At 59.5% G+C, this 55,710-nt stretch carries 56 protein-coding genes, 2 tRNA genes and 1 riboswitch (1 of these 59 cut by a window edge); of the genes, 29 read left to right on the top strand and 29 right to left on the bottom strand.

From position 1 onward, the window contains the following. Window positions 1–347: 347 nt before the first annotated feature. Together R6X40_RS14820 and R6X40_RS14815 are read left to right on the top strand one after the other, a co-directional pair. Window positions 348–635: an exopolysaccharide production repressor protein gene (locus tag R6X40_RS14820; RefSeq protein ID WP_318414657.1), complete on the top strand. Its 288-nt coding sequence runs from the start codon at window positions 348–350 to the stop codon at window positions 633–635. A 164-nt stretch (window positions 636–799) separates the two neighbouring features. After that, on the top strand, window positions 800–1,813 hold the full coding sequence (locus R6X40_RS14815; protein WP_318414553.1) for a glycosyltransferase family 2 protein: 1,014 nt from the start codon (window positions 800–802) through the stop codon (window positions 1,811–1,813). Window positions 1,814–1,850: 37 nt separating this feature from the next. On the opposite strand, the gene R6X40_RS14810 is transcribed toward R6X40_RS14815, so the two are convergent. Beyond that, window positions 1,851–2,801, bottom strand: a complete 951-nt coding sequence (locus tag R6X40_RS14810) for a polysaccharide pyruvyl transferase family protein (protein ID WP_318414552.1) — start codon at window positions 2,799–2,801, stop codon at window positions 1,851–1,853. A gap of 103 nt (window positions 2,802–2,904) precedes the next feature. Next, on the bottom strand, window positions 2,905–3,864 hold the full coding sequence (locus R6X40_RS14805) for a glycosyltransferase family 2 protein (protein ID WP_318414551.1): 960 nt from the start codon (window positions 3,862–3,864) through the stop codon (window positions 2,905–2,907). Between the two features lie 121 nt (window positions 3,865–3,985). On the opposite strand from R6X40_RS14805, the gene R6X40_RS14800 reads away from it, so the two are divergent. The 9 genes from R6X40_RS14800 (at window position 3,986) to R6X40_RS14760 (ending at window position 15,397) form a co-directional block, all read left to right on the top strand. After that, window positions 3,986–5,443, top strand: a complete 1,458-nt coding sequence (locus R6X40_RS14800) for a lipopolysaccharide biosynthesis protein (protein ID WP_318414550.1) — start codon at window positions 3,986–3,988, stop codon at window positions 5,441–5,443. A gap of 466 nt (window positions 5,444–5,909) precedes the next feature. After that, window positions 5,910–7,022 carry an acyltransferase gene (locus tag R6X40_RS14795; RefSeq protein ID WP_318414549.1) on the top strand — a complete coding sequence of 371 codons (1,113 nt, stop codon included), beginning with the start codon at window positions 5,910–5,912 and terminating at the stop codon, window positions 7,020–7,022. Further along, window positions 7,019–7,801 carry a glycoside hydrolase family 16 protein gene (locus tag R6X40_RS14790; protein ID WP_318414548.1) on the top strand — a complete coding sequence of 261 codons (783 nt, stop codon included), beginning with the start codon at window positions 7,019–7,021 and terminating at the stop codon, window positions 7,799–7,801. The genes R6X40_RS14795 and R6X40_RS14790 overlap by 4 nt, the downstream gene beginning before the upstream one ends. Before the next feature lie 89 nt (window positions 7,802–7,890). After that, the gene (locus tag R6X40_RS14785; RefSeq protein ID WP_318414547.1) at window positions 7,891–9,090 is read left to right on the top strand and encodes a glycosyl transferase family 1; all 1,200 of its coding nucleotides are present in this window, start codon (window positions 7,891–7,893) and stop codon (window positions 9,088–9,090) included. Then, window positions 9,087–10,082, top strand: coding sequence for a glycosyltransferase family 2 protein (locus R6X40_RS14780; RefSeq protein WP_318414546.1), 996 nt, complete (start codon window positions 9,087–9,089; stop codon window positions 10,080–10,082). The genes R6X40_RS14785 and R6X40_RS14780 overlap by 4 nt, the downstream gene beginning before the upstream one ends. Further along, entirely contained in the window at window positions 10,082–11,017 is a 936-nt protein-coding gene (locus R6X40_RS14775; protein WP_318414545.1) for a glycosyltransferase family 2 protein, read from the top strand. Before R6X40_RS14780 ends, R6X40_RS14775 begins: the two co-directional genes overlap by 1 nt. After that, window positions 11,017–12,036 (top strand): glycosyltransferase family 2 protein, encoded by a 1,020-nt coding sequence (locus R6X40_RS14770; RefSeq protein WP_318414544.1) that lies wholly within the window; start codon window positions 11,017–11,019, stop codon window positions 12,034–12,036. Before R6X40_RS14775 ends, R6X40_RS14770 begins: the two co-directional genes overlap by 1 nt. A gap of 4 nt (window positions 12,037–12,040) precedes the next feature. Next, a complete protein-coding gene (locus tag R6X40_RS14765; protein WP_318414543.1) occupies window positions 12,041–12,946 on the top strand; it encodes a UTP--glucose-1-phosphate uridylyltransferase in 906 nt (301 codons plus the stop codon). Between the two features lie 108 nt (window positions 12,947–13,054). Then, window positions 13,055–15,397 (top strand): polysaccharide biosynthesis tyrosine autokinase, encoded by a 2,343-nt coding sequence (locus R6X40_RS14760; RefSeq protein ID WP_318414542.1) that lies wholly within the window; start codon window positions 13,055–13,057, stop codon window positions 15,395–15,397. Window positions 15,398–15,406: 9 nt separating this feature from the next. Here the strand turns inward: R6X40_RS14760 and R6X40_RS14755 are convergent, their stop codons facing one another. From R6X40_RS14755 to R6X40_RS14720, 8 genes are all read right to left on the bottom strand, one after another. Further along, window positions 15,407–15,631 (bottom strand): hypothetical protein, encoded by a 225-nt coding sequence (locus tag R6X40_RS14755; protein WP_318414541.1) that lies wholly within the window; start codon window positions 15,629–15,631, stop codon window positions 15,407–15,409. A 123-nt stretch (window positions 15,632–15,754) separates the two neighbouring features. Further along, complete coding sequence (locus tag R6X40_RS14750) at window positions 15,755–16,501, bottom strand: 2OG-Fe(II) oxygenase (protein WP_318414540.1); 747 nt, start codon at window positions 16,499–16,501, stop codon at window positions 15,755–15,757. A gap of 115 nt (window positions 16,502–16,616) precedes the next feature. Then, window positions 16,617–17,606, bottom strand: a complete 990-nt coding sequence (locus R6X40_RS14745) for a beta-ketoacyl-ACP synthase III (RefSeq protein WP_318414539.1) — start codon at window positions 17,604–17,606, stop codon at window positions 16,617–16,619. Beyond that, window positions 17,603–18,868, bottom strand: a complete 1,266-nt coding sequence (locus tag R6X40_RS14740; RefSeq protein WP_318414538.1) for an adenosylmethionine--8-amino-7-oxononanoate transaminase — start codon at window positions 18,866–18,868, stop codon at window positions 17,603–17,605. The genes R6X40_RS14745 and R6X40_RS14740 overlap by 4 nt, the downstream gene beginning before the upstream one ends. Beyond that, window positions 18,865–19,500 (bottom strand): dethiobiotin synthase, encoded by a 636-nt coding sequence (gene bioD, locus R6X40_RS14735; protein ID WP_318414537.1) that lies wholly within the window; start codon window positions 19,498–19,500, stop codon window positions 18,865–18,867. The genes R6X40_RS14740 and bioD overlap by 4 nt, the downstream gene beginning before the upstream one ends. Continuing rightward, on the bottom strand, window positions 19,497–20,642 hold the full coding sequence (locus R6X40_RS14730) for an 8-amino-7-oxononanoate synthase (protein WP_318414536.1): 1,146 nt from the start codon (window positions 20,640–20,642) through the stop codon (window positions 19,497–19,499). Before R6X40_RS14730 ends, bioD begins: the two co-directional genes overlap by 4 nt. Continuing rightward, the gene (gene bioB, locus R6X40_RS14725) at window positions 20,639–21,622 is read right to left on the bottom strand and encodes a biotin synthase BioB (RefSeq protein ID WP_412178390.1); all 984 of its coding nucleotides are present in this window, start codon (window positions 21,620–21,622) and stop codon (window positions 20,639–20,641) included. The genes R6X40_RS14730 and bioB overlap by 4 nt, the downstream gene beginning before the upstream one ends. Before the next feature lie 226 nt (window positions 21,623–21,848). Further along, window positions 21,849–22,517, bottom strand: coding sequence for a GntR family transcriptional regulator (locus R6X40_RS14720; RefSeq protein WP_318414535.1), 669 nt, complete (start codon window positions 22,515–22,517; stop codon window positions 21,849–21,851). Between the two features lie 152 nt (window positions 22,518–22,669). Further along, window positions 22,670–22,808, top strand: a riboswitch (TPP riboswitch). An 88-nt stretch (window positions 22,809–22,896) separates the two neighbouring features. Here R6X40_RS14720 and thiC point away from each other — a divergent pair. The 7 genes from thiC (at window position 22,897) to R6X40_RS14685 (ending at window position 29,992) form a co-directional block, all read left to right on the top strand. Continuing rightward, a complete protein-coding gene (gene thiC / locus R6X40_RS14715) occupies window positions 22,897–24,732 on the top strand; it encodes a phosphomethylpyrimidine synthase ThiC (protein WP_318414534.1) in 1,836 nt (611 codons plus the stop codon). A gap of 2 nt (window positions 24,733–24,734) precedes the next feature. Next, window positions 24,735–25,721: a glycine oxidase ThiO gene (thiO, locus tag R6X40_RS14710; RefSeq protein ID WP_318414533.1), complete on the top strand. Its 987-nt coding sequence runs from the start codon at window positions 24,735–24,737 to the stop codon at window positions 25,719–25,721. Further along, the gene (gene thiS / locus R6X40_RS14705) at window positions 25,718–25,915 is read left to right on the top strand and encodes a sulfur carrier protein ThiS (RefSeq protein WP_318414532.1); all 198 of its coding nucleotides are present in this window, start codon (window positions 25,718–25,720) and stop codon (window positions 25,913–25,915) included. Before thiO ends, thiS begins: the two co-directional genes overlap by 4 nt. 1 nt (window position 25,916) lies before the next feature. Then, window positions 25,917–26,690: a thiazole synthase gene (locus R6X40_RS14700; protein ID WP_318414531.1), complete on the top strand. Its 774-nt coding sequence runs from the start codon at window positions 25,917–25,919 to the stop codon at window positions 26,688–26,690. Further along, complete coding sequence (locus R6X40_RS14695; RefSeq protein ID WP_318414530.1) at window positions 26,687–27,292, top strand: thiamine phosphate synthase; 606 nt, start codon at window positions 26,687–26,689, stop codon at window positions 27,290–27,292. Before R6X40_RS14700 ends, R6X40_RS14695 begins: the two co-directional genes overlap by 4 nt. A gap of 4 nt (window positions 27,293–27,296) precedes the next feature. Continuing rightward, window positions 27,297–28,031 carry a hydroxymethylpyrimidine/phosphomethylpyrimidine kinase gene (locus tag R6X40_RS14690; protein WP_318414529.1) on the top strand — a complete coding sequence of 245 codons (735 nt, stop codon included), beginning with the start codon at window positions 27,297–27,299 and terminating at the stop codon, window positions 28,029–28,031. A 131-nt stretch (window positions 28,032–28,162) separates the two neighbouring features. Continuing rightward, window positions 28,163–29,992 carry an ABC transporter ATP-binding protein/permease gene (locus tag R6X40_RS14685; RefSeq protein ID WP_318414528.1) on the top strand — a complete coding sequence of 610 codons (1,830 nt, stop codon included), beginning with the start codon at window positions 28,163–28,165 and terminating at the stop codon, window positions 29,990–29,992. Between the two features lie 78 nt (window positions 29,993–30,070). On the opposite strand, the gene R6X40_RS14680 is transcribed toward R6X40_RS14685, so the two are convergent. The 14 genes from R6X40_RS14680 to R6X40_RS14615 all read right to left on the bottom strand — a co-directional run bounded on the left by R6X40_RS14680 (window position 30,071) and on the right by R6X40_RS14615 (window position 40,352). Next, entirely contained in the window at window positions 30,071–30,604 is a 534-nt protein-coding gene (locus R6X40_RS14680; protein WP_318414655.1) for a DUF992 domain-containing protein, read from the bottom strand. Between the two features lie 668 nt (window positions 30,605–31,272). Further along, window positions 31,273–31,593, bottom strand: coding sequence for a hypothetical protein (locus R6X40_RS14675; protein WP_412178389.1), 321 nt, complete (start codon window positions 31,591–31,593; stop codon window positions 31,273–31,275). A 563-nt stretch (window positions 31,594–32,156) separates the two neighbouring features. Then, window positions 32,157–33,047 carry a hypothetical protein gene (locus R6X40_RS14670; protein WP_318414526.1) on the bottom strand — a complete coding sequence of 297 codons (891 nt, stop codon included), beginning with the start codon at window positions 33,045–33,047 and terminating at the stop codon, window positions 32,157–32,159. Between the two features lie 93 nt (window positions 33,048–33,140). Next, complete coding sequence (locus tag R6X40_RS14665) at window positions 33,141–34,010, bottom strand: hypothetical protein (protein WP_318414525.1); 870 nt, start codon at window positions 34,008–34,010, stop codon at window positions 33,141–33,143. A 198-nt stretch (window positions 34,011–34,208) separates the two neighbouring features. After that, a tRNA-Phe gene (locus tag R6X40_RS14660) sits at window positions 34,209–34,284 on the bottom strand. A 187-nt stretch (window positions 34,285–34,471) separates the two neighbouring features. After that, window positions 34,472–34,678 carry a DNA gyrase inhibitor YacG gene (gene yacG / locus R6X40_RS14655; RefSeq protein ID WP_318414524.1) on the bottom strand — a complete coding sequence of 69 codons (207 nt, stop codon included), beginning with the start codon at window positions 34,676–34,678 and terminating at the stop codon, window positions 34,472–34,474. Window positions 34,679–34,682: 4 nt separating this feature from the next. After that, the gene (locus R6X40_RS14650; protein ID WP_318414523.1) at window positions 34,683–35,303 is read right to left on the bottom strand and encodes a Maf-like protein; all 621 of its coding nucleotides are present in this window, start codon (window positions 35,301–35,303) and stop codon (window positions 34,683–34,685) included. 50 nt (window positions 35,304–35,353) lie between these two features. Continuing rightward, window positions 35,354–35,572, bottom strand: a complete 219-nt coding sequence (infA, locus tag R6X40_RS14645; RefSeq protein WP_037105236.1) for a translation initiation factor IF-1 — start codon at window positions 35,570–35,572, stop codon at window positions 35,354–35,356. A 126-nt stretch (window positions 35,573–35,698) separates the two neighbouring features. Then, window positions 35,699–36,187, bottom strand: coding sequence for a low molecular weight phosphatase family protein (locus tag R6X40_RS14640; protein ID WP_412178384.1), 489 nt, complete (start codon window positions 36,185–36,187; stop codon window positions 35,699–35,701). Further along, a complete protein-coding gene (locus tag R6X40_RS14635; RefSeq protein WP_318414522.1) occupies window positions 36,184–36,654 on the bottom strand; it encodes a UPF0262 family protein in 471 nt (156 codons plus the stop codon). The genes R6X40_RS14640 and R6X40_RS14635 overlap by 4 nt, the downstream gene beginning before the upstream one ends. After that, window positions 36,651–37,955 carry a histidinol dehydrogenase gene (gene hisD / locus R6X40_RS14630; protein WP_318414521.1) on the bottom strand — a complete coding sequence of 435 codons (1,305 nt, stop codon included), beginning with the start codon at window positions 37,953–37,955 and terminating at the stop codon, window positions 36,651–36,653. Before hisD ends, R6X40_RS14635 begins: the two co-directional genes overlap by 4 nt. Window positions 37,956–38,018: 63 nt before the next feature. Beyond that, window positions 38,019–38,459, bottom strand: a complete 441-nt coding sequence (locus R6X40_RS14625) for a DUF2948 family protein (protein WP_318414520.1) — start codon at window positions 38,457–38,459, stop codon at window positions 38,019–38,021. Between the two features lie 105 nt (window positions 38,460–38,564). Next, complete coding sequence (murA, locus tag R6X40_RS14620) at window positions 38,565–39,857, bottom strand: UDP-N-acetylglucosamine 1-carboxyvinyltransferase (RefSeq protein ID WP_318414519.1); 1,293 nt, start codon at window positions 39,855–39,857, stop codon at window positions 38,565–38,567. A gap of 261 nt (window positions 39,858–40,118) precedes the next feature. Further along, entirely contained in the window at window positions 40,119–40,352 is a 234-nt protein-coding gene (locus R6X40_RS14615) for a hypothetical protein (RefSeq protein WP_318414518.1), read from the bottom strand. Between the two features lie 158 nt (window positions 40,353–40,510). Between R6X40_RS14615 and R6X40_RS14610 the strand changes: the two genes are divergently transcribed. From R6X40_RS14610 to R6X40_RS14600, 3 genes are all read left to right on the top strand, one after another. Then, window positions 40,511–40,585: transfer RNA gene (locus R6X40_RS14610), tRNA-Thr, on the top strand. Between the two features lie 179 nt (window positions 40,586–40,764). Beyond that, a complete protein-coding gene (locus R6X40_RS14605) occupies window positions 40,765–40,956 on the top strand; it encodes a hypothetical protein (RefSeq protein WP_318414517.1) in 192 nt (63 codons plus the stop codon). Between the two features lie 102 nt (window positions 40,957–41,058). Then, a complete protein-coding gene (locus tag R6X40_RS14600) occupies window positions 41,059–41,319 on the top strand; it encodes a hypothetical protein (protein ID WP_318414516.1) in 261 nt (86 codons plus the stop codon). Between the two features lie 15 nt (window positions 41,320–41,334). Here R6X40_RS14600 and pdxA read toward each other — a convergent pair whose 3' ends face one another. The 4 genes from pdxA to R6X40_RS14580 form a co-directional block, all read right to left on the bottom strand. Then, the gene (gene pdxA / locus R6X40_RS14595) at window positions 41,335–42,318 is read right to left on the bottom strand and encodes a 4-hydroxythreonine-4-phosphate dehydrogenase PdxA (RefSeq protein WP_318414515.1); all 984 of its coding nucleotides are present in this window, start codon (window positions 42,316–42,318) and stop codon (window positions 41,335–41,337) included. 68 nt (window positions 42,319–42,386) lie between these two features. Further along, window positions 42,387–43,520, bottom strand: a complete 1,134-nt coding sequence (locus tag R6X40_RS14590) for an iron-containing alcohol dehydrogenase (protein ID WP_318414514.1) — start codon at window positions 43,518–43,520, stop codon at window positions 42,387–42,389. Window positions 43,521–43,932: 412 nt separating this feature from the next. Continuing rightward, window positions 43,933–45,135 carry a sialidase family protein gene (locus tag R6X40_RS14585; protein ID WP_318414513.1) on the bottom strand — a complete coding sequence of 401 codons (1,203 nt, stop codon included), beginning with the start codon at window positions 45,133–45,135 and terminating at the stop codon, window positions 43,933–43,935. Window positions 45,136–45,146: 11 nt separating this feature from the next. Next, the gene (locus R6X40_RS14580; protein WP_318414512.1) at window positions 45,147–46,052 is read right to left on the bottom strand and encodes a dihydrodipicolinate synthase family protein; all 906 of its coding nucleotides are present in this window, start codon (window positions 46,050–46,052) and stop codon (window positions 45,147–45,149) included. Between the two features lie 291 nt (window positions 46,053–46,343). On the opposite strand from R6X40_RS14580, the gene R6X40_RS14575 reads away from it, so the two are divergent. From R6X40_RS14575 to R6X40_RS14540, 8 genes are all read left to right on the top strand, one after another. Next, the gene (locus tag R6X40_RS14575; protein WP_318414511.1) at window positions 46,344–47,996 is read left to right on the top strand and encodes an ABC transporter substrate-binding protein; all 1,653 of its coding nucleotides are present in this window, start codon (window positions 46,344–46,346) and stop codon (window positions 47,994–47,996) included. 143 nt (window positions 47,997–48,139) lie between these two features. Beyond that, window positions 48,140–49,096 carry an ABC transporter permease gene (locus tag R6X40_RS14570; RefSeq protein ID WP_113242806.1) on the top strand — a complete coding sequence of 319 codons (957 nt, stop codon included), beginning with the start codon at window positions 48,140–48,142 and terminating at the stop codon, window positions 49,094–49,096. Window positions 49,097–49,098: 2 nt separating this feature from the next. Then, window positions 49,099–50,058 (top strand): ABC transporter permease, encoded by a 960-nt coding sequence (locus R6X40_RS14565; protein WP_318414510.1) that lies wholly within the window; start codon window positions 49,099–49,101, stop codon window positions 50,056–50,058. Then, window positions 50,058–51,092 (top strand): ABC transporter ATP-binding protein, encoded by a 1,035-nt coding sequence (locus R6X40_RS14560; protein ID WP_318414509.1) that lies wholly within the window; start codon window positions 50,058–50,060, stop codon window positions 51,090–51,092. Before R6X40_RS14565 ends, R6X40_RS14560 begins: the two co-directional genes overlap by 1 nt. Further along, window positions 51,092–52,084 (top strand): oligopeptide/dipeptide ABC transporter ATP-binding protein, encoded by a 993-nt coding sequence (locus tag R6X40_RS14555; RefSeq protein WP_318414508.1) that lies wholly within the window; start codon window positions 51,092–51,094, stop codon window positions 52,082–52,084. The genes R6X40_RS14560 and R6X40_RS14555 overlap by 1 nt, the downstream gene beginning before the upstream one ends. Then, on the top strand, window positions 52,081–53,184 hold the full coding sequence (locus tag R6X40_RS14550; protein ID WP_318414507.1) for a four-carbon acid sugar kinase family protein: 1,104 nt from the start codon (window positions 52,081–52,083) through the stop codon (window positions 53,182–53,184). The genes R6X40_RS14555 and R6X40_RS14550 overlap by 4 nt, the downstream gene beginning before the upstream one ends. Window positions 53,185–53,189: 5 nt before the next feature. Continuing rightward, window positions 53,190–53,948, top strand: a complete 759-nt coding sequence (locus R6X40_RS14545) for a FadR/GntR family transcriptional regulator (RefSeq protein ID WP_318414506.1) — start codon at window positions 53,190–53,192, stop codon at window positions 53,946–53,948. Between the two features lie 232 nt (window positions 53,949–54,180). Further along, window positions 54,181–55,155 carry a capsular biosynthesis protein gene (locus R6X40_RS14540; RefSeq protein ID WP_318414653.1) on the top strand — a complete coding sequence of 325 codons (975 nt, stop codon included), beginning with the start codon at window positions 54,181–54,183 and terminating at the stop codon, window positions 55,153–55,155. 28 nt (window positions 55,156–55,183) lie between these two features. Here R6X40_RS14540 and R6X40_RS14535 read toward each other — a convergent pair whose 3' ends face one another. After that, window positions 55,184–55,710, bottom strand: partial view of a hypothetical protein gene (locus R6X40_RS14535; protein ID WP_318414505.1) — the final stretch only. The gene runs 556 nt beyond the window's last position; only the last 527 of its 1,083 coding nucleotides appear in the window; its start codon lies beyond the right edge, outside the window; it ends in the stop codon at window positions 55,184–55,186.

Here is a 55,710-nt window from a genome sequence, read left to right as displayed (position 1 = left end):
AGGATAGATCGCCAAGCCAATACAGCTTTTGGCTGCACCCATAAGGCAATGCATCTCCAAATGTGGCCGAATCCTGTCCGCGCCTCTGTTGCATTGGAAAACCGGGGCTTGCTGACGAAATTGACGGTGGATTCCACCAAAAATGTTACGGTTGCGGAGCAATCGATAGATGATTTTAAATGCAGGCTAAGAATTCGTACGGTAAATGACGTAAATGTAATGAAACAGAATGCTTCAACGCGATTGAAACCGCGATGCGTGTTCGATATGTTAATAATCACCTAAGAGGAAAAGGTGGAATTTTCAATGATGTCTACAAATCAAGACATAATATTGAGGACGATCTGATGTTTGCACCGCGGGTTTTGGTCAGCATGATCGGAGCGTTGGCCGTTTTTGCCATCGTCACCTTTATCCTGACAGGCTCTGCCTGGACGACAGCATGGCAGACGCTGGTCTGCGCGGTGCTTGTGCAAGCCGGATATTTCATCGCCGTTTTGTTTTTGGTGGCGAAGGAAGGCCGGGACCGCCGCAACGCGACCCAACGTCAGTCGCCAGTGTCTGCAGCGGCTGTTGACGACAAAGAGCCGAAAACTATTCGCGTGCCGAACAGCCCCGGCCACTTCAATTCCTGAATGTGCGCCTGAACTGGCATTCAGGCAGCCGGGCTCTCATTGATCCCCGCCGCCCTTCGCGAGTGCTCCAAGCCCATTGCTCTCTTCGCATATGCAACATCGCGCCTTGCCCCCTGTCCAAAGCCGACCTAGGTTCGGCGCGACAGCGATGAAGGAATGCGATCATGAAACCGAATGCAGATGTCTGCGTCATCATCGCCGCGAAGAACGCGGCCGAAACGATTGGGCGAGCCATCATCTCGGCACTCAGAGAGCCTGAAACCGCCGAGGTTGTCGTCGTCGATGACGGATCGAACGACAGCACCGGCGACTTGTCCCAAAGAGCGGATGATGGCAGCGGACGGCTGACGATCGCCCGGTTCGAGCTCAACAGGGGGCCGGCTGCGGCCCGTAACCATGCCATTTCAATCTCGAAAGCACCGGTTCTGGCGATCCTCGATGCCGATGACTTCTTCTTTCCCGGCCGGCTGAAAAACCTGTTGTCGCAAACGGACTGGGATTTTATTGCCGACAACATTGCCTTTGTCGATGAGGAGAAGGCGGAGGATGCGCATCTTGCGCTAGAGAGCTTCCCGGCGGCCCCGCGAAGTCTCACCCTCGGCGAATTCATCGAAGGCAATATCTCCAAACGCGGCGTCCGGCGTGGTGAGATCGGGTTTCTAAAACCGCTGATGCGGCGTGATTTTCTGGATGCCCATCAGCTCCGTTATCAGGAAAGCCTGCGGCTGGGCGAGGACTATGACCTCTACGCCCGCGCCCTGACCAAAGGCGCACGCTACAAGATCATCCACAGCTGTGGCTACGGCGCTGTCGTCCGCGGCGATTCCCTCAGCAGCAGTCACCGCACCATCGACCTGAAGCGGCTCTATGAGGCCGACAGGGCAATTCTCACCCAGACCGACCTATCACCGCAGGCACGAGCACTGATTACCCAGCACGAACATCACATTCGCGGGCGATACGAGCTTCGGGAATTCCTCGACATCAAGCGGCAGTCCGGCGCGAAAGCCGCGCTGTCTCATGCGCTTGGTCATCCGGCATCCATTCCGGCGATCGCCTGCGGGATCCTCGCCGACAAGACGGATCGTTTCCGCCGGCAATCCGATGCGGCACCGGTCGCACTGGGCGGATCCGGAGGCTTGCGCTATCTCCTGCAGCCGCCATCACCTGCGCCATAAGGGCAGGCTTGATGGCGGACTGAAGTGTTGGGGTGGCCTAGAAGTAGTCGCGGCGCACCGCCGCGATGACGTCGAGAAAGCGTTCCTTGCGCTCCGCGAGGGCGTGATCGGCGCTAAGTTGCGGCGTGGCGCGCGTTGCCTGCCAGAGAGACAGCGTCGAGGGGGCCGCCAGCAACTGTTTGGCCGCAACCCGCAACGATGTCTGCTTGGGATCTCGGGCGGCGAGCATGACGCTTTCGTCGATCTGACGCTTGTTCGGATCATCGAGTGCCGGCTGATGCGCGTCGAAATCGACGCCCCAGAATTTCGCCCCCTTGATGATGGCTTCCGCGCGGCTGGAAACCGGAATGTGACGCGGGCGATAGACGACGCCGACGGTGTGGGCCCAATCGTTCCACTTGAAGCTGTTGATGCTGTTGGAGGTCGTCACCGCCACCCACGGCACGCGAAAAGCGTCGGCGAGAATGGCACCATGCATCGATTCCGCCACGATCAGTTCCGACTGGGCTATCTCGCGGATGACATCCTTCGCCTCGCCGCGCGGATCGATGTAATGCAGGCCGACCGTCTGGCAGATCGTCGGCCACATGCCGGCAATCGCCGATTCCCAATGGGGCACGAAGCTCTTCTTGTACTTCTTCGGCAGATCTTTGAACTCGGGCATTTCGGCGACCATGACGGCCGGATCGATAATGCCCAGCTTGGGATCGACGCCGACTTTCTGCGCGGTCAACGGTCCGCGAACGCAACGGATGTCCCATTCCGCACTGTTGCTCATATCGGGCAAGGAGCCGTAGCCAAAGCCGCTGCCGAGCACCAGCTTGTGCCGCCCTTCCGGCAAGAGAGCACGGTTCAGCACCGTGCCGACCCCGACGAGCAGAGTTTCCGGACGAACATCGCGAAATCCCGGGATCAGAAAATCCCAGAGCCACAGGTTGAGATCGTCGCCGAAGTTTCCGTGAGCGGATTCCCAGTAATAAGGGTCCATGACTGTCTCCTTCATGCGTAACGCAAGGAATTGCGAGCGCGTGAAATGCCGTGGCAATCACGCGCGTCAATGGGCGCAGCAAAAAATGCTGCACCTGCGAAGGCTAGCGTGATAACTTGCCGACGGCAAGCTGAAGCGCGCTTTGCAGCAGCTTCGGATCACGCCAGACCCAGCGGGCCAGCAGATTGAACTGCGGCATCTTCCGCCGTTTGATCAGCCGCGCCTGGCTCCAGAGGGCCTGCCGGCGCGCGGTATGCTTGTAGGAATGGATGGACGCGATTTCCGCCGGCTTGCGGGAAAAGCGGCCTTCCAAAGTGTCGAGCGCAACCCAGGTGTTGAACTGCTGCGACAGGAACTGCGGAGAATCACTATCGATGCTGTGGAAGATATTGATCCCCTCGCCGCGCACGGCACCCGGCTCGTTGCACAGGATGATGCGATCGGCTGCGATGGCGCAGTCGCAGAAGAACAGCACGTCCTCTGCCGCCAGACGCAACTCGGCTTCGAAGCGCACGGTCTCGAACAGCTTTCGTCCGATCACCATGCAGGACAGGTGCAAAAAGCTCCAGTTGCGCAGCATGACCTGCGAAAACTCGGGGACCTCCAGTACCAGCGGTGTTTCGGAAAGCCGTGTGACCTTTTCGGTCTTTTCCAGTTCGGCCATGTCGAAATGATAGTAGAAGGCATCGCCACCGGTAATGGATGCCCAATAGCAATCGGCCCCGAAGCGGGTCATCGTATCCTGTGCGTTCTGCAGATGATCCGGTGTCCACAGATCGTCGGAATCGAGAAAGGCGACAAAATCGGTTTGCGACGGGACATTGTCGAGCCCCGTGTTTCGCGCACCGCCCGGGCCGGCATTCGGTTGTTTGATAACACGGATGCGCGCCTGCTGTTCGGCGCTCAAGCTTTCAAGATCTGTTTCGATCGGGAAAGGCGACTGGTCATCAACGATGACGACATCGAAATTCTGGTAGGTCTGCGCGAACACGGAGCCCAACGCCCGCTGCAGAATTCCGGCCTGTTTCTGGTAGTACGGAATAACAACTGTAAACTTCGCCATCTTTTTGCCCCTGCGGTTTTCCTAGAAGATGCTTCCTGGTTCCTCCCATCAGGTCGCGGCTGCGTCTGTAACGCGTCTCCCGTGTCCTTGATCCTCCCCATCGCCACACAGGATTTACGTCATGCCTCCTACAGTTAACGTCAAATCCGTCACAAGCAATGTCGGTTGGAGCATCTTATCCAAGACAAGTACATTCGGGCTTAAGTTTGTCACGGTGCCGATTTTGGCCCGTATCCTGACCCCGGAAGAGTTCGGCGCGGTCGCCGTAGCGCTCACCGTGGTGCAGTTTCTGGCCATGATCGGCGGGGCTGGATTGACCTCGGCGCTGGTGATCCAACGCGAGGAGGAGATGGAAACCGTCCATTCCGTCTTCTGGGCAAACCTGGCGATTTCCTGTCTGATGGCGCTCGGTCTTTTTATCTGGGCAGACTTCTTTGCCACCCTTCTCGGCGCCCCAGAGGCCGCCTATCTGTTGAAACTCATGAGCTTTCTCATTCCCCTCCAGCTCGGAGGAGACGTCGCCTATTCGCTGCTCGCAAGGCGGATGAATTTCAGCAAGGACGCCGTCTGGAGCATGATTTCCGAATCGCTCGGTGCCATCGTTGCCGTTGTGCTCGCTCTTTTCGGATGGGGCGTCTGGGCCTTGATGGCGCAGCTCTTCGTCTCGGCGCTGGTGCGGCTCTGCGGCCTCTATGCCGTGTCTCACTATATGCCGCGCTTCGTCTTTCATCCCAAACGGGTTCTTGGGCTCAGCCGCTTCAGCCTGGGCATGATGGGCTCGGAAGTCGCCAACTTCATCACCTTCCAGTCGCCGATGGTGATCATCTCGCGCTATCTCGGCCTTGCCGATGCTGGCGCCTATTCAGCCGCCAACCGGTTTGCCAGCATTCCCAACCAGGTGGTGCTTTCCGCCGTTATGGGTGTCCTCTTCCCCGCGTTCAGCGGCATGATGGATGACAAGGAGCGCCGGTCGCAGGCGCTGATGTTCTCGACGCAGGTAACCACGGTGCTTCTGGCGCCGATGATGTTCGGTCTCTGGGCGTTGGCGGAACCGGCGATGCGCGTGCTGTTCGGCCCGCAATGGGCCTATGCCTGGCCGGTTCTCGGATTGCTGGCGTTGTCAAAAGGCATCCTCACGCCCTGCAGTACCTTCATTCCCTATCTCAAGGGCGTGGGACATGGCCGGGCGCTGTTCTGGTCGGCCATCATCCGGGCGATCGTGACCTGCGCCGCCGTTGCCTATGGCGCGAGCACAGGCAAGCTGATCGACGCAATAATCTGGCTCTGCATCGTCAACGCCGTAACGCTGATCGGTTATTCCTGGGCAGTGTTCAGGGCGGATGGAACGCCGTTCTTCAAGGGACTGTATGTCAGTAGCCGCCCGATGCTAATGGCCCTGGTGATGGCGTTTGCCGTTCGTTATCTGCTCGAGACGTTCGGTTCCCTGATGCCGAACCCCATCCTGCAGATCCTTGCCGGCGCAGCGATCGGCGGTCTGATCTATGTCCTGTTCGTGCTTCTTTCGGAACGCCCACTGCTGGCGAAAATCTATCAGCTCGTTAAAAACAGGCGGGCTTGAGGCCGGGGCCAAAACACTCCGGCGCGAAGCTCTGCCGAACATGCCGCAATGATTGCAAGGGCGCCTTATTTCGGAACAGGCGCCCCAATATCACGCGGATTTCACAAACCTTGACGTGTGGAATAGCGCATTTTCAAAACTAATTTTTGCGGTCGGCAAACTTTGTCATGCTGCGTATATTATAAAACTCTGATGTTACGCAACATCCTATCCCCGCGCATTTTTCTGAGCTCCCAAGCAGAATCCAGGCATTTTTTCCGGCGGTTTTCCCTTCTCTAAAACCGCGTGCATTGCAGCATCTTGATGGTTTTTTCTGTTGCAGTGCCATATTTTTCGGGATGTGCTGCCCTATCTTCGAGATGCAGGCACGAGTCTGCTCTGGTTGAAACGCCGCTTCGGGGGGAGTGGCCAAACAGGGGATGTCGTCTTGGTTATCGACGCGAACATATCATCGCGGATCAATCTGATGCGCATCTTGCTCATCTCGGGAATTGTCTTCGTACATGTCCCTTTTGATCCACAGACCAGCCCGTTTCTTGGGGCCAATGGCTTCATCGACTGGGTGCGAGTGTTTCTCGGCGACAGCCTTTTCAGGGTTGGCGTTCCGTGCCTGAGTGCTATTTCCGGCTACCTGATGTTCCGCCGGGGGCTCGATGCGTTCGACTACGGCACGACCATCCGCTCCAAGGCGCGCACGGTGCTGCTGCCGTTCCTGATCTGGAACCTCTCTTTTCTGGCGCTCGTTCTTTTGGCCCAGAAAAGCGGCATCGGCTTTGGCTATCTCCCCGACGCGATCAACGCGAGCCCACGCGAAATGGCGACACTTGCCTTTGCGATAGAAGGCTTGCCGATCAACGTGCCGCTCTACTTCCTGCGCGACCTGCTCTTGTGCATCGTGCTTGCGCCGGTCCTTGGCATCCTGATCAAGCGCTATCCCCTAACAATCCTGGCACTCTTCTTCGCCTATGCCGTACTGCCGGTCCCCAACGGTATCTTCCTGAAGAAATCGATCCTGTTCGGCTTCAGCTGCGGCATCTATGCCAGCCTTCACCAGATCGATATCCGGGCGCTGGACCGGCACGCGGCAATGATATCCACGCTGTTTCTGATGGCGACCGTCATGCTGGCGACCGCGCTCTATTGGACCGGACCTGACTATCCGGTCTGGATCGACATGCTGCGCAGCCTGACGGCAATCGGCGGCATTGTCGGCTCCTGGGCGATCTCAGTCATCCTTATCCGCTCCCGGCTCGGAGAACGGCTTTCCCGGTCGCAAGGCCTGAGCTTCTGGATATTCTGTGCCCATTACCCTTTGCTGATCGCGTTCTGGATGGTCTGGAACCGCGCAGCCCAGCCCAGCCTCTACCCGCTCTTTTACTTCTCGGCGCCCATTCTAGCCCTTCTCATTTTGGTCGCCGCCCACAAGGTAGCGAAACGCCTGACACCCAAGCTGCACGCCGTTTTGACCGGCAGCCGCGCGGACCGGTCTCCGTCCGCGACAATGCGTAAGCCGGACACCGGGACAAACCAGAAGGGCTGGCCCGACACCCATTCCCCAAAGGAAAAAGCGACACGATGACTCAATCGATCATAAAAAAGCTTCTCGTCCTTTCGGCGGTTACCGCCGCCATTCCGACTGCAGCCTTTGCCCAAGGCGCCAAATCCGGCACCTCTTTCGTCGAGAATTTCGACACGATCAACAACAAGATCTGGTACGTTTCGGACGGCTGGGACAATGGTGCGCATCAGAACTGCACCTGGTCGAAAGATCAGGTCTCTGTCGAAAATGGCGTGCTCGAACTCACCTTCGAGCAACGCAAGGCCGGTAAGCGCGACTATGCCTGCGGCGAGATCCAGACCCGCAAACGCTTCGGCTACGGCACCTATGAGGCGCGTATCAAAACGGCGGATGGGTCCGGATTGAACTCCGCATTCTTCACCTATATCGGCCCGACCGATAAGAAGCCGCATGACGAAATCGACTTCGAGGTGCTGGGCAAGGATTCCGGCAAGGTTCAGGTCAACCAGTATATTTCGGCCAAGGGTGGCAACGAGAAGCTTGTCGATATCGAAGGCGGCGCCAATGCCGGTTTCAACGACTACGCCTTCGTCTGGGAAAAGCATCGGCTGCGCTATTATTTGAACGGCAAGCTGGTGCAGGACGTCACCGATCCCTCGAAAATTCCGACCAATGACCAGAAGATCTTCTTCAGCCTCTGGGGCACCGACACGCTGAGCAGCTGGATGGGCAAGTTCGACTATCAGGGGCCGGCAAAAATGCAGATCGACCGCGTCGCCTACACCCTGCCCGGCGAAAAATGCCAGTTCCCCGATTCCATCACCTGTACGCTCGATTGACGACTGTTAGCGCACGCAACACTCATGTTGCGGCGCACAAAAAACTGAATTAGGCTTGGCCGTAGCTGAGCGGGAAACGGGAAGTTTTCATGCTGGATGTATTATATCTCGCCCATGATGTGGCGGACCCGGCAATCAGGCGCAGAACCCTGATGCTCGAAGCCGGTGGCGCCAATGTCACGGTTGCGGGCTTCCGGCGGGGCGTGGATACGCCTGCTGTCGACGGACATATCGAGCTCGGCGTCACCGGGGACGGCCGGTTCGGCCAGAGAATTGCCGCCGTCGGCAAGGCGGCCGTGGCACTTGGCGGCAAGCTTCGCGGCGTTGGAAAGCCCGGCATCATCATTGCTCGAAATCTCGAAATGCTGGCGCTTGCCAACAGGGCGAATGCGGTTTTCGGTGGCGATGTGCCGATCGTCTATGAATGCCTGGACATTCACCGGCTCCTGCTGCGCAAGGACTTTCCCGGCCGCGCACTGCGTGCTGCCGAACACTATCTTGGGCGGAACGTCAGCCTGTTGATCACCAGCTCGCCGGCCTTCATCGAAAACTATTTCCGGCCAATCTCGCGCCTCAAGGCGCCGGTGATGCTGCTGGAAAATCAAGTGATAGAGCTTGAAGGCACCGCCAGCATGCAAACCGCCCGCCCCCGTCCGCCACAGCCAGGTGCCCCCTGGAAGATCGGCTGGTTCGGCGCTCTGCGTTGCCGCAAATCTCTGAAATTGCTTGCCGAATTTACACGCGCCATGGATGGAAAATTCGAAGTCGTGCTGCGCGGGCGTCCCGCCTATTCGGAATTCGACGATTTCGACGGCTTCGTCGAGAACGAGCCGTTCATCAGCTTTCACGGGGCCTACAAGAACCCCGAGGACCTTGCCCGGATTTACGACGACGTCCAATTTTCCTGGGGGATCGACTTTTTCGAGGAAGGCCTGAATTCCAGCTGGCTGCTGCCGAACCGGCTCTATGAGGGATGCCGCTACAATGCCGTGCCGATTGCCATGCGCGGTACGGAAACCGCGCGTTTCATCAGCGCCAAGCACATCGGTCTCGTTCTGGACAGCGCCGACAGCACGGCCCTCGCCACCCTTTTGTCCACCATGACGAAGGAGCGCTATCTCGCCGAATTCGGCAAGGTCGCAGCCACGGGCGCGCAGGCCTGGGTCATCGATCGCGCCGATTGCCAGCGGCTGGTCAACCGGCTTGCCACGCTTCGCACCGCTGCTGCCCAGACGGCATCACTCCATGAGCTCTCCCAAACGCACAGCAACAAGGGTGGACTGCTATGAACGCCAATGATCCGAAGCATGGCCGCAGCCTGATCGTTATCCCCTGCCTCAACGAGGCCAAATATATCGAAGCCCTGATCATCAAGCTTGGCGGCGCCATGCACGATCTCGGTGCCGATCTGGTCGTGGTCGATGGCGGCAGCACCGACGGAACGCGTGAGATCGTCGAGCGAATGTCGACGGTCAATCCGAAAGTGCGCCTGCTCGATAATCCGAAGAAAATCCAGAGTGCTGCCATCAATCTCGCTGTCGGAACGCTCGGCGCTGATTACGACTACATGATCCGCATCGACGCCCATGGCGAATATCCGGACGATTATTGCCAACGCCTGATGGAGGACGCCATCGCCACCGGTGCGGATTCCGTTGTCGTCGCCATGCAAACCGTCGGCTTCAGCACATTCCAGAAGGCCACGGCCTACGCCCAGAATTCCAAGCTCGGCAATGGCGGCTCCAAACATCGCACGGGTGCCGCCGGTCATTGGGCCGATCACGGCCACCATGCGCTGATGCGAATTTCGGCGTTCCAGGCCGTTGGCGGCTATGATGAGATGTTCAGCCACAACGAGGACGCCGAGTTCGACTACCGCCTCAACAAGGCGGGGTACCGGATCTGGATGACCGACAAGACCAGCATGATTTACCATCCGCGCAGCACTGCGAAGGCACTTTTCCGCCAGTATTTCGGTTACGGCCGCGGCCGGGCCAAAAACGTCCTCAAGCATCGCGCCATGCCGAGCATCCGCCAAATGTTGCCGCTCGCCGTCGTTCCGGTCGCCATCGGCGCCTTGCTCGCGATCATCAATTGGGCCGCTGTCATTCCCTTTGGCCTCTGGGCCGTGGCGTGCCTTGGCTACGGAGTGTGGATGGCCTTGGGCCAGAAGAACCCATATGGCCCGCTCGCCGCCGTTTCCGCCATGGTAATGCATTTCGCCTGGTCGGCCGGTTTCTGGCGCGAGCTTCTCGATTTCCGCAGCCGCCGGGTCGCCTGATGAAAACAGGTCTCGATCTCATCCGCATCGATATTGGCGTCTGCACCTATCGCCGCCCGGAACTCGAACAGACGTTGCGTTCGCTGGGTAGCATTGCCGTGCCCGAAGGCGCGCAGATCCGGATCATCGTCGCCGACAATGATGATAGGCCGAGCGCGAAAGCTCGGGTAGACGCCCTGCGCGCTGCCGTTCAACACGAGATCGTCTACGTCCATTGCCCTTCCTCAAATATCTCGATTGCCCGCAATGCCTGCCTCGACAACGCCACAGGAGATTTCCTGGCGTTCATTGACGATGACGAGACCGCCAGCCAGGACTGGATCGCCCAGTTGATCCAGACGGCAGTGGCAACGGCGGCCGATGTCGTTCTTGGTCCGGTCAAAGCCACCTACGGCAGCGATGCGCCCGGCTGGATGCAACAAGGCGATTTTCATTCGACGTTCCCGGTTTGGGTCGGCGACCGGATCATCACCGGTTACACCTGCAACGTCCTTCTGCGCCTGGCAGCACCATCGCTTACCGGACGGCGCTTCAACCTGGCGCTCGGCCGCAGCGGTGGAGAAGATACGGAGTTCTTTACCCATACGCACCGGATGGGCGGCAAAATCACCTATGCGCCGGCCGCCTGGGTCGAGGAACCTGTGCCAGCCAAACGCGCCGCCTTCTCGTGGCTCGCCAAGCGCAAATTCCGCTTCGGCCAGACGCACGGACGGCTGATCGCCACCGGGACAGGAGCCGCAGGCAAAATCCGCCAACTGGCGCTTGCTGCAGCCAAAAGCGGTTTTTGCGGACTGGCTAGTGCAGCACTGTTTTTCTCACCTGTACGGCGTAACCGGTACATCCTGCGCGCTTTCATGCATGCAGGCGTCGTCGTCGGACTGCTTGGCGTCAGGGAAATCGAGCAGTACGGCGCAACCGTGGCGAGGTCGTCCTGATGGAGCAGCATCGTCCTGATGCCACATTCATCGTCGCCGCCTTCAAGGCCGGAGAGACGATCGAACGCGCCATCGACAGTGCGCTGGCACAAATCGGTGTCAGCGTCGAGGTCGTTGTCATCGATGATTGTTCACCGGATAACACGGCTGACATCGTGAATGCCTATACCGATCCGCGCGTCCGGCTGATCCGCCTTGAAAACAATCGCGGGCCCGGTGGCGCCCGTAATGCAGGCTTTGACGCCGCGCGTGGCGACTGGATCGTTATTCTTGATTCTGACGATGCGGTTTCGCCGGACCGCACCGCGCGGATGATCGCGCGGGCCAAGGCCGCAAAGGCCGAGATCGTCGTCGACAATGTCGATGTCGTGCCGCTGGACGGCCAGGTCAAACGGATGTTCGAGGAAGCCCAGCTTTCCGCGCTTGGAATGCTGACGCTTCCAGCTTTCATCAGCTCGAATGTGCTGTTTCAGTCGGAGCATAACTACGGCTACATGAAGCCGATCTTCGAGCGCCGGTTTATTGAGGAGCATGGCTTGCGTTTCGACGAGAGCCTGCCGATCGGCGAGGATTATCTGCTTTTGGCATCGGCGCTTGCCAAGGGCGGCCGCTGCGCTGTCGAGCCGGTTGCTGGCTATACCTATTACATTCGCAGCGGGTCGATCTCCCGGGTGCTGAAGCTGCACCAGGTGGATGCCATGCTGGCGGCCGATGCCGCGTTTCTGCAGACCCACCGGCTGGATGCGGCGTCGATGGAGGCCCAGGAACGGCGCCACCGCAGCATCGAAGATGCACGATCCTTCATCATCCTGGTCGATCAGATCAAGGCACATTCCCTTTCCGGCGCGGTCAAGACCGCGTGGAGAAACCCGGCGGCAATCCGGCATTTGCGGATGCCTATTGCCGTCCGACTGCGGCGTCTGATGGCGCCGTTTATCGCAATTCGCCCTTTCGGTCCCCCGCCGGAAACGATGAATAGAACCACCCCGGGCAACAGCCCGCACAAGAACAAAGGATAGTTCTATGGCTCCTATCAGACCCGTTCGCAAAGCCGTTATCCCCGTCGCCGGAAACGGCACGCGGTTTCTGCCCGCCACCAAGGTTATGCCGAAGGAAATGCTGACCATCGTCGATCGTCCTGTCGTGCAATATGCCGTCGAGGAAGCGATGCAGGCTGGCATCGAGCACATTGTGTTCGTCACCGGCCGTAACAAGCAGGCCATTGAAGACCATTTCGACGATGTGCCCGAACTGATTTCGTCATTGACCCGATCGGGCAAGGACGCCCAGCTTTCCGAACTGGCGCGCATGCTTCCAACCGCCGGCTCCGTCAGCTTCACTCGCCAGCAGGCGCCGCTTGGCCTTGGCCACGCAGTCTGGTGCGCCCGCGATCTGATCGGCGACGAACCCTTCGCGCTGCTGCTGCCGGATATGATTTCCTATGGCGCCCGTGGCTGCATGGCGGGTCTGATGGATCTCTACAACGATGTCGGTGGCAATGTTGTCGCTGTCGAGCAGTGCGCGCCCGAGGACACGTCGAAATACGGCATCGTCGGCATGGGCGGCAAAACCCGGCATGGTTTTGAGGTGACGCAGATGGTGGAAAAGCCCCCCGTTGCCGAGGCACCGTCCAACTATTACCTGAACGGCCGTTATGTCCTCCAGCCGGAGATCTTTTCGATCCTGGCGCATCAGCAGCGCGGCGCCGGTAACGAAATCCAGTTGACCGACGGCATGCTGCGCCTATCGGCAGAACAATCGTTCCACGCTCACCCGTACGAAGGCCGGACCTTCGATTGCGGCTCCAAGCAGGGCTTCATCGAGGCGAACGTCGCTTTCGCTCTGGCGCGGGCCGATATCGGCAATCTCGTGTTCGAATCCGTCCGCGAGATGGTTCTGTCGCACGAACAGTCGATGCGGGCTGCCTGAAAATAACGATTTTTCAGCGGCTTGGTGTCGTCGAACAATCTGGTCTCACCCCTGCCGCGTTTTGGGGTGAGAACCAACCACGAAAAATACCCGGAGACACGACGGCCCATGAATCAAAGACCTCTTCCGTTGAACACAGTCCCATCGCTGAAAAGCGATGAGTCCGACACGTTCATCGATCTGAACCGGCTGACCGCGATCGCGTTGCGCCGTTCAAGGGTCGTGGCCGCCTGCGTCATCCTCTGCTTCCTGCTCGGATCGTTGTATCTGCTGTTTGCAACGCCGGTCTACACATCGCAGACGCAGATCCTGCTCGACGACAATCTGTCCAAATATGCCGAAGAGGCCCCGTCGCCGCAAAGCGCTCAACAGGCAGACACGCAGCTTTCCAGCGCTGTCGAAATCCTGAAATCCGGGGAACTGGCATTGCGCGTCACCGACGCGGAAAACCTCGGGGAGAACGACACGGTTCTCAATCCACCACAATCGCTGATGTCCATGGTGAAGTCGGCGGTCAAATCGGTCACCGGCATCTTCGGCTCGCGGCCGGAGATTTCCGAAGCGGCGGCCCGCAACGGTAAGCGGGAAACGGCAGCGGCCTATATCCAGCAGGCGCTGACAGTCGAGCGCGTGTCGCGAAGCTCGGTCGTTGCACTCTCCTATAAATCGACAGATCCGAAGCTTGCCGCAACCATTACCCGCGCCTATGCCAATGCCTATCTGACCGACCAGCTGAATGCGAATTTCGACGCCACCGAGCGCGCTTCGGTCTGGCTGCAGGAACGCTTGACCGACCTTGGCCAGCGCGCGCAAGCAGCGTCTCTCGAGGCGGAGAAATTCAAGGCGGAAAACGGCTTGACCTCGACGCGTGGCGAGTTGATGTCGGAACAGCAACTGTCCGATCTCAACAGCCAGTTGATTGTCGCGCAGGCCGACAGCGCCAGTGCATCCGCCCGCTACAACCAGTTCAAATCGATCATCGACCAAGGCGCCGAAAACGCCGTGAACAACGCGACGATCTCCTCGAACCAGACCGACAATTCGGTCATTCAGGATTTGCGGACGCGCTACCTCGCCGTCAGCAAGCGCGAGCAGGCCGTCACCCAGAATTTCAGCGCCGACCACCCCCAGGCCGTCAGCCTGCGGGCGGAAAAGACCGAGCTTGCCGGCCAGATTTTCCGAGAACTGCAGCAGATCACCGGCAGCTACCGCAACGAATTCGAGGTCGCCCAATCCCGCGAAGCATCGTTGCGCAAGAGCATCGAAGGCGTGGTGGGCAACAACTCGCAGGCCAACCGGTCGCTGGTTCAACTGCGCGGGCTGGAACAACGGGCAACGGCGCTGAAAACGCTCTACGAATCCTATCTTGCCCGCTTCGAGCAAGCGGCGCAGCAACGCTCATTCCCGATTGCAAAAGCCCGCATCATCTCCGACGCGGGTGTCCCTGTCTCGCCGTCCGCTCCGAAACGGACGATGGTGCTCGCACTCTCGATTGTACTCGGCTTCATGCTGGGTGCCGTCATCGCCGGCCTTCAGGAGTTTCGCGAGCGGTTCTTCCGCCTGGAGGAGGATATCCGCTCGGTGCTTGGACACAAATCTCTGGGCTACCTGCCCCTGATCGGCAAAAAGACCGTCAGCATGTGGAGCAAGACGCGGGAGCGGCTTTCCAAGACCGAACTGGACAAGGCCGACACCCCGCCAGATGCCGACATGCCACTGACACGGATGACCCGGATTGCCGTCGATGCGCCGCGATCGGCGTTTGCCGAGACGCTGCGCAACGCCAAACTTGCCAGCGACGTCATCCTTCAAGGCCGCCCCAACCGGGTAATCGGCGTCGTCTCGGCGCTGCCGGGCGAAGGTAAATCGACCATTGCTGCGAATTTCGCCGGGTTGCTGGCCGCCAGCGGGAAACGCACACTGCTGATCGACGCCGATATCCGCAACCCGGCCATCAGCCGGATGATTTCACCGGCACCGAAAACAGGATTGGTGGAAGCCGTTCTAGGCGAAGAAGAATGGACTACAGGTCTCAGGGTCGATCCGCAGACCCGGCTTGCAATCTTGCCGATCGCGCCGCGTGACCATCTTTACCACACCAATGAACTGCTTGCCTCGCAGGGTATGGAAACGCTGATTGCCAACGCGCGGAAGAACTTCGACTACGTTATCGTCGATCTTGCACCGCTGGCTCCCGTCATCGATGCCAAGGCATTTTCGCCGTTTGCGGACGGGTTCCTGATGGTGATCGAATGGGGCAAGACCCCTGCGCGCCTGGTCCGGGACGTGCTGCAGTCCGATCCGCAATTCAACGCCAAGATTCTCGGCGTGATGCTCAACAAGACGGATATGGACGAGCTTGGAAAATACAGTGATTTCGGCGCGGCGGAAAAATACCGCAAGAGCTATGAGAGCTATTACATTGAACAGCCATTGAAGGCCGGGCGCTGAGGGACCCCCTCAGCGCAAGCCTGGCTGACGATCCGCGTCCAGCCCGAAGATCGCCACAAGCGCCATCAGAAAAACCACGACGGCAATCGCCGCCGCACAAAAGGTATAGACGATCAGGTATTCCAGAAGGCAGGGTAGGAAAAGCAGCGCCCGGATGAAGGCCGGCTGCGACCGCGCCCAACCGCCTATGCCGTTTCTCATATAATTTTCGAAACGATGCGTGACGCTCGACATGACTGGCCGCTCCATCAATCTTTAGACAAAATTTACCAAAGATGCTTGAGCTACGCAACCGATACCCGGCCGCTAAATCTGGCAGGAATCGGCGCCTTTCCGCGCTTTGCGACACATAACGCCTTATTTGGCATCGTGAAAAATAATGCCGACGGTGTGCCGCAGGCCGGAGCGAATGCGGCTGACGCCATGGCGCAAATTGACCCGGTAATTACCCCTCGTGCCCTGGACCGGTCGATTGTGGACCGCAAAAGCGACGGCATCGCCCTGCCGTAACGGCACGACTTCTGCCCGGCTCTGCATGCGCGGGCGCTGTTCCGTCAGCACGAATTCACCGCCGGTAAAATCCTCTCCCGGCTCAGAGAGAAGGATCGCCACCTGGATGGGGAATGCGAGGTCGCCGTAGAGATCCTGGTGAAGGCAATTGAAATCGCCGGGCACATATTGCAGCAATAGCGGCGTCGGCCGGGTCTGGCCGGCGTCGTGGCATTGTTTCAGAAACACGCCATGTTCGGACGGATAGCGTTCAGCCATGCCCATCCGCTCGTTCCATGCGTTGGCGACATTGGACAGACGCGGATAGAGAGCAGTGCGCAAATCTCCCAGAAGGTCCGGTAGGGGATATTTGAAATAACGGTATTCGCCCTTGCCGAAGCCATGACGGGCCATATGGATATGGCTGCGGAAGTGTTTTTCCTCAGGATAGAGCCCGGCAATCTGGCGGCATTCCTCGGGCGACAGCAGCTTTTCAAGGGCTGCGCAGCCGAAGCCGTTGATCTCTTCGCTGAGATGATTCCAATCATATCGCCCGACACGCGCCTCAGCGGATAGCGCGGCAGAAACCGGCAGGGTTGTCGAATGTGCGTTCATCTCGAAGCTTCCATTGTTGCGACGGTGGAGGCTTTTTGAATGGCGGTTTGAGCTGCGGGCCGCCACCCGTTTCCTGCGCGATCTTTATCGGGTGGAAAATTCCGTAAGAAACCACTTACATTCCAACGACGCAGGCACCGCCCGTTAACCCCGCCCCCGCAGCGGTCAGCAACAATTTCTCTCCCGACTTGAAGGGGGAGGCGCGATGGGCGAGCGAGAGAGAAAGCGGGATGGTGGCGGCGGACGAGTTGCCATAATCGGCAATTGTACGGACGGTCTTCTCAGGGGGGATGCCAAGATCGCTGCAGACAGCGTCGAAGATGCGTGCATTGGCCTGATGCGGGATGAACCGGTGAATGTCAGCAGCGCCGAGCCCCGTATGTTCAAGCGCCCGGCGGGCGCAATCGCTCATCATCCTCACTGCTTGCGTGAACATTTCCCGTCCATCGCGCATCGTCATCAGGCAATCCTGCGCCACCAAATCGGCTGTAAAGGGGCGGTTGCTGCCACCGGCAGGGATCGAGATCAGGTCATACCGGCTGCCGTCGGAGGCGAGATCGGCGCCAAGCAATCCAGCATCCGCGTCCTGCGACGGCATCAGAACGACGGCTCCGGCTGCGTCAGCGAAGAGAACAGAGCTTGCCCGCTCACTAGGGTTGATCCGGCGGCTAAGAATGTTGGCGGCAACAACCAGAACCGGGCGGCCTTGTGCGCGGACGAAACCATCGGCAAGCGTCAGCGCGTAAAGAAAGCCGGAACAGGCTCCGGCCAGATCGATGGCACCGGAGTTCCCCAGCCCCAATTGATGGGCTATCAAGGGTGCGGATGGTGGCAACAGGTGATCGGGCGTCGAGGTGGCAAGCAACGTCAAAGCGATGTCTCCCCGCGCGATGCCAGAGTCCTCGATTGCCGCCTCGCCCGCCTTGGCTGCAAGCCCGGACAGCGTATCGCCGGGCTCGGCCCAGTAGCGCGTTCTGATACCGGTTCGGCGTTCGATCCAGCCTGGCTCGAGATCGAGCCTGTCCTCGATTTCGGCGTTTTCGACCCGCCGCGCCGGAACACTATGACCGAAGCCCGCAAGGCGGGATGAGCGGGCGCTCCTCACAGTCGGCCCACCGCAAACTGTTCCGCCGCCTCGTCGATCGCATCGTAAGCCCGGTCGAGCTCAGTGGCGGTGACACAATAGGGCGGCATGAGATAGATGATATTGCCAAGCGGCCGGATCAGCAATTTTCGCTCACGAAAGAACGCCCTGAGCTTTGGGCCAACCTCAGACAGATATCCCCCGGCCGGGACCTTCAGATCAAGTGCGGTGATCGTACCGATTTGGCGGACATTGCCGAAGCGTGGATCAGCCTCAAAACGAGCCAACCTCTCTGTCTGCATCACTTGCAGGGCGCCAATGCGCTCGCGCACCGGCTCGTTTTCCCACACGGCCAGATTGGCGGCGGCAGCAGCGCAGGCAATCGGATTGGCAGTATAGGAGCTGGAATGGAAGAAGGTCTTCCGCCGGTCGGTCGATAGATGCGCCTCGAAGATTTCGGCCGTGCACAAGGTGGCGGCAAGCGGTAGGGCGCCGCCGGTCAAGCCCTTGGATGTGCAGAGGATATCGGGCATCACGCCCGCCTGTTCGCAGGCAAAGACAGTGCCGGTGCGGCCCCAGCCGGTCATCACCTCATCGGCGATCAAAAGCGTGCCATACCGTTCGGCAATCCGCTTCAGTTCGGTCAGGACGGCCGCGGAATAGGTGAGCATGCCGCCTGCCCCGAGAACGAGCGGCTCGATCAGCAAGGCGGCGACATTTCCTGTCGCACAGAACCGCTCGAAGGCATCCAGCGTATCCTGCTCATGGCCGGATTTTGGAAATGGCAGGCGATCGACGCCGAACAGCATCGGCTCATAGGCCGCGTTGAAGACGCCGCGCTCGCCTGCCGACATCGTGCCGATCGTGTCGCCGTGATAGCCGTACTCAAGAACGCAGATGCGGCGGCGCGGGGCGCCGGAATTGTGGAAGAAGCCGAGGGCCATTTTCAGCGCAACTTCGACACAGGTCGATCCGCTGTCGGAATAGAACACATGCGCAAGCCCCCGCGGAGCGATCCGTAACAGGCCGCGCGCCAGTTGTTCCGCGGGTTCGTGGGTATATTCGGCGAAAATGATCTGGTCGTACGTTTCGCATGCCGCCTGAATGGCCGTCATGATTGCCGGATGGCGGTGGCCGTGCGTGATCACCCACCAGGAAGAGATGGCATCGAGAATGCGCGATCCGCTATCGTCGATCAGGCAGGCGCCGTCCGTCTGGACAATGCGCTTCATCGCCGGTTCCAGCGCGTGCTGGGTGAAAGGGTGCCAGACAGGTGAGCTCATGCCATCACCGCATGGAACGAGGAAAGAGGGAAGCTTTCTCGGAAAGATTGCTGCAAGGCATCCGGCGTCAGCGGGTCGAGCCGCGGCAGGCGGCCAAGGATACGCACCTGCCCCATCGCTCCAATGATCCGTTGGGTTTCAGCCTGCTCATCGCCGATGAAGGCGATGCCGAAGACCGGAATGGCGCGCCAGCGCAGCGCTTCGAGCGACAGCAGCGTGTGATTGATGGTGCCAAGCCCGGTGCGGGCGCAGAGGATGACGGGAATTTGCCAGCGCGCGAAGATATCCGCAAAGACCTCCGTTTCGGTCAGTGGCACCAGCAGACCGCCAGCCCCTTCGATGATCAGTGGTGTGTCCATCAACGGCGGCATCAACCGCCCGGTTTCGATCTCGACATGGTCGAGCCGGGCTGCGAGATGCGGAGAAGCCGGCGTCTGCAGGCGATAGGTCTCGGGCAGGATTCGGTCCGGCGGCAGGCGGCCGAGCCGTTGGACGGTCTGACTGTCAGTTTCCTCGTCCAGGCCCGATTGCACCGGCTTCCAATAATAACCGCCGAGCGCCGCCGTGAGTGCTGCAGAAAATATCGTCTTGCCGATGCCTGTATCGGTGCCTGTCACCACGAAACGCGTCATGGTTTCTCCTCTGCCATTATGTTCGCCAACCGCGTGAACATGCGGGTTATCGTTGCGCCATCGACATTCAACGTGATGGCGATCCGCAGCCTTGCGGTGCCTTCCGGGACCGTCGGCGGGCGAATAGCGCGGATGTCGAAGCCTTCCGCTCGCATGCGCTCAGCAATTCGCACCGCCCTGCCATTGTCGCCGATCAGCACTGGCAGGATCTGCGATCCACTGCCTGCTACACCGAGTTTTGAGAGCAGTTCGGCATTGGCGAAGCCGTACAAGGCATCGAAATTGGCACGACGCTGCGGCTCATCCACCAGCATGCGCAAGGCCTCGCGCACGGCGGCGGCCATCAGCGGCGATGGCGCGGTCGAATAGATGAAACCGCGTGCCCGGTTGACCAGATAGTCGCAGAGCACCGCACTCGCGCCGAGCAGCGCGCCGGAAACGCCAAGCGCCTTGCCGCAGGTGTGCAGCACGATGATATTCCCGCGTTTTTCGAGGTCTGCGGCAAACCCGCGGCCATCGGCACCGAAAACGCCGGTCGCATGGGCCTCGTCGATCACCAGGAAACCGCCGTACTTTTCGGCGAGTGCTGCAAGATCGGCCAGCGGCGCGCGATCGCCATCCATCGAATAGAGGCTTTCAACGGCAATCCAGGGATGGCCGGTTCCGCCTTCCGCACGCCATTGCTCGATCGCCAACGCGAAGGATTCGACATCATTGTGGACGGCGGCGACAGCCTGCGCCTTGCCCGCCTGAATGCCCTCATGCGCGCTGGCATGCACCAGCGCGTCATAAACGATGAGATCGCCCCGCTGTGGCAGGGTCGAGAAAAGCGCTGTATTGGCAGCATAGCCGCTGCCGAAATAAAGAACCCGCTCGGCTCCGAAAAAAACGGCGGCCTCCGCTTCGAGCGCCTCGTGCTCCGGGTGATTGCCACGCAGCAGCCGGGAGCCACCGGCACCGGCCGGCACACCGCGCTGAAGGGCGGACGTGATCGCTGCCGACAACCGTGCCGATCCGGCAAGCGCCAGATAGTCGTTCGAGCTGAAGTCGGCACCGGCTCGCTCTATCAATACCCGCCGCCTGCCCTTCCGCTCCAGGCCCGCCAGCGTGTTCTCATAGCGGGCAAGCTCTTGAGCCTTCACTCGGTCAGCCCCAGTTCCATCGGCATCAAACCAAGGCGGCGGAACATGGCGGTGTCGTGATCTTCACCGGGGTTATCAGCCGTCAGCAGCGTGTCGCCGGCAAAGATCGAGTTAGCGCCGGCAAAGAAACAGAGCGCCTGCATCTCGTCGCTCATCTGGGTGCGCCCGGCCGAGAGGCGGACGTGGGAGCGCGGCATCAGGATGCGGGCGAGCGCTATGGTCCTGACGAATTCGATGGGGTCGACCGGTTCGGCATTGGCAAGCCGCGAGCCAGGGATCGGGATCAGCATATTGATCGGCACGCTTTCCGGCGGCTCCGGCAGATTGGCGAGCGTCACCAGCATGGAAATACGGTCGTCCGTGGTTTCGCCCATGCCAAGGATACCGCCAGCACAGACCTTCATGCCGGCATCCCGGACATTGGCGAGTGTCTCCAACCGGTCAGCAAAGGTGCGGGTGGTGATGACCTGTGGATAGAACTCTTCCGACGTATCGATGTTGTGGTTGTAATAATCGAGCCCCGCTTCGGCCAGCGTCCCTGCCTGTTCGGGTGACAGCATGCCGAGCGTCATGCAGGTCTCGAGACCGAGCGCCTTGACGCCTCCCACCATTGCGACCAGCGTTTCCATGTCGCGGTCCTTGGGGCTACGCCAGGCGGCCCCCATGCAATAACGGCTGGCACCTTCGGCCTTGGCCTTCTGCGCTTCGGCAAGAACCTTCTCGACCATCATCAGCCGGGAAGCCTTGAGGCCGGTCGGAGACCGCGCCGACTGGCTGCAGTAGCCGCAATCCTCCGCGCATCCTCCCGTTTTGATCGACAGAAGGCGGCTGATCTGCACGGCATTCGGGTCGAAATTTTCCCTGTGAACCGACTGAGCCCGAAAGAGCAGATCGTTGAATGAAGAATTATAGATAATTTTCGCATCAGCGAGAGAAGTGCGTCCCGTTTCAGCGCCTTCGCTGTCCTTCTCACCACCCAGAACCACCTTTTCAATCAGAAAATCTGGGTTTTTTTCTTCTCTCAGCACGGGCGCGTCCATTCGATAGATTAAAAGTAATAATTATCTATAATTTATCGAAGCCTTCAAAACCGCAACCACCCTTTTGGTGTAAGGCGTACAAATTCACGCGATGCGCGCTTTCACGGCACCGCGACGCGTACCGGGAGCCATCAAAATCAAGAAAAATGGATGTGAAAAATCGTTATCAGCCGACGATGGCGAATGCATCGCGCGTCGCGCCGGAGGCATTACGGACGGGCTTTTGGCCGATCCATTGCACGTGGCGCTCGAGAACCGGAGCGGCATTCTCGATATTGCCCTGACGCAGAAATGTCAGGATGGCGCGGTGATCGTGATCGGTGCGCACTTCCCACTCGGACCGCCAGCTGGCGAACAGGAAACGGGCGCTGACTGCATGCAGATCGCCGATCGCGGCGAGCAGGCGAGGCATGCCGCATGGCGTGAGAATCAGCGTGTGAAAACGGCGATTGGCCTCTTCCCATGAGCGGACATCGCGGGAATTATCGCCCGCGACCGTAGCCTCCTCGGCCTGATCGAGGATGGCGGGCGTCAGGTGCGGCGCCGCGTGGCGAAGGGCCAGGACTTCAAGTGCTGCCCGCATCTGCGCCACTTCGCGCACTTCCTTCAGATCAAAGGACGCGACCCGCACGCCGCGGCGCGGTTCGCTCACCGCAAGCCCCTGGGCTTCAAGGCGGCGAAAAGCCTCGCGCACCGGCACATGACTGGTCCCGAATTCCTCGGCGATGTGGTCCTGGCGCAGTTTCGTGCCCGGGTCCAGTTGTCCGGTCACGATCCTGTCGGCAAGGATGCGGCTGATACGGCTGGCAATCGTGTCTTCGCTCGCTGAGGTCATTTTTTATAGATAATTTGCCGGAAAGACTCTGTCGAGAGCGCGATTGTAATCATTGGATATCTTCACAGCCTTCAAGCGGCCAGCGAGGGGAGGATGGATGAAACCGCGCTGAACGGCCCTTGACGCTCCGTCCAAAACTGTGCCTAGAATAGCGCATTCACCAGGGGGGTCCCGACAAGGGGCTGAGATTCTGCTGGCATGATCGGTGGCTTTGCCACCCTCAAGCAGCGCAGTGACCCGTTGAACCTGATCCAGTTCATACTGGCGTAGGGACGGTGCAAGCGCTGCCACGACTGGGATTCCGCGTGCGGATTCCCGTCAGCGTCTTTTCATCATTCCGGCTCTGATGACTGGGTCTCCAACCTTTGGAGCCTCAACCATGACTGTTGCCGCAAAAAATCTTACCCCCACCGTTACCACCGGCCCTCTGCCGGCCTCCCGCAAGGTGCATATTCCGGGCGAACTCTATCCGGATATCCGCGTGCCGATGCGCGAAATTTCCGTGCATCCGACCTCAGGCGAACCGCCCGTTACCGTCTACGACCCCTCAGGCCCCTATACTGATCCGGCTCATCTCGTCTCGATCGACTCCGGATTGTCCCGGCAGCGCCAGGCCTGGGCCACCGCCCGCGGGGATGTCGAGGTCTATGACGGCCGCCACGTCAAACCGGAAGACAACGGCTTTGCCACCGGCGAGCGGCTGACGCCGGAATTCCCGATCCGCAACCAGCCTTTGCGCGCCAAGGACGGCAAGGCCATCACCCAGATCGCCTATGCTCGCGCCGGTATCATCACGCCGGAGATGGAATATATCGCCATCCGCGAAAACCTCGGCCGCAAGCCGCCGAAGGGTGCGCTGGTGCGCGACGGCGAGAATTTCGGTGCCAGCATTCCCGATCATGTGACACCGGAATTCGTCCGCCAGGAGATTGCCCGCGGACGGGCCGTCATCCCGGCCAATATCAACCATCCGGAATCCGAACCGATGATCATCGGCCGGAATTTTCTGGTGAAGATCAACGCCAATATCGGCAATTCCGCTGTCACTTCGTCGATGGCCGAGGAAGTCGAGAAGATGGTCTGGGCGACGCGCTGGGGTGGCGACACCGTCATGGACCTGTCGACCGGCCGCAACATCCACAATATCCGGGAGTGGATCATCCGCAATTCGCCGGTTCCGATCGGCACCGTGCCGCTCTACCAAGCGCTGGAAAAGGTCAATGGCATTGCCGAGGATCTGAACTGGGAGGTCTATCGCGACACGCTGATCGAGCAGGCCGAACAGGGCGTCGATTATTTCACCATCCATGCCGGCGTCCGGCTCGCCTATATCCCGCTCACCGTCAACCGCGTCACCGGCATCGTTTCGCGCGGCGGCTCGATCATGGCCAAGTGGTGTCTCCATCACCACAAGGAGAGCTTCCTCTACGAGCATTTTGACGAGATCTGCGACATTGCCCGCGCCTATGACGTGACCTTCTCGCTCGGCGACGGCCTGCGCCCCGGCTCGATTGCCGATGCCAACGACGCCGCGCAATTTGCCGAACTGGAAACGCTCGGCGAGCTCACCCAGATCGCCTGGGCAAAGGATTGCCAGGTGATGATCGAAGGCCCCGGCCACGTGCCTATGCACAAGATCAAGGAAAACATGGATAAGCAGCTGGAAGTCTGCGGCGAGGCGCCCTTCTACACGCTTGGACCGCTCACCACCGATATCGCCCCCGGCTACGACCACATTACCTCGGGTATCGGTGCTGCAATGATCGGCTGGTTCGGCACGGCGATGCTTTGCTATGTCACGCCGAAGGAGCATCTCGGCCTGCCCGACCGCAACGACGTCAAGGTTGGGGTCATCACCTACAAGATCGCCGCCCACGCCGCCGATCTTGCCAAGGGGCATCCGGCCGCCCAGTTGCGTGACGATGCGCTGTCGCGGGCCCGTTTCGAGTTCCGTTGGGAAGACCAGTTCAACCTGTCGCTCGATCCGGAAACGGCGCGCTCCTTCCATGATGAAACCCTGCCGAAGGAGGCCCACAAGGTGGCGCATTTCTGCTCGATGTGCGGGCCGAAATTCTGCTCCATGCGGATATCGCACGACATCCGCGCCGAGGCTCAGAAGGAAGGGCTGGAGGCGATGGCTGCAAAGTTCCAGGCGGGTGGCGCGCTTTACATGCCGCTTGGCCCGGACGGAACTATTCCGCCAGCCGGAGAGTGATCATGCGTATCCTCGTCAAAGGGGCCGGCGTTGCCGGCCTTACGGTCGCCTGGCAACTCTATCGCCACGGGTTCGATGTCACCATCGCGGAGCGAGCAGAAAGGATCGGGACCGGCGCCTCGGGCTTTGCCGGCGGCATGCTGGCCCCATGGTGCGAGCGCGAAAGCGCGGATGAATCCGTCCTGACACTCGGCCGGATGGCTGCCGACTGGTGGGAGGCTGCTCTGCCCGGTCATGTGCAGCGCTATGGCACGCTGGTCGTGGCAGGCAGCCGCGACACTGGTGAACTCGACCGCTTTGCCAGCCGCACCACCGGCTGGGAATGGCTGGACGAAGAAGCCATTGCAGCACTGGAACCGGACCTCGCCGGCCGCTTCCGAAAGGCCTTGTTCTTCCGGCAGGAGGCCCATCTTGATCCGCGCGAGGCACTGTCCGCGCTGACCGGGGGGCTAGAAGAAGCACGGATGCAATTCCTGTTCGGCACCGACAGCGCATCAGCGGAAGACCGCTACGACCGCGTTGTCGATTGCACCGGGTCAGCACGGATCGGGTCCCTGCCCAATCTTCGCGGCGTGCGTGGCGAGATGCTGCTGCTCGAAACCGGCGAGATCAGCCTTTCCCGCCCCATTCGCCTGCTGCATCCGCGCCACCCGATCTACATCGTGCCGCGCGGAAAGAACCGCTTCATGGTTGGCGCGACCATGATCGAAAGCGATGATGCCGACCCCATCACCGCCCGCTCGCTGATGGAACTGCTGAATGCCGCGTACGCGCTCCACCCCGCCTTTGGAGAGGCGCGACTGACCGAAACCGGTGCAGGCGTGCGCCCCGCCTATCCCGACAACCTGCCGCGCGTTACCCAGGAGGGACGCACCCTCCATGTGAATGGCCTTTACCGGCATGGCTACCTGCTGGCGCCGGCGATGGCTGGAGAGGTGGCGCGGCTTCTCCTTGGAGAACAGAGACAACCGGAAAGGAGGGCATCATGACGTTCATCATCAACGGCGAGGAACAGCAGGTCGCGGCCACGACACTCGCCGACCTGTTGTCCGCTCTCGATTACGAAGGCGAGTGGCTGGCGACAGCAGTCAATGGTGAGCTGGTACATCGCGAAGACCGCACCGGCTTTCCGCTGGGCGACCGCGACCGGATCGAGATCCTGTCGCCCATGCAGGGGGGCTGAGATGCTGAAACTTTATGATGTCGAAGTTCAATCCCGTCTGCTGCTCGGCACCGCCCGCTATCCCTCGCCCGCGGTGCTCGCCGAGGCGGTTCGCGCCTCGAAAACCGATATCGTCACCGTCTCGCTGCGCCGGGAAACGGCGGGAAGCCGGACCGGCGGTGCCTTCTTCGAGCTGATCCGCGATCTGGGGGTTCGGGTGCTGCCGAATACAGCCGGCTGCCACACGGTCTCGGAAGCGGTCCTGACGGCAAAAATGGCCCGCGACGTGTTTGCCACGGACTGGATCAAGCTCGAGGTGATCGGCAACCACGACACTCTGCAGCCTGACGTCTTCGCGCTGGTCGAGGCGGCACGCATTCTGAGCGGCGAAGGGTTCAAGGTCTTCCCCTATACCACAGATGATCTGGTCGTAGCGGAACGTCTGCTGGAGGCCGGTTGCCAGGTGTTGATGCCCTGGTGCGCGCCGATCGGCTCGGCCATGGGGCCGGTCAACCTGCCGGCGCTACGCAGTATGCGGGCGAATTTTCCGGATGTTCCGCTGATCGTCGATGCCGGCATCGGCCGTCCGTCCCATGCCGCGACAGTGATGGAGCTCGGCTTCGATGCTGTTCTGCTGAACACTGCTGTCTCAGGTGCGGCCGATCCCGTTGCCATGGCCGCTGCCTTCACCGGCGCAATCGAAGCGGGCCATACCGCATTCCATGCAGGCATGCTGGAACCGCGCGACATGGCGGTTCCCTCAACGCCGGTTATCGGCAAGGCGGTGTTTTCATGAAGCTCGATCCTTTCTACCTGATCGTCGATAGCACTGAGTGGATCGAACGGCTTGTGCCGCTCGGCGTGAAGCTTGTGCAACTGCGGATGAAGGACTGCTCTGACGTTGAACTACGGACTGCCATTCGCCGCGCGAAGACGGTCTGCGCAACGCATCACTGCCAGCTCATCATCAACGACTACTGGCGCCTGGCGATCGACGAAGGATGTGATTTCGTCCATCTCGGCCAGGAAGATCTGGCCACCGCCGATATTGCCACCATCCGCGCCGCCGGGCTCAAGCTCGGACTTTCCACCCATGACGAGGCAGAGTTGGAAACGGCGCTCAAGGCAGCGCCGGATTACGTGGCGCTGGGCCCGGTCTGGCCGACGATCCTGAAGACGATGAAATGGGCACCGCAGGGTCTGGATAAGCTGCGCGTCTGGAAAGACCGGATCGGCTCCCTGCCGCTGGTGGCGATCGGCGGGCTCAATGTCGATCGCATCGACAGCGTCTTTGCCCATGGTGCCGACAGCGCCGCCGTCGTCACCGACATTACCCTGAATGCCGATCCGGAAGCGCGCGTCCGGGAATGGATCGAGCGAACGGCAGTATTCCGGTGATGCGATGGCGATGAAAACCATACCGCATGTACTGGTCGTTGCAGGCTCCGATTCCTCTGGCGGAGCGGGCATCGTCCGCGATATCGAGACGCTGGCCGCTTTCGGGGTGAAGGCATCGGTCGCGATCACCGCTGTGACCGTACAGACCCATCAAGGTGTCCAGCATGTCGATCCCGTCTCGCCGGAACGGGTCGCGGAACAGATGCGTGCTGCTCTGTCTGCCAATCCGATCGCCGCCATCAAGATCGGCATGCTGGCGACTGCTGCCACAATCGAGGCTGTTGCGGGCGTGCTGTCGGAACATCCTGAAATTCCGGTGGTGCTCGATCCGGTGCTTGCGTCCACATCCGGCCGCACTCTTTTGACGCCGGATGCGATAGGCGCGCTGCGGCGCCTGTTTTGCGCCTGTACTCTTGTGACGCCCAACCTGCCGGAACTGTCGCTTTTGACTGACATACTTGGCTCGCCGGTCGATCAGGCGCGGTCCCTGATAGATGCTGGCGCAAAGGCGGTTCTGGTCAAAGGTGGCCATGGCAGCGGCGCCGATGCCATCGATATTCTCGTTCAAGCGGGCGATGCCGAACAATCCTTCGTATCCCCTCGCCTGGATGTTTCCATGCGCGGCACGGGATGCATGCTGGCCAGCGCGATTGCCGCGTCTCTTGCATTCGGCGACGACCTTGAAGTCGCAATCTCCACGGCCAAAGCCTTCGTCCATAGCAAACTCACGGAAATATGAACAAGCCATACTCCCCCGTTTTGCTGCGCCGACCGTTAAAGGATGGAGGTGGACTGCCTCGCTCCATGCTCCCTTGCTAATCTTTCTTAGGGGGAGCGCTTCGGACGCGCTATACTTCGGAGGTGAAGACCGTGGTGAAGAGATTCGCGCCAATGCAGCATGAAATGAACGGTAAGACCAACCAGCCTGTAGAGACAGACGACGAGCAGCCATTCTTCGACCAGCTCCGCATGATGCAGCGGGCCTTTGTTGCCTCGCCTGTCCGCAAGGCCATTATATGGCTCGCAGTCGGGATCATCACCGTCATATTGGCGACTGCGTTCGGGCAGATCATGCTGAACCGGTGGTACAAGCCCTTCTATGATACGCTCGAGCGGCGCGACCTCTCCGCGTTCCTGATGCAGTTCATCACCTTCGGACAGATTGCCGGTACACTGCTGGTCCTCAATGTGCTGCAAACCTGGCTCAGCCAGTGGATCCGGATCAAGCTCAGAGAAGGCCTGACGCTCGATCTCATCGGTGAGTGGATGAAGCCCGCGCGGGCCTTTCGCCTGGCCAATGCCGGTTCCATCGGTATCAATCCTGACCAGCGCGTGCACGAAGATGCCCGCCATCTTGCTGATTTGACGGCAGGCCTCACCATCGGCCTGTTCCAGTCGGGTATTCTGCTCGCCAGTTTTGTCGGCGTCCTGTGGTCGCTCTCGGCCGGCTTCATCTTTCATGTCGGCGGCTATGATCTCAACATTCCCGGCTACATGGTCTGGGCGGCCTTCCTCTATGCCGGAATAGCGGCGGCGCTGAGCTGGTTCGTCGGCCGCCCCCTCGTCAAAATCAACGGCGACCACTATGCAAGAGAGGCTGCCCTGCGTTTCTCGCTGATGCGGGTCAACGAACATATTGAAGCGGTTTCGCTGTCTTCCGGCGAAGGAAATGAAAAACGCCGTCTCCAGCGCGATCTCGCTTCGGTTCTGGAAATCAGCAACAAGCTGATGATGGCGCTGACGCGGCTGACATGGGTCACATCAGGATATGGCTGGCTAACCGTCGTCGCGCCCATCGTCATCGCCGCCCCGGTCTATTTCAATGGTGATCTCAGTTTCGGCGGCCTGATGATGGCCGTTGGCGCGTTCAATCAGGTGAATGCATCGCTGCGCTGGTTCGTCGATAATATCGACAGCATTGCCGACTGGCGGGCGACATTGCTGCGTGTCGCCGCCTTCCGGTCCGCAATCCTGATGACCGACGAGCGGCATGAAAACGACAAGCGCATCGAGTTTGCCAAGGCTGACGGCGACCGCCTGACCATAGACCGTCTGGAAATTGCCCTGCCATCCGGCTGCATCAAGCTTGCCGATCAGCACGTTGAAATCCGGCCCGGCGACCGTGTGCTCGTGACCAGCGAATCCGATGTGGAAAAAGCGCCGTTCTTCCGGTCTCTGGCTGGCCTTTGGCCCTGGGGACATGGACGCATTGCCCTACCCAACGGCGAGAACATCGCCTTTGTGCCGCGCACGCCCTACTTTCCACCCGGAACACTGGAAGAAGTCCTCAGTTACCCCGAAAATCCAGGCCGCTTCAAGAAAGCCGACATGGTGTCGGTGTTATCCAGGGTGGGTCTGAGCAAGCTGCAAAACAGCTTCGATCAGGACATGCGGACTAGACTGAAGCTCAACGAAGTCGAGATCAGGCTTCTGGCCATTGCGCGGCTGGGACTGCACAAACCGAACTGGATCATCATTGACGAGGCCCTCGACACACTGGACCGCGATGCCTACCAGCAGGTCCTGACCTTCATGGAACAGGAATTGGGAGACGCGGCTGTCGTGAATATCGGCAGGGTGGCATCCGGAAATCGCTTCTTTACGCGCACGCTGCAGCTCCAGAGCAGCCCTGCAGGCAAAGCAATCCGCTTGCTGCGGCCCAAAAGTCTCCGCACCGACAATCCCGAACTGGCGGATTGAACTGACGCGAGGTGTTTACGAAAGCCAGATTTCAGTCTTCCCCCTTCGAAGTGCAGAAAGGGGGAAGACTGAATCGACTTAGTTGACGGCTGTCAGCGTTACCGACGTGCCGCCGGCGGCCAGGTTGAGGCCGAGCTGGCCCGTCACGCTGATCGTCTGGAGGTGGATGGAGCCTGAGGTTCCGCCAACGAGGATGTTGGCACCAACACCCGCGCCAACCGTGGCTTCAACGCTTGCGCCCTGATAGAGACCACTGAGCGAACCCTGATGGTAGCCGGCTGTCGGCGCCAGGACTGCCCAGACGAGCTTGCTGCGCGTCGTGAAGCCCAGATCGACGCCCATCTTCCTGACAGCGCCGGTATAGTGGTCCGTGCGTTCTTTCCCGACGGAAGAATGGAAGGTGCAATCGATTTCCTTGGCCGAGCCCAGAACGTAACCGGCGCCACCGCCGACCTCGCATTCGAGGTAACCGATCTTCACGCCACCACGCACATCGCTCTCTTGATAGCTCGGAGCCGGTGCGCCGCTTGCCAGATCGGCAGCCTGAGCGGCCAGTCCGCCCATCAGAGCCAAAGTCGCGGTGGAAAGCGCCAAAGCGAGGGTTCTCTTCATCATTTTTCCTTCTCAAACCGGGGCCGCACATCGCACGCGGCCATTCAGTCGATAGATTCACAACAGTCATCGAATGTTGCAGCGATCCCAGCGGAGATCATGAAAATAGGACAAGCCAAGGCGGGGATCGGTTGCAGATGACAGACACTCAACTGTTTACCTGTTATTAGGACATTTCGAAGGCAACCCCGGCCACCCGGCCGATGCACCCCCAACATGCTCATCACCAGTCACCAAAATCCCACAGAATCGAGAAACTCTCGCGCGAAAATGCGATGACGATGGTGGAAGTGGCCTACGCCATGAAAAGCTCCATCTCTACCGCCGAAGGGACCAAAATCGCTGGTTGGGTAGGGAAAAGTACGCTGCGCCATCACCGAATGAGGTTGCGCGTCGTAAGAGGAGTGTGCGTGCAATCCGATTGGGATTGATTGGCTTCAGCAAGGAGCCACCAATTGGTGACAGCCAATACCGACATCCGGCCGATGGCCTCACGCGCTCAACGCTGAAGGATTAAACGTGATTTCAGTATTTCCCATGCTGTTGGCCAATACCTTCGGGGATCTCGGTTGCCGTTCACCGGCACCTTGCTGCTTGCAGCACGACACGAAATGAAAACCCCGCCACCGCTGAACGCAGTGACGGGGCCGATGGAAGCTTCAGAATGCTTATTCTTCGATCGTGTATTCGCCCAACTCGCAGAGATCCTGCGTGTCGGTCGTGACGTCAAGGTTATCGCCCTGGAATTCGAAACGCATGTCGTACTTGCACACGGCCCGGCCGTCGCCGATGGTGATCTCCATGCTCTCACCTGGGGCCAGCGCCTGACTGCCAAAGATATCGTCTTCCCACTTGTCAACGCCAACAGGCGAAGCGTGGAAATTGTTGAGCACCGATTTCGTGCCATTCTTCAGCGTGAAGACGAGATCTTCCGCAAAAGAGACATTGGCCGTCAACAACACCGCTGCGGCAGCAACGGCGATTTTCATTCTCTGCATTTTCTACTCCATAAGGCCCAAGTGGCTGCTGACTTTAGAGCGCTCCGAACATGAATGCGGCATGAATGAGGCAGGCGTAATTCAAGCAGTGCTTAGGCATGCGCTTAGGGTCAAATCCGACTGCATTTACCCTTTGCGAGTGACAAATCCCCGGGGCAAGAAACAATGCAACCGTTTGTATTTAAATCATAATTGTAAACATCGATCATCATCTCAACGAAACGCCGGATGACACAGGTCGACAGCAGAAGATCCGAACCCTTCCGCAACGGCAGCTTCGACTGACATGGGGAGGCAAAACACCACCAAATATGGCGCACCCGTCCGTGACTTTCTATCGGTCGATACCGCGCACGGATATGAACAAGCCGTCTATGGGCAGATCACCAGCGTCGGACGTAGGAACATCACAACGCGCCTGCTCAAGCGTTATCCGGACACGCCAATTCGGCCGATTGACCGGCTTTCAGGGATCACTGTCAGAGCGGGGAATTCCATTTTGGGGGCAAATTGGCGCAGTTAAAACTGCGTGACGGGAATATAATCACGATCAGCTATTTTTTGAGGTTGCCCACTATTTTCGCGATCTCGGCTGACAATCGCTTTTCTGTTTCAGCCTTTTCGAAATCTGCGAGATCTTGTTCCAAGATCGCTATAATGCCGGCGCGGACGGTAGGGAAATAGGCTTTGCATTCTGCCTCGGACAATTCGTGGATGCCTTTTGAAAGGATGGAGTAAATACCCTTGTTCGCAACAAGCGTTTTTGGAAGGAGAGCGGCAAGAGCGGCAATCTTCTCGTCCATACGGAAAGTCTCGAAACCGTCAATCTTCCCACTGTTGGTTTTGAATTCATCATAATGATCCCATATTAGTTTTTCGAAAACCCTTCGAAGGTAGACGAAAGCCCCAATCCCAATCCCGTGACTAGCCAGCCCACCCGCCCGCCGCAGTTCGGGGAAGTACGTTTTACCCAGAAGCTTTCTAAAACGTTCGATATCGGCTCCTGCAACGTCTTCAAGGGACGGTAGCTGTCCAATCTTCTGGAATTTACCGTGGTCTGCGCTGATATGAAAAATCAAACAATGCTCGTTGTTGCGCTGGCAGATCATGACGGGCATTAGGAGAGCGTGGCGATTAACTACTTTAGGTATCTGGTTTGATTGACCGCCGAGGGCTGCTCTCATTGGATCGTGTGAAATGTATTCAATGAAAGTCCTTCCACTGCCAGCGCGGCGAAACACACTACTTCTCCCGCAATCCACACAGTGGCAGTCGAAGGTTATTTCCCCTTCATCAATTTGGTAAATCGCGGCGGCGGCCGCATAGTCTGTGGCAAACTCTTTGGAAATGTAGAGGGGTTCATTAAGCAGCATGTTGTCTACCCAAGCAATCTGCTCGGAAAAGCTGTTATGAAAATCATTAAAATTGACGTTAGCGTCTACCATTCGTTTCGTTCCCGTTTTTTTGCTCTGGTATGCTGCTTGGCAAAACTATTTGTAAGACTGGAGTTCGCTATGTTTCCTGGGACAAATACGAGATCAGCGCTTCGCTAGGAGAAGCTGCAGAGCCTGGTTCAATTGGTGATTATCCTGTTTAAGCATGGCAATTCTCTCAACGAGATCGCTTAAAACCAATCGCACTGCCTGAGCAGAAGCGAGGCAGTCGTCGTCACTTTCGTTGTGAAGTCCTATACTCAAAGCACCGTGCAGGGCGTGAAGGGGGTTGTGCCCATTTATCAAGAGCCCTTGGGGTAGAGCCGTTTTGATCTGCTCCAATGATTTTGAGAACGAAATTTCATTTTTAGCGGCCTTAAGTTCGTTAATAAGGTCATCTGCTGCGCCGACCGTCTCGCAAACTTTAATTATTTCGTTGAAAAGATCATTTTTGTGATTTTCTACGACGCGACGGTAGTAGGCAAAAGCACCTATCCCATATCCAAGGTTCTCGCACTGTCTACCTTTGAGGAAAATTTTCGCGTCTTCACCGCCGAACAACCTTAAAATGCGGTTTGAAACCGGAATGCCGAATGCTGGCATCTCGCCGTATTTATAGATTGACCCGCTACCATCTTCTTCGGGGGTGGCTCTCAAGGCAAAATGTTTTCCCTGTTGGTTGCAATCCCCACAGATGTATTGCGGATGAGTGTTAAAAACTTTCGAGGCGTTGCTAAAATTAGAACTCGTTGCACAGCGAAACGTGCGCTCTCCCTCACACTTTTTGCAGTGCAGTCGAATATCTGGCCAAGATATGGTTCGGGAAGATCCGCCACTCGAACGAAACTCCGTGGTCCAAAGGCCGGAGATGTCCTTTGCAATTGACGGATGCACAGCCTCTAGAAATTGTCTAAGAGAGATTTTCTTGTCCTCAACCTCCGCACTCGGAGGTTGGTCATGTTTTTCCAGTTTCATTTACGTCCCTCGCACATGGGAAGTTGGCTCAACATGTGCCGATCCGTCATGTTGCATTTCATGTTGCATGGAGTAACCGAGGTTATCGGGAAACCCATGATAATCAAGGGAAACCGCACGCAACATGCGCAACAAGAAGCGCGACGTGACCGGCCGCTCGAAAGACATATAACTATATGATTTCACTAAATAATATAATGGTGCCCGGAGGCGGATTTGAACCACCGACACGCGGATTTTCAATCCGCTGCTCTACCAACTGAGCTATCCGGGCATCCTTGCCGTGAGGCAATGGTTCCGCTTGAAGAACCGTAGGGCGGTTGGTTGCGCCCTGGAAGCGAGCGGGGTTATAACATCTTGTTCGACGGTGTCCAGCACCAAATGATGTTTTTTTAACAGGAAAATATCATTTGGTTCAAATAATTGAAAAACAACGGATATCCCGCGAAATTCTCCCGTTCTCAATCCTCGCCGTTGGCTTTCGATTCATCGTCAGCCACTGGAATGGCATAGGAACCAGTCAGCCATCTGTTGAGATCGACATTGCGGCAACGATCAGAACAGAAGGGATAGTGTTCGCGGTGAGACGGGCGCTTGCACTCGGGGCAAGGCACGATCTTGCGCAACGGCGCCACATTGGAGGCGCCCTTGGTTTCTTCTGAGCTCATGGCCCTAGCCTTTCATCCAGCTGTCATGCACGTCAAAGCCCTCGCCTGAAAGCAGGCTCACGGTCTCATAGAGCGGCAAGCCGACGACATTGGTGTAGGAACCCACCAATTTGACGACGAAGCTGCCAGCGATACCCTGGATGCCGTAGGCGCCTGCCTTGCCCCGCCACTGACCCGAGGCAAGATAGCTATCGATGTCGTGGCTGGAAAGACGCTTGAACCGAACCTTGGTATCGATGACCTTCTGGCGCACCGTCTTGTCCGGCGTGATCAGGCAGATACCGGTATAGACGCGGTGGCTGCGGCCGGACAGCAAATGCAGCGCACTCGAGGCCTCGCTGACCAGCTCAGGCTTCGGCAGAATACGCCGGCCGACGGAAACGACGGTATCGGCGGCAAGGATATAGCTTCCCTCCCAACCCGGCTCACCCTTGATGGCAGCCAGCGCCGCGCGCGCCTTTTCGGCCGACAGCCGCCAGGCGAGCGAGCGCGGATGCTCGGTGCGCTTCGGCGTCTCGTCGAGATCCATCGGCATCAGGCGTGCGGGCTCGATGCCCGCCTGCGCGAGCAGTTCGACGCGCCGCGGCGAACCGGAGGCCAGGATCAGCTTATGTGTCAATGCCATTGCAACAGGGCCATCGATTTCGAGTTTGCGGCATGAAGGCCGCGCCGCGCTTACTTGAAGCGATAGGTGATACGGCCCTTGGTCAGGTCGTATGGCGTCATTTCGACAAGCACCTTGTCGCCGGCGAGAACGCGGATGCGGTTCTTGCGCATGCGGCCAGCCGTATGGGCAATGATTTCATGCTGGTTTTCGAGCTGGACGCGGAACGTTGCATTGGGAAGCAATTCGGTAACGACGCCCGGGAATTCGAGAACTTCTTCTTTCGCCATGTAGGGTATTTCTTTCTGTGCTTCGATAGAGGCGCGTGTCGCACCTTTTAAAAATTTGGCGGAAACTACACAATCGCCGCTGTTTTGTGAACAGCAGCGATCTCATTTTCCGGTTTTGCCTGTGCCCTATGCCATCTTGTCCGGCATTTGTCCAAGCAAACGATGCTTGACCAGCGTCTCAAGATGATTTCGGACCTCGCGATAGGCCGAAACGATCTGTTCGCGGGTGCCGGTGGCGACCGTCGGGTCCGGTGTCGGCCAGTATACCACGTCGATTGCCATTGATCGCGTCAGCTCCAGCGCCGCATGATGTGCTTCTGGCGCCAGCGTGACGATCAGGTCGAAATAATCGTCTTCCAGTTCGTCCAGCGTATGCGGCTGGTGCCGCCCTGCCGTCAGACCGATCTCTTCCAGCACCACGTCGACGAACGGATCGCGCTCCCCCGGCCGGACGCCGGCCGAAGCAACGTACGTGCCCGGTGGCAGCATTGCTTTGGCCAGAACCTCGGCCATGGGCGAGCGAATTGCATTCATCCCGCACATGAACAGCACCGAGCCCGGCGATTTCGCGCTCCGCTGCGGCGGGTTGGGGGAAGCAGCGACCGTCACGCTCATCCCCGCCAGTAGAGCACGCAAACCAGCGTGAACAGACGCCGCGCCGTATCGAAATCGAGTTTGATCTTGCCCGATAGCCTGTCCATCAGCGTCTGCGAGCCCTCATTGTGGATGCCGCGCCGCCCCATGTCGATCGCTTCGATCTGGCTCGGCGTCGAGGAGCGGATGGCTTCGTAATAGCTTTCGCAGATCATGAAATAATCCTTCACGATCCGCCGGAAAGGCGTCAGCGACAGGATATGGGTGGCAACACCGGTCCCGGTCTGCGTGGTGATCGCAAAAACCAGCTTGGCATCCACCAGTGACAGCTTCAGCTGATAGGGGCCGCCGATATGCCCGGCCGGCTCGAAAAAATTTTCCTCGATCAGATCGAAGATCGCCACCGCGCGTTCATGCTCGACATCGGGCGTCGAGCGGCCAATGGTTTCGTCGAGCACGACATCGCAGAGACGGTGGCTGGATGTCATCCCTCGGTCCCGAGATTGAGGCGGATGGCAACCGAGCGCGCATGGGCTTCCAGGCCTTCGGAACGGGCAAGCGCGATGGCCGCCGGTCCAAGATCGCGCAACTGGTCGGCACCCATCCGCAGGATCGAGGTGCGCTTCATATAATCGAGCACGCCGAGGCCGGAGGAAAACCGGGCGGAACGCGCCGTCGGCAGCACATGGTTGGAGCCGCCGACATAATCGCCGATTACTTCCGGCGTATGGCGGCCGACAAAGATCGCACCGGCATTGCGGATCTTCGGGATCATCGCATCGGCATCGGCAAGCGCCAATTCCAGATGCTCTGCAGCAATACGGTTGGCGAGCGGCACGGCCACGTCAAGATCGGGGACAAGAATGATCGCGCCAAAATCCCGCCAGCTGGCGCTTGCCGTTTCAGCCCGCGGCAGCGTGCGCAATTGACGCTCGACAGCCGCTTCGACAGCCGCGGCAAAGGGCGCGTCGTCAGTGATCAGGATCGACTGGGCGCCGACATCGTGCTCGGCCTGGGCCAGGAGGTCAGCGGCGATCCAGTCCGGATCGTTGTCGCGATCGGCGATCACAAGCACTTCCGAAGGGCCGGCGATCATGTCGATGCCGACGGCTCCGAAGACCTGGCGCTTGGCAGCGGCGACATAGGCATTGCCCGGACCCATGATCTTGGCGACCGGCGCGATCGATGCCGTGCCATAGGCAAGCGCTGCGATCGCCTGGGCACCGCCGATCCGGTAGATTTCTTCGACGCCGGCCATGCGGGCAGCAGCCAGAACCGCCGGATTGATCACGCCGCCATTGGCAGGAACGACCATGACGATGCGCTCGACACCGGCGACCTTGGCCGGCAGTGCATTCATCAGCACCGAGCTTGGATAGCTTGCCGTGCCGCCCGGCACATACAGGCCAACGGCATCGATCGCCGTCCAGCGCGAGCCAAGCCCGACACCCATCGAATCCTCGTAGATATCGTCCTTCGGACGCTGGCGCGCGTGGTGCGCCTCGATACGGACGGCCGCGACCTTGAGCGCACCCAGCACTTCGGATGGCACGGCATTGATCGCCGCGTCGATCTCGTCTGATGTCACCGCCATGGCGGTCACTGCGAAATCGAGGCCGTCGAATTTCTTCGTATACTCGGCCAGAGCCACATCGCCGCGCAGGCGCACATCGTCGATGATCGTCTTGACCACGGTGTTGACGTCTTCGGACACTTCCCGCTTGGTTGTCAGAAAGGCTGCGAATTCAGATTCGAAGCCCGGGGTCAGATAGTCGAGACGGATAGCCAATGAAAACGTCCTTATCGGTGGTCGGCAGAAACGCACAGCCTTAGCAGGCCGCCGGACAAAATATCAGGCGCCGGCGGGATGGCGCGGCTTGAAACCGGTTTCCCATGCGCCGCCGGTATCTGCAAGCTGAACCTCGATACATTCCACGTCGAGCATGACTGACGCTTCGCCGGAGAGGATGAACTCAACGGTTCCATCCGGACCTTCACCGTTCGGTTCAAACTGGATAGCGAGCAGCGACAGGACTTTTTCGTCGTCCGTGCGGCTAAAGCCGATCGAGCGGACAGCGGTGACACGCTTGAAGGCCAAAAGGCTGCGGCGGCGCTCGAAGGACTTGCCGCGGCCTTCAGCCGTTTCCCAGACGAAGCGATTGATCACCAGGGACAGCTGTTTCGAGCGTGGCGCGTATTCGAGGCCGGAAACCTTGAAGACCGCATCCTGCACATGGGCGGACACGATCTCCAGATCTTCAGGGTCCAGCGCCATCAGCTTCAAACCGTCCATGCCATTCATCCCTTGCCTGCGCAGCCAGCGGCTGCCGTCATCATGACAATGGACATAGGACGCCGCTGTCGAATCCGCAACAGCGAGCGCCCCTGCGAAAGCCGATCAGTCGCTGACGCGTTCTACCTGCGCACCGCAATTGTTGAGTTTTTCTTCCAGACGCTCGAAACCGCGATCGAGGTGATAGACGCGGGAAACCATCGTTTCGCCTTCTGCCACCAGGCCGGCAATCACCAGCGATACGGATGCGCGCAGGTCGGTCGCCATGACCGGAGCGCCCTTCAGGCGTTCGACACCCTCGATCTTCGCAGTCTGGCCCGACAGCGTGATCTTCGCACCCAAACGCGCCAATTCCTGAACGTGCATGAAGCGGTTTTCGAAAATCGTCTCGGTGATATGCGAGGTACCGGACGCCTTGGTCATCAGGCCCATGAACTGTGCCTGCAGGTCGGTCGGGAAGCCCGGGAAAGGATCGGTCACCACATCCACCGGCCTGATGCCGCCGCCGTTGCGCACGACACGCAGGCCGCTTGGCGTTTCGGTGATTTCAGCACCGGCGCGGCGGATCGCTTCGATTGCCGTATCCAGAAGCTTGGCATTGGTGCCTTCGAGCACGACGTCGCCGCCGGTCATGGCAACGGCCATCGCATAGGTTCCGGTCTCGATCCGGTCGGGCAGAACGCGGTGACGTGCGCCGGACAGCGAGGTGACGCCCTCGATGGTGATCGTCGAGGTGCCTGCACCCGTGACCTTGGCGCCCATGGCATTGAGGCAGTTGGCAAGGTCAACGACCTCGGGTTCGCGCGCAGCATTGCCGATGATCGTCGTGCCATTGGCCAGCGTTGCCGCCATCATCATGACATGGGTGGCGCCGACCGAAACCTTCGGGAAGACATAGCGCGCGCCGACCAGGCCACCCTTCGGCGCCGTTGCATTGATATAGCCGCTATCGATCTCGATATTAGCGCCGAGCGCCGTCAGGCCTTCGATGAACAGGTCGACCGGCCGGGTGCCGATGGCGCAGCCGCCCGGCAGCGAGACGCGGGCCTTGCCTTCGCGCGCCAGAAGCGGCGCGATAACCCAGAAGCTGGCGCGCATCTTGGAGACCAGCTCATACGGGGCGGTCGTATCGACAATGTTGCGCGAGGTGAAATGGATGGTCCGCGAATAGCCTTCGCCCTGGCGCTCGCGGCGGCCATTGACGGAGATGTCGGCGCCATGATTGCCAAGGATGCGGATGAGCTGCTCGACATCGGCGAGATGCGGCACGTTTTCAAGCGTCAGCGTGTCATCGGTCAAAAGTGACGCGATCATGAGCGGCAGTGCTGCATTCTTGGCACCGGAAATCGGGATGATGCCACGCAGCTCGTTGCCGCCGGTAATTCTAATGCGATCCATAAAGTACCATACGGGCGCTGCCCGCCTTTCCTGATAGTCCGGACGTGAGAGATTGGCGCCTCCATAAAGGATGCACCGTGAAATGAGAAGCAAATTGAACCGATGCCGAAAGTGCATCCGTATGGATGAAGCGGCGGCACGGATCATGACTGGTATTCGTCTCGACGGTTCATCCGGTCAGATGGCGCATCGGGCTTGCGGGAATGACGTTACTGACCATCGCGACCCGCCCCCGGATCCGGTCGATGGTGTTGGCGCAGTTTATTCCGCAGATTCGTCCGTTTTTGCGGCAGGCAAGCCGGATGTTTCATCCGCTGCCCCCGCACGCCGCGCACGCCCTTGCTGCTTGCGCCGCAGTAGATTGTCACGCAACGTCTTCGCCGCACGCTCGCGGCGGGCCTCAGCCTGGCGCTCGGCCTCGTGCCCCGGTTCAAGCTTGCCAGGGGCCGGAAGCCCAGCCGCATCCTTGGGTGTCTGATTATCGTTATTTTGCATGGAGGCTCAAATACCGCAAAACCAAGCACTCTGGAAGGGCGGCCGCTTTTTCGAGCGCGCCATCCAATGAAAACTTCGATTTGCTGCTTGCGCTCCGCAACAAGCTATGGCAATAGGCCCTCGCTCGCGCCGGACAAACACTGATCCGACCGCACGATGCTGCTATAGCTCAGGGGTAGAGCACTCCCTTGGTAAGGGAGAGGCCGAGAGTTCAAATCTCTCTAGCAGCACCATTTCATCCCGAATGATCAATTTGAGTGGGCCAAATCGAGTGATGCACTCGATGTACGCTGTGTGTTGACTTTGGTTCAAAAATAGAACATAACATGAACATATGGAACGATGCGAGGCCGGGAAGCCTTATATCCCTGCTGGCAACGACGACTGTGCGGCCTAAACTTTGAGGTGAGACATGAGCCATGTTGATGAAATTACGGCGCGGACGCAGGCAGTTCTGGCCCGATCGCGGGCGTTCCGTGAACGGTCGCAGGCCATGCGGGAAGAACACAGGGCTCTGATCGAGCGGGCCTCTATCAAGTCAGGTCAGCTGCATTTCGTCTTCCCGCCGGCCAGTGCGGGCGGCGCAAGCGCGGCGAAGCATTAGAAAAGCAGCGCGCGATAAAAAACTGAACAAACCAGGGCTGTCTTGAACGCGCCTGTGGTAACATCCTATCATAAAGAAGAGCGTTCCCGCGGAGTGGCCCCGATGAAAGCCTACATGTTCCTGATGGGCGCTGCCCTGATGATGGCCTCGTGCACCACCCCGGATGTCGAGCCTATTCCAGGCAGCATCACCTATGGTGGCCAGCCGCGCACGAAGCTGACGAAATCGCCGATTGGCAGTGTCGTGCACAATTCATTCCGGACCGTGACCGGTGTTGCCTACGAGACCTACATCATCCAGCCGGACCGCTCGCTGAAGCTGATCCGGCGCGAGATTCGCAGCGACTTCTTCGATCAGAACTGAAATCCAGCCGCCACCTCAAGAGGCGGTGACGGTCCTTGGCGACCGCGCCACCAGCCGCGCATAGTCGATCGCCGACAGCATGTTGACGTGGTTGGCCTTGCCGGTACCGGCGATGTCGAAAGCGGTGCCGTGATCCACCGATACCCGGTCGATCGGCAGGCCGAGGGAGACGTTGACGGCGGTCTCAAAGGCAACCAGCTTGATCGGGATGTGTCCCTGGTCGTGATATTGCGCGACGACGAGATCGAAAGCGCCGCCATAGGCGCGGGCGTAGACGGTGTCGGCGGAAATCGGACCGACAACATCGATGCCTTTTGCCTGCGCCAGTTCCACGGCGGGCGCCAGAAATTGGGTGTCTTCATCACCAAACAGACCGCCCTCGCCGCAATGCGGATTGATGCCGGCGACCGCGATGCGTGCCTTGCGGCCGAGACGCAGGAAATGGCGGTGGCCTGCCTCGATGGTTGCCAGCACCCGCTCGACGGTCGCCCGCTCTATCGCGGTGCGTAACGATACGTGCGTGGAGACGTGGATGGTGTTGAGCCGTTCCGAAGCCAGGAGCATAAAGGAGCTTTTCGATCCGGTCAGATGGGCGAGAAGGCCGGTATGGCCATCGAAATGATGGCCGGCAAGGTTCATCGCTTCCTTGTTGATCGGCGCGGTGACGATGCAATCGACTTCGCCTGACATCGCCAGCTCGACGGCGCGCTTGATATAGCGCACCGAAGCATCACCGGCGACCGGGCTGACCTTGCCGATCTCGGGTAGTTTTCCGTCGATCACGACCTCATCGACGGCAATCGTGCCTGCGGCGGGCGTTGCGGAAAAATGCAATTCCGTTCCCGTCACCCTGTTTGCCCGCTCCAGCGCCTCGACATTGCCCACGACAACGAAGTTTGCCCTGTCGGCTTCTGGTAGCGCCGCCAGCGCCTTGACGATGACTTCCGGGCCGACACCTGCCGGGTCTCCCAGCGTAACGGCTACACGCGATGTGCTCATGTTCAGTCCTCCGTGCGGCACTGCGGCCGTTCCTGCGCTCCGGTTTTGCCGCGGCAGGCCTGTTCCAATCAATAGGCAGCTTGATAGATCGAAAGAATGTCGGCGCGGCTGAGATCGCGCGGATTGTTGTCTAGCAAGCGGCGGATGGCAAAAGCATCATCGGCCATAACGCCGAGATCCGTTTCCGGCACACCCAATGCCGAGAGCCGCATTTCGATGCCGAGCCCGGCGCAGAAACCGAACGCTCCATCGAAAACAGACGTCTGTTCAGCGCTGGCCTTAAGGTCGAGCGCAGCAATTACCATCGCCGTCTTCTCGGTCGCGGAAGGCGTGTTGAATGCCAGGACATGCGGAAAGATCAGGGCATTGGCGGCGCCGTGCGCGACATGCCAGCGGGTGCCGAGCGGATAGGCAAGCGCATGGCCGCCGGCGGTATTCACCGGACCCAGGCAAAAGCCGCCATAAAGCGAGGCGAGCGACAGGCCTGCCCGCGCCTCAGCGTCCGAGCCATCAGCAACCGCTCGCGCAAGATAACGTCCAACCAGACGCACGCCCTCGATCGCATAGAGATCGATCATCGGATGCGCCTTGCGATTGGTAAAAGCCTCGACACAATGAGCCATGGCATCGACACCGGTGGCCGCAGTGGTCGCGGCGGGTACGGTGAAGGTCAGGCCGGGATCGATGACGGCGATATCGGCCAGCATATGGACGCTTTCGACAGCTAGCTTCGCCTGAGTGGCCGGATCGGTGACCAGGGCGCGAATGCCGGCTTCGCTGCCGGTGCCGGACGTGGTCGGCACCTGCGCCAACCCGGCCCGGCGGCGCGCTGCTACTTTGCCCGCACCAACGACATCGCGCAGCGTTTGGCTGGATCCAGAGAGGACCGAGGCGAGCTTGGCCAGATCCATGGCGCTACCACCACCGAAACCGACGATCAGATCGGCCTGCGCAGCATTGGCAGCAGCCAGCACCAGATCGAGATTGTCGGTATCAGGCTCAGGCTTCACTTGCGAAAAAACGGTGACACTTCCCGGCAATTCAAGAATGTCGACGCGGGATGCATTGAACGCGTCCGACACGACGAGAATGCGCGCGAACCCTTGATCGCCAGCCCATTTTCCAAGTTTACCGGCCACGCCAACGCCGAACTCGATGATCTCAGGCCGGATGATCGTGATGGGAGCACTTAGGCTGGTCATGGACATGTCCTCGTTGTTTTCGCCGCTACATCCACTGAGGATCGCAACCAACATGTAAATTTGTTATATAAAACTGGCTTTCTTGGCAAGTGACAAGGTGCAGGGAAGCAGTATTTTATACTCTCCAATGACCATTGGCCGAAGCCGAAACATAGGAGTCGATCTCTATATTGTTGTTATTAAACAATAATATTACACCTCCAAGCCGACAATGCACATATCAAAGAAATCAAGAGACACGGAGCCAGCCTACCGAAATAGATTGGAGCCTTGTAAATTGGCATAAGAAGCCCGCGCCATTCCGCGCGAACCTCGTGAGAAATAGCGTTATTTGTTAAATTTCGTTCGGGCAGCGATCAATTTTTGCAGTTGTAAAAATCTGTATTTCTCTAAAGCCGGGACCGGCACCGCCTTAGAAGCCGTATCCCGGCTCCAGCCGTACATATTTGATCGCCCGGCGATAATAGGTGTAGGCAATGTGCAGTGTGCCATCCGGCCCTTCGACGATCGACGGATAGGAATATTCGCGATTAAGCGCATCCTTGGAATTGTTGGTGAGGCAATAGCCGTCGCCGGTTTCCAAGTGAACAGGCACACCAAAGGTCTCTCCGCCATCGCCGGAGAAGACAAGGCTCAACGGCGCGCGGGGAACGCCCCAGACGGCCTTTGGCCTGCCATCGGCAACCGAAACGGCCTCCGTAGGCACGGGCTGCGCGCCCTCCTCGGCCTCGATCTCATCGTAGAGTGAGTGACGCCGGTCACTAGATGTCAGGGCATTGGAATGATTATAAATTATCGCAATCCGGCCGTCCTTGAGAGCGGCAGCCTGGATCGATGAATTGTTGTTGGGCAGCCCGGTTGGCTCCGGCGCGCTCCAGCTCATGCCATCATCATCGGAATGGCTGCGCAGGATCTGCGTGGCGAAGCGATTGCGGAAGAAGGCCACCATTCGCCCATCGCCCTGCGGCACAATGTTCATATGGACGGCGCCGATGCTGCCGGGCAAATCGATCATCTGCCAACTCGCTCCAGCATCGCGTGACAGCAGAACCGCAGCCGTGTCGGCGTTGCCGGTCCAGCGTTGACCGGCCTCACCGATGCAGCGGAACACAGGCAGAAGCCAATCGCCACGCCGGTTGACGATAATCGGCTGGCGGACGAATGTGCCCGGACTATCGCAGAGGATATCGACCGGACCGAATGTGCGCCCGCCATCATCGGAAATCCGCCGCTTGACGACCGCTCCATCCTGATTTCCCGAGGTCTGCGACGTGAAGATCAGCCAGACCTTTCCATCCGGCGCGGTGAAAACCAACGGATTCTGCTCGGATTTTTGGGGATCGTCCGACATCTTTTCTGGCGCCGACCAAACGGAGGAATCGGAGGCCAGCCGCGACATGTAAATGGAGATATCGCCCATGCCCTCCATCGTGCCACCAAACCAGACGCAGGTCAGCGTGCCATCAGCCAGGAAAGCCAGGTTGGCAGCGTGGTTCTGCACGCAAGGCGACGGTAGAAAGGCATCGAAACGATGGCTTTCTGTGGCGTGCGGCCGGATATCGCCACTCATAAGCGACGGAATTTGCTCAGGTTTCAAGCCAGAACCGGATGTCATGGCTCACTCCCTTACGGCAATTGCGCAAATTTGACTGCGAGATCAGCCTGATCGGCAGCACTCAGCGCCATCAACGGCGGACGCGGACGCGCCCAGGCGGGATTACCGTTCTTCAGGCCAACCATCGCTTTGATCGTCGGGATCTGGACATAGGAATTGGACAGAGAGCGATAGGCATTGATGCGCGCCTGCGCCGCCTCGACCTCTGCCGCGCGGGCCGGATCGTTTGCATGGTCGTAGACCGTACGCAGCGAGTTTGCGACCAGATTGGATGTCGCGGTAATGCAGCCGGCACCTCCAGCCTTCATCAGCGGCAACAGCAACGGATCAGCACCCGCAAGCACGGAAAACCCCGGGAAAGCGGCAAGCAGCGCTTCCATATTGGCGAAATCGCCAAATGAATCCTTGATACCAACGACTGTGTCCGGGAATGCCGCGATCAGCCGGCCAATCAGCGGCAGGCTCAGCGGAATGCCGGAAACCTGGGGAATGTGATAGAGCACGACTTGCAGCCGGTCGTCTGCAATCGCCTCAATGATCCGCGCATAGGCGGCAAACAGTCCGTCGTCCGAGACGCCCTTATAGTAGAAGGGCGGCAGCATAACGACACGGGTAACACCGACCGATAGCGCGTGCCGCGTCAGCTCGACCGTCTCCGGAATGGCGGCAACACCAGTGCCGGGCATCAGCTGGTCGCCGGCTATCCCTGCCTTCAGCGCCGCTTCAAGAATATCGCGGCGCTCAGCCGAAGAGAACGAATTGGCTTCGCCGGTCGTGCCCAACAACGCTATGCCGTGACAGCCTTCGCTGAGAAGCCGCTGGCAATGGGCCGTAAACAGGCCAAGATCCGGCGTATCATTGGCGTTGAGCGGCGTCGTCGCGGCGCTGTAAACACCGGTGATCCTGTGAATCGTCATTTTTGCAAACTCCTCCCGCAGCCACAGGCCGTTTTGGCGCCGCCGCCCTTCGCTTTTTCCCCAATCATGACAAGTTGTCAAGAAAAATTCCGCGTAGAAAATTTCAACTGAAAAATATCTCATTGAAAAATATCAATTATATCTGACTTTACGCGTCGATCATGAATATGACCAAGAATTAATGTTGACATATTTACAATAACGATCCAGTGTCCGGCTTCATCATGGCGCGGCAGACTGTCCGGAACCGGCAGAAGGAGGGCGCGATGACAGCATCTATTGGAGGATCAGATGTCTAATCAAAACAATGAGGCCGGCTCGTCACAGCCGCAGATCACGCGCCGCAACGCCCTGAAACTCGGCCTTGGCACCAGCGTCGCGCTGGGTCTGTTTGGCTTGAACGCCCGCATCGTCATGGCCCAGGAAGGCCAGGTATTGAAGGTCGCCCATCCGGCGTTCAACCAGGATTGGTCGCCTCTGCGCGGCGGCGGACCTCCTTACCGCTGGAATTCCGCCTGGTGGGCATCGCCGATGTATTTCGACAGCAAGGGCGATTTGCATCCTTACGTCTTTACAAGCTGGGAACCAGCCGCCGACAACAAGACCTGGACCTTCAAGATCGATCCGAAGGCCGTGTTCTCGGATGGCAGCAAGATCACTGCCGAAGACGTCAAGGGCTCGTGGAACGTTTCGGCCATGCCGAACACCAAGAACCAGCGCGCCGATCAGGTGCTGAGCAAGGTCGCAGGCTACGCCGATGTCAGCGCCGGCAAGGCCAAGGAAATTTCCGGCATCGCAACCCCGGACGAAGGCACTGTTGTCGTCACCCTGTCGGAAGCCGATCCGATCTTCTTCATGCGGCTGGGCAATCATATCGCGCCGATCACCAAGGCCTCGCAGTCGCGCGGTGAAGACGGTGAGGAAGTCGCCGACTGGTACATGCCAACCAACAGCGCCGTCTATTCCGGCCCCTTCAAGCTGACCAGCATCGACCTCGATGCCGGCAAGCTGGTGTTCGAACCGAATGAGAACTTCTTCGGCCCGAAGCCGAAGCTCGCCCGTATCGAGATCGATTCGATCGAAGACAACGTCACGGCGACGTCGCTGTTGAAGTCCGGCGAATACAATGCCCATACGGAACTGGTAACGTCGACCATCGTGCAGGATCTCGGTGCCAGCTTTGCCGAGGGTCCGCTGATCCCGACCAGCCAGCACTTTTGGTTCAATTCGGCGCGTGCGCCGATGGACGATCCGAAGGTTCGCCAGGCACTGATCATGGCTGTCGATCGCGACGGTCTGATGAAGGCGTCGTTCCCGGATGGCCCGCACAAGAAGACCGATCAGGTGATCAACTCCGTGCCCGGCGCCGACAAGTCCGGCTTCGAGCCCTATCCATACGATCCGGAAGGCGCCAAGAAGCTTCTGGCCGAATCCAGCTATGGTGGCCCAGAACGTCTTCCCAAGCTGCTCTTCGTCGGCATTTCCGGCCCGGCCATCGAGGCTGCCGCCCAGTTCATCGCCGAACAATGGCGCCAGAACCTCGGGATCACTGCAGTGGACATGAAGCCGCAGCAGGATGCCTATGCAGGGCCTGACCAGAACGCGGTGCAGATCTTCCGCGACGACGTCGGCACCCGCGTTCCCGATGCCGTGTCCTACCTCGCCGGTTCCATCGCCTCGACCTCGTCGAACGCACAGAACAAGCTGGGTGGATATAAGAACGACAAGGTCGACAGCCTGCTTGCCGAAGCCGCCACCAAGTCGGTAGACGATCCGCAGCGTGTCGCACTGGCGCTGGAAGCCCAGAAAGCCTTCCGCGAGGACTGGAGCTTCATCCCCTGGTATGCTCAGGCAATGTCGCGCTGGGCAACCGACAAGGTTACGGGCATCGACAAGAACCTTGACTGGCAGGTCGTGGCTCCCTGGGACATTTCCATCGCCTGAGACAACTGCCATCACCAAGATTGCTGTGCGGAGGCGGAAACCCGCTTCCGCACAGATTGCCATTGCTGGAGTATGATTGCCGACTGTTGCCGCAGGGCAAAGCTCGAGGCGTCATCTTCTGAAACAAAGGGTGGGAGACTGCCATGCTGCGTTACATCGCGACCCGTTTCGTCGTCTGGGTTCCTTCCGTCCTTCTGGTCATGCTCGGCGTCTATGCGCTGGCCTATTATGGTGCCGGCGATCCGATCAAGCTGATCTTCCTGCGCGCTCCGGGCGACGTCGCCTATAATCCTGAACGCATCGAGGCGATCCGCGAAAGTGCGGGCCTCAACCGGCCGTTCCTCGTCCAGTTCGGCAGCTACATCTGGAACCTGCTTCATGGCAATTTCGGCAATTCGCTAAGCTCCGGACGCTCCGTCTGGGCGATGATTTCGGCTGCAGCTCCAGTTTCCTTCAAGCTGGCGCTCTGTTCCGTCATCCTGACCGCGGTTGTCGCCATCCCGCTCGGTCTGATCGCTGCGCTCAACCAGAACACCCGCACCGATTACGCCATCCTCGGCTCGGCCCTCTTCCTCTGGGCAATCCCGGCTTATGTCGCGGGCCCGATGCTGATGGTCATGCTGATCATGATCCTACCCGGCTCGGCGGTACCTTATGGCTGGGGCGGCGTCTTCGACGTGCGCATCATATTGCCATTGCTCGTTCTGTCCTTCCAGCCGATCGCGCTGATCGTGCGCCAGACCCGCGCCGCCGTGATCGAAGTCCTGTCGGAAGATTTCGTTCGTACGGCACGCGCCAAGGGCGTTCCAGAGGTCATCGTGGCACTGCGCCATATCCTGCGCCCGGTGCTGACGCCCGTGGTTACCCAGCTTGGCCTGATCATGATCACCATCGTCAATGGCGCGATCTTCGTCGAGCTGGTCTTCGGTCTGCCCGGCCTTGGCCGCCTCACCGTTCAGGCGCTGACCAATACCGACTATCCCGTCATTCTCGCCATCACGTTGATCGGTTCGTTCCTGGTGATGATCTCCAATCTGCTGGTCGATGTGCTCTATCCGCTGCTCGACCCACGCGCCAACGACACCAGAAGGAGCCGCTGACCATGTCCGTCGTTCCCATCACAGCTGCCCCGATCGAAATCGAACCGCCCGTCAGCCTCTGGCGTGACGCCTGGCACCGGCTGCGCCGCAACAAGCTCGCCGTCTTCGGTCTTGTCATCGTCGTCATCCTTGCCTTTGCGGCAGTCTTCGGACCGTACCTGACGCCTTATGACTTTCTCAGTCAGGACCTCAATTCACGCAATATGGCCCCGTCTTTGTCGCATCTGTTCGGCACGGACGATCTGGGCCGCGATGTCTTCAGCCGTGTCGTCTATGGCACGCGCACCGCCTTCCTGGTTGCGATCGTCGTGACCTTCATCGCCGTTCTGATCGGCGTGACGCTCGGTGCCTTGGCGGGCTTCTTCGGCGGCTGGCTGGACCGGATTGTCATGTGGCTGACCGACATGACCATGTCGATCCCCAACCTGCTGCTCGTCGTCGTCATCAATGCCTCGCTGAAGTCACCGATCACCAGCTGGATGGAAAGCCGATACTTGGCAACGCTCAACCCGATCTACCGCGAAACGATCTGGGTCGATTTCCTGCTGGTCTTCGGCTCGATGGCGCTGATCTCCTGGCCACCCTATGCCCGTCTCGTGCGCGCGCAGGTCCTGTCGATCCGCTCACGGCCCTATATTACCGCCGCCCAGGCGTTGGGTCTGACCAACCGCATCATCCTGATGCGCTATGTCGTGCCGAATGCGCTGGGTCCGCTGATCGTTGCCGTTAGCGCCGGTCTCGGCACCGCAATGGTTCTGGAAAGCGCCTTCTCGTTCCTCGGCGTCGGGGTCAACCCGCCGACCCCGAGCTGGGGCAACATGATCTCCGATGGCCTGCGCGTCTGGCAGCATTATCCGCATCTGCTGGCCGCCCCCGCTGCCATCCTTGGCCTTGCCTCTGTTGCCTTCTCCTTCCTTGGCGATGGCCTCAACGATGCCCTCAATCCGCGCGGAGCGAAGTGATGATGATGGCCAACGATATCCGCCCAGAACCATCGGCCAAGACCGGCGAGCGCCTGCTCGACGTCAAGGGCCTGACCATCGAGATCGAGACCCGCAGCGGCCCCGCGACCATCGTCGACGGCATCGACCTGCATGTCGACAAGGGCGAGACCCTCGGCATCGTCGGCGAATCCGGCTGCGGCAAAAGCCTGACCATGCTCAGCATGATGCGGCTTTTGCCCAACAAGATCCGGGTGACCAAGGGCGAGGCCAATTTTGCCGGACGCGATCTGCAGACGATGTCGAACTCGGAGCTGCGCAAGGTGCGCGGCGGTGAGGTCGGCTTCATCTTTCAGGACCCGATGACCTCGCTCAATCCGGTGATGCGCATCGGCCAGCAGCTGGCAGAGCCGCTGATCTATCATCGTGGCATGACCAAGGCTGAAGCGCGCAAGCGTGCCGGTGAACTCCTGCGGCTGGTCGGCATTCCCGGCGCCGAGGAGCGGCTGGATGCTTATCCGCACGAACTCTCCGGCGGCATGCGGCAGCGCGTGATGATCGCCATCGGCCTTGCCTGCAATCCGCAATTGCTGATCGCCGACGAGCCGACCACGGCACTCGACGTGACGATCCAGGCGCAGATCGTCGATCTGGTGAAGGATCTGCGCGACAAGCTCGGCATGTCGGTCGTCTGGATCACCCATGATCTGGCGCTGATCGCCGGTCTCGTCGACCGCATCAACGTGCTCTATGCCGGGACCGTGGTTGAGGACGCACCAGTCGATGCGCTGTTCTCCAATCCGAGCCACCCCTATACGCAGGGGCTTCTTGCCTCGATCCCAAAACTGTCTGACGAGCGCTCGACGCGTCTCAGCTCGATCGGTGGAACGCCACCCGAACCCGGCCGCCGCCCAAAGGGCTGTCCGTTCGCGCCGCGCTGTCCACTGGCGGAAGCGATCTGTCACGAGCGCGTTCCGTCATTGGAAGGCCTGAGTCAAGGCGGTGCGCACCGCGTTGCCTGCTTCGTCGCCCAAAGAAAACTGGAGGCCGCGTGATGGGTGCCCAGCCGCTGATGCGCATTGAAAATCTGGTGAAACACTTCCACGTCCGGCTCGGCGCCTTCGGGGAGCGGGCAGCCACCGTGCACGCGCTTGATGATATCACCTTCGATATCCTGGAGGGCGAGACGCTGAGCCTTGTCGGTGAATCCGGCTGTGGCAAGTCGACCACTGGCTTCACGCTGCTCAACCTGCACCGCGCCACGGAAGGCAAGGTAATCTATCAGGGCAAGAATATTGTCGAACTCGACGAAAAGGCAATGCGGCCCTACCGGCGGCAATTGCAGATCGTTTTCCAGGATCCCTATTCGACCCTCAACCCGCGCATGACGATCGGCGAGGCTGTCGGCGAGCCGATCCTGTTTCACAAGCTGGCCAACAAGGCCGAACTGAAGGACCGGATCTCGACGCTGCTTGCCGATGTCGGCCTGCCGCCCCGCTTTGCGTCGCGTTATCCGCACGAGCTGTCCGGCGGCCAGCGCCAGCGCGTGGCAATTGCCCGGGCACTCGCCTGTCAGCCGAAATTCATCGTCTGCGACGAGGCAATCTCGGCGCTCGACGTTTCCGTGCAGGCGCAGATCATCAACCTTTTGCTCGATCTGCAGCAGAAATACGGGCTGACCTATCTGTTCATTGCCCACGATCTGGCTGTCGTGCGCCATATCAGCGACCGCGTCGGCGTCATGTATCTCGGCCGTCTCGCCGAGCTCGCAACCCGCGAAGAACTGTTCGAGCATCCGCTGCATCCCTACACGAAGGCACTGCTCTCCGCCGTGCCGGAGGCCGACCCTGCCCACGAGCGCAGCCGTAAGCGGCAAATCTTGCAGGGTGACGTCCCAAGCCCGCTGTCGCCGCCATCCGGGTGCCGGTTCCATACACGCTGCCCGGTTGCCATGGACATCTGCAGCAAGGCCGTGCCGGAATGGCGCGAAGCCCGCCCCGGCCACATGGTTGCCTGCCATGCCGTGACGGAGGGCCTGCCCGGATGACGCTGTTAGTCGCCATCATCGCCGACGACCTGACGGGGGCGCTCGATACCGGCACGCCCTTTGTCGAGGCCGGCCTGAAGGTGGCGGTGGCAATCGACGTCGATGCGGTCGGCGAAGCACTCGAGCGAGGCCCCGATGTGATCGTGATCAACACCGCATCACGGGCACTTTCCGCCAGTGCAGCCGCACAGCAGGTGCAGGCGGCTCTGGCCGCGCTGGGTCCGGCCCAACCCCGCGTTCTTTTCAAAAAAATCGATTCCCGGCTCAAGGGCAATGTCGCTGCGGAGAGCATGGCTCTTGCCGAAGCGACCAACCGCAGCCGGATCATCGTGGCACCGGCAATTCCGGATCAGCAGCGTTTCACCATCAATGGCGCCGTCACCGGCCGGGGTGTCGAGACACCGTTGCCAATCCGTAGCGTGTTTCCCGCAAACGCGTTGGCAATCGATGTTCACGACGCCAGCACCGATAGCGATCTGGACGACCTTGTTCGGCAAACAGACTGGGCCTCCGTGATCGCCGTGGGTGCACGTGGCCTTGGCAGCGCCTTTGCCCGTTCGCTGGCGAGACCGGCCGCCGCCCGCCTACCCTTCCCGCCATCGCCGGAAACCCTGTTCGCCTTCGGATCCCGCGATCCCATCACATCGGCCCAGATCGAACATCTCGCCGGACATCGGCTTCTTGGCGCGATTGCCGATGCGCCTGCCGGTGAATTGCCGGCTGGTAGCATCCTGGCGCTTCCTGCCGTGGCACGGTGCTCTGGCGAGCAGACCGCAAACCCCGAACACGTTGTTTCCCGCTTTGCTGGCGGCGTCCGGCAAGTCGTCGAGCAAACCCGGCCCGGCATACTGATGATGGGCGGCGGCGATACGGCACTGGCGATCCTGAAAGCGCTTGGCGCAAAAGTCCTCACCCCCAATGGCGAGATCGAAGCGGGCATCCCATGGTTTGAAATCAAGCTCATGGACGGCCGGACAATCTGCTGCGCCGTCAAATCGGGGGGCTTCGGTACTATCGATTCTTTGCTAAAACTCATTCCCGAGAATCTGCTAAGTCAAACAACGTCCCACAGGACAAGGATCGAAAAACAGGCGTGGTAAAGAAAATGGCGCAGGATGCCCCCGCAATCGAAGAGACCGGCCCAAACGCCAAACCGGAGCGCGTCAAATCCGTGCGGCTGGTTGATCGCGTCGTCGATCAACTGCGCGAGCGCATCCGTTCCGGCAACTACCCCCCCGATTCCCGCCTGCCCGGCGAACATGAACTGGCCTCGATCATGGGTGTTTCCCGGCCGATCGTTCGCGATGCACTTGGCCGGTTGCGTGAAGAGAGCATGGTCTATTCGCGCCAAGGGGCCGGTACTTTCGTCAGCGCCCAGGCGTCGCCCGCCACCCACCTCGCCTATTCGCCGGTCAAGACGATTGCCGATATCCAGCGCTGCTACGAGTTCCGCCTGACGATCGAGCCGGTCGCCGCCTTCTTTGCTGCCCAGAGACGTGACGACGCCGCAATCCAGAAGATTGCTGCCGCCCTTGCCGATCTGCGCGAAGCAACCAGCCATCAGCTACACCGTACCGATGCCGACTTCGTTTTCCACAGGAGTGTCACCGAGGCGGCCAACAACCACTATTACACCGCCTCCATAGAAGCCCTGAAGCCCCACATCGCCGTCGGCATGCATCTGCACGGCCTGTCGCTGATAGGCCCACGCTTGGGACTGGAAAGGGTCTTCGACGAGCACAATGCAATCTACCAGGCCATCGCCGACGGCCGCGCCGAAGACGCCCAGAAAGCCATGCGCCTCCACCTCGAAGGCTCCCGCAACCGCCTGTTCGAAGACCGGGTGCTGGATCTTTCTTTTTAAGCAGAAGGCATCAAGCACCCTCACCAAAACTGCCTTGAATGTCCGCACTCCCTTCCTGCGCGTCATTGGAGGCGAAGTGCGCTCTTGCTATTGATCTGGACTTCCGCGACACCCTTCTTGTAGAAGACCTGCTCATCCTTTCCCGCGGCGGGACAGGCCAGTCCGTTCGAGAGGCGATACCATAGTGGAGCTTTCCCCCATCCCGGCAAAGCACTGGTTTCCGCCCGCAAACATGCCTCTTGGTGCGACCTTTTTCGTTCGGCAAGACTGCCCCTGGCTGCATCGATATTTCGATCTGCCTGAACTGCGATCGACCCTTTCTCCTCATGTGAAAGGCATCGTCTCCTGGGGCGGGCGGCTGCCTGCCAAGGCGGCAAAAAACATTGCCCGTCTACGCGGCCTGCCGCATTGGAACCTGGAGGATGGATTTCTCCGCTCCGTGGGGTTGGGGAAGAGTGGTTCAATCCCGCTATCGATCGTCGCCGACGATCTTGGCCTTCCGGTCGATGCAGGTCTTTCCTCCCGCCTGGAGCGCCTGATCGATGATCCCGGGCGTCCGGGCGTCGCGACGAACGGTCGGAAAATCCGCGATCTTTTGGTCGAGCACAAGCTCTCGAAATACAATCATCTGCCGCACAAGGCCCCGAAAATAGAGCCCAGCACCCGGCGGCGGTTTTTGCTTGTCGATCAGGTGGTTGGCGACGTTTCCGTGGGACGGGCTCTGGGAAGCCGGGCATCCTTCGAGCAGATGCTGCGCGACGCGGTTTCAAGCGGCGGTCAATGCCTGGTGCGAACCCATCCGGATGTCATGGCCGGCTACCGCAAGGGCTATCTGACGGAGTTGGCAGCCAGAACGCCGGGCGTCGTCTTCGTCGATGACCAGGTTTCCGTGGCCTCGATCCTTGACGTGGTGGACGAAGTCTGGACAGTCTCCAGCCAGTTCGGCCTGGACGCATTGCTGCGTGGCCTGCCCGTGCGCTGCTACGCGGTACCGTTCTATGCCGGATGGGGGCTGACGCAGGACAACATTGGCGAAAGCGTACAAACACCAATCGCCCAAAGACGCACCGCGCGCCCAACCATCGACGAACTTGCCGAGGTGGTCTTCTCAACCTACCCCGCCTATAGAGACCCGGCGACCTGGCAGCCAATCGACGTGTTCCAGGCCATTGATCTTATTGTCGAGGGGGTAGCGTCTCCGTCATGACCACAAGCTGCGGGGCGCATGCGTTTCTTTAAAGCGGACGCAGATCAAGCCCTGTCTGCGCCCGAAGCGTCATCGCTGCAACAAGATGGCGTGTGGCCTCTGCTGCGGTTCGTCTCTTTTCCGGATCATCGATGAAGGTAAGGAGCGCGTCGCGCCATACTTCTGGATCATTGGGAAGACGGATTTCACCGCTAGCATCCGCAGGCCCGTAAGCTTCCGAGATGGCAAAAAAACCTGCTGCGCCTGTCCGCGCCACATCAATCCGCTTGGTCGCAGAACGGCAGTCATTCACCGGCGAAGAACCGAGCGGCACCAGCATGATGTCGATCTGGCGCGTCAAAGCTTCGACAAGATAGGCAGACCACGATATTTGCTGGCGCAGCGTCACGCGTTCCATCCCCTGCCAAAGCTGCACAGTGGCCTTGCCTGCAAAGACTTCGAAGTGAACATTTGGCCGGGCCTCCAACACTTCTTTCAATATCGGTTGAAGAAACCGGTGCTCCTCCACATGGATAGCGGTTGCGTGGTAGGCGATCAGCACGTCACCGTCCTTGG

The sequence above is a fragment of the Rhizobium sp. PL01 genome (genome assembly GCF_033447125.1).
Taxonomy (GTDB): Bacteria; Pseudomonadota; Alphaproteobacteria; order Rhizobiales; family Rhizobiaceae; genus Pararhizobium.
The sequence above is the reverse complement of the archived record's forward strand: the minus strand, read 5'-3'. Positions and strand labels throughout refer to the sequence as shown.

What these genes read in the sequence shown, in the direction of transcription:
- R6X40_RS14820 (WP_318414657.1), top strand. Translation starts at nt 348, where the DNA reads ATGTTTGCACCGCGGGTTTTGGTCAGCATGATCGGAGCGTTGGCCGTT.
- R6X40_RS14815 (WP_318414553.1), top strand. Translation starts at nt 800, where the DNA reads ATGAAACCGAATGCAGATGTCTGCGTCATCATCGCCGCGAAGAACGCG.
- R6X40_RS14810 (WP_318414552.1), bottom strand. Translation starts at nt 2,801, where the DNA reads ATGGACCCTTATTACTGGGAATCCGCTCACGGAAACTTCGGCGACGAT.
- R6X40_RS14805 (WP_318414551.1), bottom strand. Translation starts at nt 3,864, where the DNA reads ATGGCGAAGTTTACAGTTGTTATTCCGTACTACCAGAAACAGGCCGGA.
- R6X40_RS14800 (WP_318414550.1), top strand. Translation starts at nt 3,986, where the DNA reads ATGCCTCCTACAGTTAACGTCAAATCCGTCACAAGCAATGTCGGTTGG.
- R6X40_RS14795 (WP_318414549.1), top strand. Translation starts at nt 5,910, where the DNA reads ATGCGCATCTTGCTCATCTCGGGAATTGTCTTCGTACATGTCCCTTTT.
- R6X40_RS14790 (WP_318414548.1), top strand. Translation starts at nt 7,019, where the DNA reads ATGACTCAATCGATCATAAAAAAGCTTCTCGTCCTTTCGGCGGTTACC.
- R6X40_RS14785 (WP_318414547.1), top strand. Translation starts at nt 7,891, where the DNA reads ATGCTGGATGTATTATATCTCGCCCATGATGTGGCGGACCCGGCAATC.
- R6X40_RS14780 (WP_318414546.1), top strand. Translation starts at nt 9,087, where the DNA reads ATGAACGCCAATGATCCGAAGCATGGCCGCAGCCTGATCGTTATCCCC.
- R6X40_RS14775 (WP_318414545.1), top strand. Translation starts at nt 10,082, where the DNA reads ATGAAAACAGGTCTCGATCTCATCCGCATCGATATTGGCGTCTGCACC.
- R6X40_RS14770 (WP_318414544.1), top strand. Translation starts at nt 11,017, where the DNA reads ATGGAGCAGCATCGTCCTGATGCCACATTCATCGTCGCCGCCTTCAAG.
- R6X40_RS14765 (WP_318414543.1), top strand. Translation starts at nt 12,041, where the DNA reads ATGGCTCCTATCAGACCCGTTCGCAAAGCCGTTATCCCCGTCGCCGGA.
- R6X40_RS14760 (WP_318414542.1), top strand. Translation starts at nt 13,055, where the DNA reads ATGAATCAAAGACCTCTTCCGTTGAACACAGTCCCATCGCTGAAAAGC.
- R6X40_RS14755 (WP_318414541.1), bottom strand. Translation starts at nt 15,631, where the DNA reads ATGTCGAGCGTCACGCATCGTTTCGAAAATTATATGAGAAACGGCATA.
- R6X40_RS14750 (WP_318414540.1), bottom strand. Translation starts at nt 16,501, where the DNA reads ATGAACGCACATTCGACAACCCTGCCGGTTTCTGCCGCGCTATCCGCT.
- R6X40_RS14740 (WP_318414538.1), bottom strand. Translation starts at nt 18,868, where the DNA reads ATGAGCTCACCTGTCTGGCACCCTTTCACCCAGCACGCGCTGGAACCG.
- bioD (WP_318414537.1), bottom strand. Translation starts at nt 19,500, where the DNA reads ATGACGCGTTTCGTGGTGACAGGCACCGATACAGGCATCGGCAAGACG.
- R6X40_RS14720 (WP_318414535.1), bottom strand. Translation starts at nt 22,517, where the DNA reads ATGACCTCAGCGAGCGAAGACACGATTGCCAGCCGTATCAGCCGCATC.
- thiC (WP_318414534.1), top strand. Translation starts at nt 22,897, where the DNA reads ATGACTGTTGCCGCAAAAAATCTTACCCCCACCGTTACCACCGGCCCT.
- thiO (WP_318414533.1), top strand. Translation starts at nt 24,735, where the DNA reads ATGCGTATCCTCGTCAAAGGGGCCGGCGTTGCCGGCCTTACGGTCGCC.
- thiS (WP_318414532.1), top strand. Translation starts at nt 25,718, where the DNA reads ATGACGTTCATCATCAACGGCGAGGAACAGCAGGTCGCGGCCACGACA.
- R6X40_RS14700 (WP_318414531.1), top strand. Translation starts at nt 25,917, where the DNA reads ATGCTGAAACTTTATGATGTCGAAGTTCAATCCCGTCTGCTGCTCGGC.
- R6X40_RS14695 (WP_318414530.1), top strand. Translation starts at nt 26,687, where the DNA reads ATGAAGCTCGATCCTTTCTACCTGATCGTCGATAGCACTGAGTGGATC.
- R6X40_RS14690 (WP_318414529.1), top strand. Translation starts at nt 27,297, where the DNA reads ATGGCGATGAAAACCATACCGCATGTACTGGTCGTTGCAGGCTCCGAT.
- R6X40_RS14680 (WP_318414655.1), bottom strand. Translation starts at nt 30,604, where the DNA reads ATGAAGAGAACCCTCGCTTTGGCGCTTTCCACCGCGACTTTGGCTCTG.
- R6X40_RS14675 (WP_412178389.1), bottom strand. Translation starts at nt 31,593, where the DNA reads ATGAAAATCGCCGTTGCTGCCGCAGCGGTGTTGTTGACGGCCAATGTC.
- R6X40_RS14670 (WP_318414526.1), bottom strand. Translation starts at nt 33,047, where the DNA reads ATGGTAGACGCTAACGTCAATTTTAATGATTTTCATAACAGCTTTTCC.
- R6X40_RS14665 (WP_318414525.1), bottom strand. Translation starts at nt 34,010, where the DNA reads ATGAAACTGGAAAAACATGACCAACCTCCGAGTGCGGAGGTTGAGGAC.
- yacG (WP_318414524.1), bottom strand. Translation starts at nt 34,678, where the DNA reads ATGAGCTCAGAAGAAACCAAGGGCGCCTCCAATGTGGCGCCGTTGCGC.
- R6X40_RS14650 (WP_318414523.1), bottom strand. Translation starts at nt 35,303, where the DNA reads ATGGCATTGACACATAAGCTGATCCTGGCCTCCGGTTCGCCGCGGCGC.
- infA (WP_037105236.1), bottom strand. Translation starts at nt 35,572, where the DNA reads ATGGCGAAAGAAGAAGTTCTCGAATTCCCGGGCGTCGTTACCGAATTG.
- R6X40_RS14640 (WP_412178384.1), bottom strand. Translation starts at nt 36,187, where the DNA reads ATGAGCGTGACGGTCGCTGCTTCCCCCAACCCGCCGCAGCGGAGCGCG.
- R6X40_RS14635 (WP_318414522.1), bottom strand. Translation starts at nt 36,654, where the DNA reads ATGACATCCAGCCACCGTCTCTGCGATGTCGTGCTCGACGAAACCATT.
- R6X40_RS14625 (WP_318414520.1), bottom strand. Translation starts at nt 38,459, where the DNA reads ATGGACGGTTTGAAGCTGATGGCGCTGGACCCTGAAGATCTGGAGATC.
- murA (WP_318414519.1), bottom strand. Translation starts at nt 39,857, where the DNA reads ATGGATCGCATTAGAATTACCGGCGGCAACGAGCTGCGTGGCATCATC.
- R6X40_RS14615 (WP_318414518.1), bottom strand. Translation starts at nt 40,352, where the DNA reads ATGCAAAATAACGATAATCAGACACCCAAGGATGCGGCTGGGCTTCCG.
- R6X40_RS14605 (WP_318414517.1), top strand. Translation starts at nt 40,765, where the DNA reads ATGAGCCATGTTGATGAAATTACGGCGCGGACGCAGGCAGTTCTGGCC.
- R6X40_RS14600 (WP_318414516.1), top strand. Translation starts at nt 41,059, where the DNA reads ATGAAAGCCTACATGTTCCTGATGGGCGCTGCCCTGATGATGGCCTCG.
- pdxA (WP_318414515.1), bottom strand. Translation starts at nt 42,318, where the DNA reads ATGAGCACATCGCGTGTAGCCGTTACGCTGGGAGACCCGGCAGGTGTC.
- R6X40_RS14590 (WP_318414514.1), bottom strand. Translation starts at nt 43,520, where the DNA reads ATGACCAGCCTAAGTGCTCCCATCACGATCATCCGGCCTGAGATCATC.
- R6X40_RS14585 (WP_318414513.1), bottom strand. Translation starts at nt 45,135, where the DNA reads ATGACATCCGGTTCTGGCTTGAAACCTGAGCAAATTCCGTCGCTTATG.
- R6X40_RS14580 (WP_318414512.1), bottom strand. Translation starts at nt 46,052, where the DNA reads ATGACGATTCACAGGATCACCGGTGTTTACAGCGCCGCGACGACGCCG.
- R6X40_RS14575 (WP_318414511.1), top strand. Translation starts at nt 46,344, where the DNA reads ATGTCTAATCAAAACAATGAGGCCGGCTCGTCACAGCCGCAGATCACG.
- R6X40_RS14570 (WP_113242806.1), top strand. Translation starts at nt 48,140, where the DNA reads ATGCTGCGTTACATCGCGACCCGTTTCGTCGTCTGGGTTCCTTCCGTC.
- R6X40_RS14565 (WP_318414510.1), top strand. Translation starts at nt 49,099, where the DNA reads ATGTCCGTCGTTCCCATCACAGCTGCCCCGATCGAAATCGAACCGCCC.
- R6X40_RS14560 (WP_318414509.1), top strand. Translation starts at nt 50,058, where the DNA reads ATGATGATGGCCAACGATATCCGCCCAGAACCATCGGCCAAGACCGGC.
- R6X40_RS14555 (WP_318414508.1), top strand. Translation starts at nt 51,092, where the DNA reads ATGGGTGCCCAGCCGCTGATGCGCATTGAAAATCTGGTGAAACACTTC.
- R6X40_RS14550 (WP_318414507.1), top strand. Translation starts at nt 52,081, where the DNA reads ATGACGCTGTTAGTCGCCATCATCGCCGACGACCTGACGGGGGCGCTC.
- R6X40_RS14545 (WP_318414506.1), top strand. Translation starts at nt 53,190, where the DNA reads ATGGCGCAGGATGCCCCCGCAATCGAAGAGACCGGCCCAAACGCCAAA.
- R6X40_RS14540 (WP_318414653.1), top strand. Translation starts at nt 54,181, where the DNA reads ATGCCTCTTGGTGCGACCTTTTTCGTTCGGCAAGACTGCCCCTGGCTG.